Annotated in this window: 65 protein-coding genes and 1 other RNA gene (1 of these 66 cut by a window edge); 14 read left to right on the top strand and 52 right to left on the bottom strand. The window is 42.0% G+C overall.

Features of this window, described 5'->3' with window-relative positions; all coding sequences use genetic code 11:
- Positions 1–535, top strand: partial view of a M90 family metallopeptidase gene (locus tag H5125_RS07955; protein ID WP_182743953.1) — the 3' portion only. The gene continues 290 nt to the left of window position 1, outside the view; only the last 535 of its 825 coding nucleotides appear in the window; the start codon falls outside the window, past its left edge; the stop codon is at positions 533–535.
- 49 nt (positions 536–584) lie between these two features.
- Positions 585–1,190: a nuclear transport factor 2 family protein gene (locus H5125_RS07960; RefSeq protein ID WP_162022599.1), complete on the top strand. Its 606-nt coding sequence runs from the start codon at positions 585–587 to the stop codon at positions 1,188–1,190.
- 67 nt (positions 1,191–1,257) lie between these two features.
- Here the strand turns inward: H5125_RS07960 and H5125_RS07965 are convergent, their stop codons facing one another.
- The 6 genes from H5125_RS07965 to H5125_RS07990 form a co-directional block, all read right to left on the bottom strand.
- The gene (locus tag H5125_RS07965) at positions 1,258–2,703 is read right to left on the bottom strand and encodes an HDOD domain-containing protein (protein ID WP_409085812.1); all 1,446 of its coding nucleotides are present in this window, start codon (positions 2,701–2,703) and stop codon (positions 1,258–1,260) included.
- Between the two features lie 436 nt (positions 2,704–3,139).
- A complete protein-coding gene (aceA, locus tag H5125_RS07970; protein WP_182743955.1) occupies positions 3,140–4,456 on the bottom strand; it encodes an isocitrate lyase in 1,317 nt (438 codons plus the stop codon).
- Positions 4,457–4,546: 90 nt separating this feature from the next.
- On the bottom strand, positions 4,547–6,199 hold the full coding sequence (gene aceB, locus H5125_RS07975) for a malate synthase A (protein WP_182743956.1): 1,653 nt from the start codon (positions 6,197–6,199) through the stop codon (positions 4,547–4,549).
- A gap of 1,333 nt (positions 6,200–7,532) precedes the next feature.
- Complete coding sequence (locus H5125_RS07980; protein ID WP_182743957.1) at positions 7,533–9,278, bottom strand: GGDEF domain-containing protein; 1,746 nt, start codon at positions 9,276–9,278, stop codon at positions 7,533–7,535.
- A gap of 7 nt (positions 9,279–9,285) precedes the next feature.
- A complete protein-coding gene (locus tag H5125_RS07985) occupies positions 9,286–9,498 on the bottom strand; it encodes a hypothetical protein (protein ID WP_101085543.1) in 213 nt (70 codons plus the stop codon).
- 313 nt (positions 9,499–9,811) lie between these two features.
- On the bottom strand, positions 9,812–10,648 hold the full coding sequence (locus tag H5125_RS07990) for an SAM-dependent methyltransferase (RefSeq protein WP_162022596.1): 837 nt from the start codon (positions 10,646–10,648) through the stop codon (positions 9,812–9,814).
- 318 nt (positions 10,649–10,966) lie between these two features.
- Between H5125_RS07990 and H5125_RS07995 the strand changes: the two genes are divergently transcribed.
- Positions 10,967–11,476, top strand: coding sequence for an outer membrane protein assembly factor BamE (locus tag H5125_RS07995; protein WP_101085547.1), 510 nt, complete (start codon positions 10,967–10,969; stop codon positions 11,474–11,476).
- A gap of 115 nt (positions 11,477–11,591) precedes the next feature.
- On the opposite strand, the gene H5125_RS08000 is transcribed toward H5125_RS07995, so the two are convergent.
- Together H5125_RS08000 and H5125_RS08005 are read right to left on the bottom strand one after the other, a co-directional pair.
- Positions 11,592–11,927 carry an RnfH family protein gene (locus H5125_RS08000; RefSeq protein WP_101085549.1) on the bottom strand — a complete coding sequence of 112 codons (336 nt, stop codon included), beginning with the start codon at positions 11,925–11,927 and terminating at the stop codon, positions 11,592–11,594.
- Positions 11,920–12,354, bottom strand: a complete 435-nt coding sequence (locus H5125_RS08005; protein ID WP_162022595.1) for an SRPBCC family protein — start codon at positions 12,352–12,354, stop codon at positions 11,920–11,922. The genes H5125_RS08000 and H5125_RS08005 overlap by 8 nt, the downstream gene beginning before the upstream one ends.
- Before the next feature lie 252 nt (positions 12,355–12,606).
- Here H5125_RS08005 and smpB point away from each other — a divergent pair, with 252 nt between their 5' ends.
- Positions 12,607–13,095 carry an SsrA-binding protein SmpB gene (gene smpB / locus H5125_RS08010; protein ID WP_011636568.1) on the top strand — a complete coding sequence of 163 codons (489 nt, stop codon included), beginning with the start codon at positions 12,607–12,609 and terminating at the stop codon, positions 13,093–13,095.
- A gap of 145 nt (positions 13,096–13,240) precedes the next feature.
- Positions 13,241–13,596: a transfer-messenger RNA gene (ssrA, locus tag H5125_RS08015) on the top strand.
- A 639-nt stretch (positions 13,597–14,235) separates the two neighbouring features.
- Here the strand turns inward: ssrA and H5125_RS08020 are convergent.
- From H5125_RS08020 to H5125_RS08135, 24 genes are all read right to left on the bottom strand, one after another.
- Entirely contained in the window at positions 14,236–14,673 is a 438-nt protein-coding gene (locus tag H5125_RS08020) for a DUF2513 domain-containing protein (RefSeq protein WP_182743958.1), read from the bottom strand.
- 49 nt (positions 14,674–14,722) lie between these two features.
- Positions 14,723–15,484, bottom strand: coding sequence for a hypothetical protein (locus H5125_RS08025; protein ID WP_182743959.1), 762 nt, complete (start codon positions 15,482–15,484; stop codon positions 14,723–14,725).
- 3 nt (positions 15,485–15,487) lie between these two features.
- Positions 15,488–16,177 (bottom strand): hypothetical protein, encoded by a 690-nt coding sequence (locus tag H5125_RS08030; RefSeq protein ID WP_182743960.1) that lies wholly within the window; start codon positions 16,175–16,177, stop codon positions 15,488–15,490.
- Positions 16,177–16,677: an adenine glycosylase gene (locus tag H5125_RS08035; protein WP_182743961.1), complete on the bottom strand. Its 501-nt coding sequence runs from the start codon at positions 16,675–16,677 to the stop codon at positions 16,177–16,179. Before H5125_RS08035 ends, H5125_RS08030 begins: the two co-directional genes overlap by 1 nt.
- A complete protein-coding gene (locus H5125_RS22180; RefSeq protein WP_259395414.1) occupies positions 16,677–19,040 on the bottom strand; it encodes a phage tail protein in 2,364 nt (787 codons plus the stop codon). Before H5125_RS22180 ends, H5125_RS08035 begins: the two co-directional genes overlap by 1 nt.
- 23 nt (positions 19,041–19,063) lie before the next feature.
- Positions 19,064–19,690, bottom strand: coding sequence for a hypothetical protein (locus H5125_RS08045; RefSeq protein ID WP_182743962.1), 627 nt, complete (start codon positions 19,688–19,690; stop codon positions 19,064–19,066).
- The gene (locus tag H5125_RS08050) at positions 19,690–20,889 is read right to left on the bottom strand and encodes a baseplate J/gp47 family protein (protein WP_182743963.1); all 1,200 of its coding nucleotides are present in this window, start codon (positions 20,887–20,889) and stop codon (positions 19,690–19,692) included. Before H5125_RS08050 ends, H5125_RS08045 begins: the two co-directional genes overlap by 1 nt.
- The gene (locus tag H5125_RS08055; RefSeq protein ID WP_182743964.1) at positions 20,889–21,230 is read right to left on the bottom strand and encodes a DUF2590 family protein; all 342 of its coding nucleotides are present in this window, start codon (positions 21,228–21,230) and stop codon (positions 20,889–20,891) included. The genes H5125_RS08050 and H5125_RS08055 overlap by 1 nt, the downstream gene beginning before the upstream one ends.
- Positions 21,227–23,269, bottom strand: a complete 2,043-nt coding sequence (locus H5125_RS08060) for a phage tail tape measure protein (protein WP_259395415.1) — start codon at positions 23,267–23,269, stop codon at positions 21,227–21,229. Before H5125_RS08060 ends, H5125_RS08055 begins: the two co-directional genes overlap by 4 nt.
- Before the next feature lie 20 nt (positions 23,270–23,289).
- Positions 23,290–23,433, bottom strand: coding sequence for a DUF6890 family protein (locus tag H5125_RS08065; protein ID WP_165870109.1), 144 nt, complete (start codon positions 23,431–23,433; stop codon positions 23,290–23,292).
- 44 nt (positions 23,434–23,477) lie between these two features.
- Positions 23,478–23,744 carry a putative phage tail assembly chaperone gene (locus H5125_RS08070; RefSeq protein ID WP_182743965.1) on the bottom strand — a complete coding sequence of 89 codons (267 nt, stop codon included), beginning with the start codon at positions 23,742–23,744 and terminating at the stop codon, positions 23,478–23,480.
- On the bottom strand, positions 23,741–24,001 hold the full coding sequence (locus tag H5125_RS08075) for a hypothetical protein (protein WP_124016820.1): 261 nt from the start codon (positions 23,999–24,001) through the stop codon (positions 23,741–23,743). The genes H5125_RS08070 and H5125_RS08075 overlap by 4 nt, the downstream gene beginning before the upstream one ends.
- Positions 24,001–24,567 (bottom strand): hypothetical protein, encoded by a 567-nt coding sequence (locus tag H5125_RS08080; protein ID WP_182743966.1) that lies wholly within the window; start codon positions 24,565–24,567, stop codon positions 24,001–24,003. The genes H5125_RS08075 and H5125_RS08080 overlap by 1 nt, the downstream gene beginning before the upstream one ends.
- A 1-nt stretch (position 24,568) precedes the next feature.
- The gene (locus H5125_RS08085) at positions 24,569–25,120 is read right to left on the bottom strand and encodes a pesticin C-terminus-like muramidase (protein WP_182743967.1); all 552 of its coding nucleotides are present in this window, start codon (positions 25,118–25,120) and stop codon (positions 24,569–24,571) included.
- 13 nt (positions 25,121–25,133) lie between these two features.
- A complete protein-coding gene (locus H5125_RS08090; RefSeq protein WP_182743968.1) occupies positions 25,134–25,319 on the bottom strand; it encodes a TraR/DksA C4-type zinc finger protein in 186 nt (61 codons plus the stop codon).
- Positions 25,320–25,349: 30 nt separating this feature from the next.
- Positions 25,350–25,799, bottom strand: a complete 450-nt coding sequence (locus H5125_RS08095; protein ID WP_182743969.1) for a phage protein — start codon at positions 25,797–25,799, stop codon at positions 25,350–25,352.
- A gap of 12 nt (positions 25,800–25,811) precedes the next feature.
- Positions 25,812–26,930 carry a DUF2586 domain-containing protein gene (locus H5125_RS08100; RefSeq protein WP_182743970.1) on the bottom strand — a complete coding sequence of 373 codons (1,119 nt, stop codon included), beginning with the start codon at positions 26,928–26,930 and terminating at the stop codon, positions 25,812–25,814.
- A 2-nt stretch (positions 26,931–26,932) separates the two neighbouring features.
- Positions 26,933–27,592, bottom strand: a complete 660-nt coding sequence (locus tag H5125_RS08105; protein WP_182743971.1) for a hypothetical protein — start codon at positions 27,590–27,592, stop codon at positions 26,933–26,935.
- The gene (locus H5125_RS08110; RefSeq protein WP_182743972.1) at positions 27,589–28,074 is read right to left on the bottom strand and encodes a phage tail protein; all 486 of its coding nucleotides are present in this window, start codon (positions 28,072–28,074) and stop codon (positions 27,589–27,591) included. The genes H5125_RS08105 and H5125_RS08110 overlap by 4 nt, the downstream gene beginning before the upstream one ends.
- Positions 28,071–28,526, bottom strand: a complete 456-nt coding sequence (locus tag H5125_RS08115; protein ID WP_182743973.1) for a head completion/stabilization protein — start codon at positions 28,524–28,526, stop codon at positions 28,071–28,073. Before H5125_RS08115 ends, H5125_RS08110 begins: the two co-directional genes overlap by 4 nt.
- Before the next feature lie 111 nt (positions 28,527–28,637).
- Positions 28,638–29,405, bottom strand: a complete 768-nt coding sequence (gene gpM, locus H5125_RS08120) for a phage terminase small subunit (protein WP_310734190.1) — start codon at positions 29,403–29,405, stop codon at positions 28,638–28,640.
- Positions 29,339–29,986: a hypothetical protein gene (locus tag H5125_RS08125; RefSeq protein WP_182743974.1), complete on the bottom strand. Its 648-nt coding sequence runs from the start codon at positions 29,984–29,986 to the stop codon at positions 29,339–29,341. Before H5125_RS08125 ends, gpM begins: the two co-directional genes overlap by 67 nt.
- Before the next feature lie 67 nt (positions 29,987–30,053).
- Positions 30,054–31,082 (bottom strand): phage major capsid protein, P2 family, encoded by a 1,029-nt coding sequence (locus tag H5125_RS08130; RefSeq protein WP_124016809.1) that lies wholly within the window; start codon positions 31,080–31,082, stop codon positions 30,054–30,056.
- Positions 31,083–31,128: 46 nt separating this feature from the next.
- Entirely contained in the window at positions 31,129–32,025 is an 897-nt protein-coding gene (locus tag H5125_RS08135; RefSeq protein WP_182743975.1) for a GPO family capsid scaffolding protein, read from the bottom strand.
- Positions 32,026–32,223: 198 nt separating this feature from the next.
- Between H5125_RS08135 and H5125_RS08140 the strand changes: the two genes are divergently transcribed.
- Positions 32,224–34,017 carry a terminase large subunit domain-containing protein gene (locus tag H5125_RS08140; RefSeq protein WP_182743976.1) on the top strand — a complete coding sequence of 598 codons (1,794 nt, stop codon included), beginning with the start codon at positions 32,224–32,226 and terminating at the stop codon, positions 34,015–34,017.
- Positions 33,999–35,024, top strand: a complete 1,026-nt coding sequence (locus H5125_RS08145) for a phage portal protein (RefSeq protein ID WP_182743977.1) — start codon at positions 33,999–34,001, stop codon at positions 35,022–35,024. Before H5125_RS08140 ends, H5125_RS08145 begins: the two co-directional genes overlap by 19 nt.
- Positions 35,025–35,074: 50 nt before the next feature.
- Here H5125_RS08145 and H5125_RS08150 read toward each other — a convergent pair whose 3' ends face one another.
- Positions 35,075–35,401 (bottom strand): hypothetical protein, encoded by a 327-nt coding sequence (locus tag H5125_RS08150; RefSeq protein WP_182743978.1) that lies wholly within the window; start codon positions 35,399–35,401, stop codon positions 35,075–35,077.
- A gap of 43 nt (positions 35,402–35,444) precedes the next feature.
- Positions 35,445–35,735 (bottom strand): ADP-ribosyl-(dinitrogen reductase) hydrolase, encoded by a 291-nt coding sequence (locus H5125_RS08155; RefSeq protein ID WP_220487274.1) that lies wholly within the window; start codon positions 35,733–35,735, stop codon positions 35,445–35,447.
- A 214-nt stretch (positions 35,736–35,949) separates the two neighbouring features.
- Between H5125_RS08155 and H5125_RS08160 the strand changes: the two genes are divergently transcribed.
- The gene (locus H5125_RS08160) at positions 35,950–36,201 is read left to right on the top strand and encodes an ogr/Delta-like zinc finger family protein (RefSeq protein ID WP_182743979.1); all 252 of its coding nucleotides are present in this window, start codon (positions 35,950–35,952) and stop codon (positions 36,199–36,201) included.
- Between the two features lie 707 nt (positions 36,202–36,908).
- Here the strand turns inward: H5125_RS08160 and H5125_RS08165 are convergent.
- Genes H5125_RS08165 through H5125_RS08195 form a run of 7 tightly spaced genes read right to left on the bottom strand, consistent with a single transcriptional unit; the run spans position 36,909 to position 40,982 of the window.
- Positions 36,909–37,154, bottom strand: coding sequence for a PapB/FocB family fimbrial expression transcriptional regulator (locus tag H5125_RS08165; protein ID WP_182743980.1), 246 nt, complete (start codon positions 37,152–37,154; stop codon positions 36,909–36,911).
- On the bottom strand, positions 37,154–37,363 hold the full coding sequence (locus H5125_RS08170; protein ID WP_182743981.1) for a hypothetical protein: 210 nt from the start codon (positions 37,361–37,363) through the stop codon (positions 37,154–37,156). The genes H5125_RS08165 and H5125_RS08170 overlap by 1 nt, the downstream gene beginning before the upstream one ends.
- Complete coding sequence (locus H5125_RS08175; RefSeq protein WP_182743982.1) at positions 37,356–37,592, bottom strand: hypothetical protein; 237 nt, start codon at positions 37,590–37,592, stop codon at positions 37,356–37,358. The genes H5125_RS08170 and H5125_RS08175 overlap by 8 nt, the downstream gene beginning before the upstream one ends.
- Positions 37,579–37,755: a hypothetical protein gene (locus H5125_RS08180; RefSeq protein ID WP_182743983.1), complete on the bottom strand. Its 177-nt coding sequence runs from the start codon at positions 37,753–37,755 to the stop codon at positions 37,579–37,581. Before H5125_RS08180 ends, H5125_RS08175 begins: the two co-directional genes overlap by 14 nt.
- A gap of 7 nt (positions 37,756–37,762) precedes the next feature.
- A complete protein-coding gene (locus H5125_RS08185; RefSeq protein ID WP_182743984.1) occupies positions 37,763–40,219 on the bottom strand; it encodes a replication endonuclease in 2,457 nt (818 codons plus the stop codon).
- The gene (locus tag H5125_RS08190) at positions 40,219–40,782 is read right to left on the bottom strand and encodes a DNA methyltransferase (protein WP_182743985.1); all 564 of its coding nucleotides are present in this window, start codon (positions 40,780–40,782) and stop codon (positions 40,219–40,221) included. Before H5125_RS08190 ends, H5125_RS08185 begins: the two co-directional genes overlap by 1 nt.
- A complete protein-coding gene (locus tag H5125_RS08195) occupies positions 40,779–40,982 on the bottom strand; it encodes a hypothetical protein (RefSeq protein WP_182743986.1) in 204 nt (67 codons plus the stop codon). Before H5125_RS08195 ends, H5125_RS08190 begins: the two co-directional genes overlap by 4 nt.
- Here H5125_RS08195 and H5125_RS08200 point away from each other — a divergent pair.
- Positions 40,981–41,256 (top strand): hypothetical protein, encoded by a 276-nt coding sequence (locus H5125_RS08200; protein WP_182743987.1) that lies wholly within the window; start codon positions 40,981–40,983, stop codon positions 41,254–41,256. The two genes, H5125_RS08195 and H5125_RS08200, sit on opposite strands and share 2 nt — an antisense overlap.
- A 1-nt stretch (position 41,257) precedes the next feature.
- Here the strand turns inward: H5125_RS08200 and H5125_RS08205 are convergent, their stop codons facing one another.
- From H5125_RS08205 to H5125_RS08235, 7 genes are all read right to left on the bottom strand, one after another.
- Positions 41,258–41,440 carry a hypothetical protein gene (locus tag H5125_RS08205; protein ID WP_182743988.1) on the bottom strand — a complete coding sequence of 61 codons (183 nt, stop codon included), beginning with the start codon at positions 41,438–41,440 and terminating at the stop codon, positions 41,258–41,260.
- Positions 41,441–41,442: 2 nt separating this feature from the next.
- Entirely contained in the window at positions 41,443–41,739 is a 297-nt protein-coding gene (locus tag H5125_RS08210; protein ID WP_259395416.1) for a hypothetical protein, read from the bottom strand.
- Positions 41,736–42,002: a hypothetical protein gene (locus H5125_RS08215; protein WP_182743989.1), complete on the bottom strand. Its 267-nt coding sequence runs from the start codon at positions 42,000–42,002 to the stop codon at positions 41,736–41,738. Before H5125_RS08215 ends, H5125_RS08210 begins: the two co-directional genes overlap by 4 nt.
- Positions 42,003–42,004: 2 nt before the next feature.
- Entirely contained in the window at positions 42,005–42,241 is a 237-nt protein-coding gene (locus H5125_RS08220; protein WP_182743990.1) for a hypothetical protein, read from the bottom strand.
- A gap of 70 nt (positions 42,242–42,311) precedes the next feature.
- Entirely contained in the window at positions 42,312–42,794 is a 483-nt protein-coding gene (locus H5125_RS08225; protein ID WP_182743991.1) for a hypothetical protein, read from the bottom strand.
- Positions 42,795–42,805: 11 nt separating this feature from the next.
- Entirely contained in the window at positions 42,806–43,345 is a 540-nt protein-coding gene (locus tag H5125_RS08230) for a phage regulatory CII family protein (protein ID WP_182743992.1), read from the bottom strand.
- A gap of 66 nt (positions 43,346–43,411) precedes the next feature.
- On the bottom strand, positions 43,412–43,615 hold the full coding sequence (locus H5125_RS08235) for a DNA-binding protein (protein WP_182743993.1): 204 nt from the start codon (positions 43,613–43,615) through the stop codon (positions 43,412–43,414).
- A gap of 83 nt (positions 43,616–43,698) precedes the next feature.
- On the opposite strand from H5125_RS08235, the gene H5125_RS08240 reads away from it, so the two are divergent.
- Both H5125_RS08240 and H5125_RS08245 read left to right on the top strand, forming a co-directional pair.
- Positions 43,699–44,778 carry a helix-turn-helix domain-containing protein gene (locus H5125_RS08240; protein WP_182743994.1) on the top strand — a complete coding sequence of 360 codons (1,080 nt, stop codon included), beginning with the start codon at positions 43,699–43,701 and terminating at the stop codon, positions 44,776–44,778.
- 23 nt (positions 44,779–44,801) lie between these two features.
- Positions 44,802–45,689, top strand: coding sequence for a BRCT domain-containing protein (locus tag H5125_RS08245; protein WP_182743995.1), 888 nt, complete (start codon positions 44,802–44,804; stop codon positions 45,687–45,689).
- A gap of 12 nt (positions 45,690–45,701) precedes the next feature.
- On the opposite strand, the gene H5125_RS08250 is transcribed toward H5125_RS08245, so the two are convergent.
- Both H5125_RS08250 and H5125_RS08255 read right to left on the bottom strand, forming a co-directional pair.
- A complete protein-coding gene (locus tag H5125_RS08250) occupies positions 45,702–46,235 on the bottom strand; it encodes an acetyltransferase (RefSeq protein WP_220487276.1) in 534 nt (177 codons plus the stop codon).
- Positions 46,229–46,408 carry a hypothetical protein gene (locus H5125_RS08255; protein WP_182743996.1) on the bottom strand — a complete coding sequence of 60 codons (180 nt, stop codon included), beginning with the start codon at positions 46,406–46,408 and terminating at the stop codon, positions 46,229–46,231. Before H5125_RS08255 ends, H5125_RS08250 begins: the two co-directional genes overlap by 7 nt.
- A 161-nt stretch (positions 46,409–46,569) precedes the next feature.
- Here H5125_RS08255 and H5125_RS08260 point away from each other — a divergent pair, with 161 nt between their 5' ends.
- Positions 46,570–47,592, top strand: a complete 1,023-nt coding sequence (locus tag H5125_RS08260) for a tyrosine-type recombinase/integrase (protein ID WP_182743997.1) — start codon at positions 46,570–46,572, stop codon at positions 47,590–47,592.
- Between the two features lie 925 nt (positions 47,593–48,517).
- On the opposite strand, the gene H5125_RS08265 is transcribed toward H5125_RS08260, so the two are convergent.
- Together H5125_RS08265 and H5125_RS08270 are read right to left on the bottom strand one after the other, a co-directional pair.
- Positions 48,518–49,057: an NADPH-dependent FMN reductase gene (locus tag H5125_RS08265; RefSeq protein WP_101085553.1), complete on the bottom strand. Its 540-nt coding sequence runs from the start codon at positions 49,055–49,057 to the stop codon at positions 48,518–48,520.
- 155 nt (positions 49,058–49,212) lie between these two features.
- Positions 49,213–49,890: a pirin family protein gene (locus H5125_RS08270; protein WP_101085555.1), complete on the bottom strand. Its 678-nt coding sequence runs from the start codon at positions 49,888–49,890 to the stop codon at positions 49,213–49,215.
- A 174-nt stretch (positions 49,891–50,064) separates the two neighbouring features.
- Between H5125_RS08270 and H5125_RS08275 the strand changes: the two genes are divergently transcribed.
- Both H5125_RS08275 and H5125_RS22185 read left to right on the top strand, forming a co-directional pair.
- Positions 50,065–50,949 (top strand): LysR family transcriptional regulator, encoded by an 885-nt coding sequence (locus tag H5125_RS08275; protein WP_101085557.1) that lies wholly within the window; start codon positions 50,065–50,067, stop codon positions 50,947–50,949.
- A gap of 561 nt (positions 50,950–51,510) precedes the next feature.
- Positions 51,511–51,723 (top strand): hypothetical protein, encoded by a 213-nt coding sequence (locus H5125_RS22185; protein WP_259395417.1) that lies wholly within the window; start codon positions 51,511–51,513, stop codon positions 51,721–51,723.
- Positions 51,724–51,840: the final 117 nt, after the last annotated feature.

The following is a 51,840-nucleotide window of genomic DNA, read 5'->3' on the forward strand; positions in this document are numbered from 1 at the left end:
TTTATTATTACTCAACCGTAAAACTGACTATTACCCAAAACTTAAACAAATCTTAGTCTATCCAAGCGCGTTTATCGTTGAGAAAAACCGCACGGATCTCGCAGGGGTACAATCAAGCCAACGCAATGTGTTGCTGGGAGAGTCTTGGGAATATGGCAAAGTCGTATTGTCATGGAACAGCACTATAGAAGGCGCTGCCGATCCGTTTGATGGTAGCAATGTTGTTATACACGAATTCGCTCACCAGCTTGATCAAGAAGATGGAACAGCTAATGGTGCACCACCACTGCGCGATATCACTTCATATCGTTCATGGTCTAGCACATTGGGGCAAGAATTTAAGCAACTTCAGTATTGCGCTCAACACCATATCCCGTCATTATTTAACTATTACGGCGCGACCAATCCGGCGGAGTTTTTTGCAGTGATAAGTGAAACGTTTTTTGAACGACCCGTGGCGTTTTACCAACAGCATCAACAATTGTATAAAGAATTGAGCCAGTTTTATCAGCTAGATCCAATAAATTGGCATTAAAAAAGTATTAAAACACATAATAATAATTTACTAGGTTAACAGGAATACTATGCAATCAATCATTCACCGACTCGGTTTTATTGCCGTGTTAATGACGACAGTGGCAGCCTTCGATTTACATGCAACTGAAGCCGAAGAATCAACACTTGAACAGAGTCAAACAGAGCCTAAAAACAAACAAGTTAGTCAGCAAGTGAGCTCCGAAAGTGAAGCTGTTATAAAAGATATTAGCCAAAAAAATGAGTTAATTGATAGCCAAGGCTTATCAGAAAAAGACAACCAAGAAGTCAGCGCCTTGTTAAATTTATTACATGAAAGTGCAGCTGCTGCTGACTGGACCACTTATTTTAGCCTTTATCATCCACAAGCGGTGTTTATTGGTACCGATGATTCAGAGCGTTGGAATATGGTTGAATTTGAGCATTATGCCAAACCCACTAAAGGCTGGCGTTACGATTTAAAGTCACGTCACTTGTTACAAATTGACGATACCATTGTATTTGACGAGCAGCTCTATAGCCCGGCGTATGGCATCAGTCGGGGTACTGGTGCGTTGGTACAAACTTCTGAAGGATGGAAAATAGCGCAATATCATTTGAGTTTTCCAATTCCAAACGATAAAGCCAAACGTATTACCAGCTTAATTATGCAATAATCACAAAATGATAGAAAAAAGGAGATGCCCAATAGGCATCTCCTTATTATTTGTTCAGTCCACTATATTAACTCATCGACACGGCAAAACACACGTTCGCTAACTGGCAGAAATGAGTAAAACTGTCATTATCTTGCGATTCAAAATGACGAGCAGTGCAATGCCTATCAGCATAAAATAATCCAAGTACTTTATTACCAATGGCTAATGGCGCAATCAAAAAACCAAATATCGAAAATTTTTCCACGAGTGCATAATCGATTTGTACTTTGCAATCTTGCGAAGAAGGCGCATTAACCCAAATACTGCGCTTTTGTTCAATACATTGACTAAAGACAGATTTTCTATCATCAAGGTCAATAACAAAAGCCTGCCGAAGCATATCAACACCGTCGCCCATCATTATTCGAGGTTGTAACAACTTTCGGCTTGGCGATAAAAGTAAAACACCACAACGGTCGACTCCTACTCCGGTTAAAATACCTTCTAATGTAGTCCGCATAATTTGATTGAAATCAGTTTTCTCTACTGCATATTGAGTAAGTTGACGTAGTTTATTCAATTGATAACTTTGGTCCACACGACGTATTTCTAATACTACATCTAACTCAGGCTCGTCTGCAGTTGCATCTTGTGGGCTCAAGTCTAATACGGCACTTTTATGAATCAATATCTTACTGGAGTTAGCAATATAGGGGATTAAAACCTTAGCGCCATAGGCCGCCGCTAATTTATGAGTCGCTTCACTGCAAGACACAATTCTTTGGGTCATTTCCTTTGGGCTAATATCTAGCATCTCCGCAATTTGTTTAATTCGCTTTTGCAGTTCAACTTGATTTACATTTGATTTTGAGAGAATTTCAGATAATTTATCTGCCAAAAAAATACAACGAATTTCAGGCATACGGTCATCAGGTTGGGCTAAAGATTTTTGTAATACTTCTCCTAAACCCCAACTACTCGCAATACCCTGTGTAAGTTGAACAAAAGAGGTTCCTAGTTCTGCTCTTATTACAAAACTCCGTTCCACTTTGTCATCAATCGCCGCTAACTTACGATCTAATGTTTCAGTAGTCTCTCCGCCCATGCTCCAGAAAGCACTTTCCCCAATCCGGTAAAGCAAAGAAGCAATAAAGACTTCTTCACGTAATGATTCCCCTCTATCATTCATCATCATTCGCGCCAACATAGCCGATTGAAACGACTGGGCCATTAGCTTTAATAAGCGAATATAAACACCTTCGGACAAGTGCTTGTTTTCTAATAAGCTGGTTAATAATTTGGCGGTGAGACAAATATTTCGAATAGTATCAAACCCGAGTACCACTGCAGCTCGGCTAACAGTAGAAACCTGATTAATGCCTTTATTATAAATAGCACTGTTCGCAACACGTAAAATTCGTGAGGTTAACGCATTATCATGCATCACACTGCGACCTAGCAACGCCAATGAAGACACATCATCTTTGGCCAGTTTCTCTAAGTCACGAACCGTTGAACACAACGCAGGCATTTCTTGCTCACTAATTCGTTTAGTCCAGTAATCAGCGCCTTTTTGTTGATTTGAAGCTTTCAAAAAATTAACCCATATTTAATAGATATTAAAATGAGTATACTCATTTTAGAACAAGTGTAATCCTTTGATTGCCTTTTATTGTACGCATGTCTAAATAATCAACGGACTGCTATATTTAGTGTATAAACTATGTACGGCTAATGTGTAAGTTTGAGGCCAAATAAAAAAAACGGCTCACAAGAGCCGCAATCACAATAGTGTGGTTGGAAAAAACTTACGGGTAGGAAGTATCCAAACAATCAGGTTTAACAACTAAGCATTCGCTTATAAACCATCATATGAGGATAAAAATCCCGTACGACCTGTAGGTGAGCCGCACGGGGTTACAACAGTCACAAAGTGACCAAACTTGTAAAACGGTTGGGACTAACGATTAAAACTGTTCTTCTTCAGTAGAGCCCGTTAGCGCTGTTACTGACGATTTACCGCCTTGAATACACGTTGTCACTTGATCAAAGTAACCTGTACCCACTTCTTGCTGGTGCGATACGAAGGTATAACCTTTCTTAGCAGCAGCAAATTCAAGCTCTTGTACTTTTTCAACATAATGCTTCATGCCTTCACCACGTGCATAGTCATAGGCTAAATCGAACATGTTGTACCACATGTTATGAATGCCTGCTAACGTGATGAACTGGTACTTGTAGCCCATGTTAGACAACTCTTGCTGGAACTTAGCAATAGTGACGTCATCTAAATTCTTCTTCCAGTTGAACGAAGGTGAACAGTTATAAGCAAGTAGTTGATCTGGGTACTGTGCATGAATGGCATCAGCAAATTTCTTCGCTTCTTCAAGACAAGGTTTAGCTGTTTCACACCAAATTAAATCAGCATAAGGCGCATAAGCAAGACCACGTGAAATAGCTTGGTCTAAACCAGCTCTAACGCGGTAAAAACCTTCGTTAGTACGTTCACCAGTAACAAACTCACGGTCATATTCATCACAATCAGAAGTCATTAAATCAGCAGCATTAGCATCAGTACGTGCAATAACTAAGGTATTAACGCCACTAACATCTGCCGCTAAACGTGCAGCAACTAACTTTTGTACCGCTTCTTGAGTTGGTACGAGCACTTTACCGCCCATGTGACCACACTTCTTAACAGACGCTAATTGGTCTTCAAAGTGAACACCTGCAGCACCAGCATCAATCATCGACTTCATTAGTTCAAATGCATTCAATACACCACCAAAACCGGCTTCTGCATCAGCAACAATAGGTAGGAAATAGTCAGTGTAATTGTCATCACCAGGATTTACTTCTTTGCCCCATTGAATTTGGTCAGCACGGCGAAATGAGTTATTAATACGGCTTACAACAGCAGGTACTGAGTTTGCTGGGTAAAGTGATTGATCTGGATACATAGTGCCCGCTAAGTTAGCGTCAGCAGCAACTTGCCAGCCTGATAAGTAAATCGCTTCTATTCCCGCTTTTGCTTGCTGTACCGCTTGACCACCAGTAAGTGCGCCCAGTGAGTTTACGTAGCCTTTTTTAGCGCCGCCGTTAACCAGTTCCCACAATTTTGCAGCACCCATTTTAGCAATGGTATTTTCTGGCACAACAGAGCCACGTAATGCGACAACTTCTTCAGCAGTAAAAGGACGCTTAACCGATTTCCAACGTGGATTTTCAGCCCAATCTTTCTTAATTACATCAACCTGTTGCTGACGAGTAAGTTGTGTAGTCATAGTGTCGCTCCTTACTGTATGAGGGTGGCAAAGTGAATCATTCAACTTTGCCTAATTCAGTAGTGTTGTAATTAATATCGTTATCCGACATTACGCCGTTAACAGTTCATATCCTGGTAATGTTAAGAAATCGACTAGCTCATCAGAGGTAGTAATTTGTTCAAATAATGCTGCCGCTTTGGCGAACTCACCTGCTTTAAAGCGCTCTGCACCAAGTTCCTCTTTCACGTTAGCCATTTCTTCTTTCAACATGTCTTTAAACAATGCTTTAGTGACCAGTTTGCCGTTGGATAAACTTTTACCATGCTGGATCCATTGCCAAATAGAAGTGCGCGATATTTCAGCCGTGGCAGCATCTTCCATCAAACCGTAAATCGGGACGCAACCATTACCCTGGATCCACGCTTCGATGTACTGCAACGCAATACGAATATTCAAACGCATGCCTGCTTCAGTTCGCTCGCCTTGACAAGGCTCAAGTAACTCGCTGGCTAAAATGGGTGCATCGACATCACGAGTAATGTGTAATTGATTGGTTCTATCGCCACCGATGTAATCATTGAAAATTTTCATTGCGGTGTCGGCTAAACCAGGATGTGCGACCCAAGTACCGTCATGGCCATTGCGAGCCTCTAACTCTTTATCGCCACGCACTTTTTGCAGTACCAGTTCGTTAGTCGCTTCATCTTTAGCAGGAATAAATGCTGCCATACCGCCCATGGCCAGTGCGCCACGTTTATGGCAAGTTTTTATCAATAGACGTGAATAAGCACTTAAAAATTTAGTATCCATCGTTACCGCTTGACGGTCGGGTAGTACACGGTCCGGATAGTTCTTTAAGGTTTTGATGTAGCTGAAGATATAATCCCAACGACCACAATTAAGCGCGACAATGTTTGAACGAAGTTCATAAAGAATCTCTTCCATTTCAAATACCGCAGGTAATGTCTCAATTAAACAAGTACATTTAATCGTGCCAGGCTGTAAGCAAAAACGCTCTTCTACAAAGGCAAACATTTTTGCCCACCAACGCGCTTCCACATGGCTTTCTAACTTAGGAATATAAAAGTAAGGTCCAGATTTTTTAGCTAACAGCTGACGATAATTATGGTAAAAGTACATAGCAAAATCGACTAACCCACCAGGAATAGGTTTGCCTTTGTATTCAATGTGCTTTTCAATAAGATGCAAACCACGTACACGAGCAATTAACACTGCAGGGTCAGGGTTTAACGAATAATGCTTACCGGTTTCAGGAACGGTTAGTTCAATATCGCCACGAACGGCATCACGAAGGTTAATTTGTCCTTCGACAATTTTTTGCCAACTCGGTGCTAATGAATCCTCAAAGTCGGCCATAAACACTTTTACATTGGCGTTTAAAGCATTGATGATCATTTTACGGTCAACGGGGCCAGTAATTTCAACACGTCTGTCGGTGAGATCATCAGGCATGCCACGGATAGTCCAATCACCACCACGTATTGCACGAGTTTCAGGTAAAAAATCAGGCAACTCACCATTATCAATACGAGCTTGTTTTTGTTTACGCTTAGCTAATAGCTCAGGTACTTCATCAACAAATTTTGCACATAACGAATCAAGGAAAGCCACAGCGCCAGAGTTAAAAACGTCTTCTTGACCGTTGACAGTGGGACCAATAAACGTGAGATCGGTTTTAATCGAATCATCAGCATTTGCTGTGGACTTACTGTATTGAGCTACTAATTGTTCTGCCGTCATAATAATGGCTCCCTAAATGCTGTCTGTTTTGATATCGGTTGTCATGCTTCACTGTGTAGTTACGTTATCTACTGTCTACTTATCACGCTTATCTATACCAACTCATCGGCGTATATATTCGCGTTCAAATAAACCATTTCTAATAACATTTAACTGAAGCTGACTGTTTACCAAAAACTTTCAAATGTCTGTTTCGTACTAAAAACTAACCAAAAACGTTTGTAATTGCAACAGTCTTCACTTTACCAAAACGACTTAAAAACCAGTGTTACAGATCACATAAAATGGTCTTACCAACCGAGAAATACATACTTAAATAAATGATATTAAACACAATAATAAAATAGAGCTTATACTTTAAATTGGCCGTCTGAAATTCATCTTACCAATTGACCAGCAAATGATAATGGTAAAAAAGGTTGTAATATTATTACTTGGTGTATAATTATATTTACAAAACTTTAGTCTATGCTATTGAATTAAACAATTTTGTAACGTTTCTAGCTTACCTATACGTAATAAGGTTTTAATCTTTAAAAACAGATAGTTAAAATTAGGTAATTAACCATTAAATTTAAACAACTGTTTTAAATTTACGTTTACGTAAACGGAATAAAATAAGCCGCCGCGACGGCTTAAAATGTGAGTTACGTCACCCGATCAACAAGCTCAAGTAGATTGGTTTTTTTTAAATAAAATTCAATTTTTTTAAAAATAATTGAAAAAACTTCATAAATGGGGCAATAGAGAACCAAAATGGTGCAGCAACAAGTAACCAACGGTGATTTGCTCTGGGCGGAATATGCCAATAATAACCAAGCTTCGCTCACAGTATGTTAATTGTCGTTTATTGATAAATAGTTAATGATTCAGCTCTAGCTCAAATAGAGTGGCCAACAAGGTAACGCAAACGGTGATGAGTGTATGGAGTTAACACATGTTGTAAGTGACAAATGAGACGAACATAGCGTTAGCATTTGTAGCGGAGGATTTTACCTTGAAGCTATTTGGTGCAGACCATAAATGCATAATATTAACTCAGAATAAACGATGGGGTTGCGCGATAAAAAGAGATTGTTTCAAATCTGCACTATCCAACTTACTCGTTGCTCGACTAACAAGGCGCACTTATAGCGTGTCTGTGATAAATTAATAGCGCAAATTACACTGATAAAAAAGCTTTGATTAACTTTCCTTATCCAGTGCACTGTAACGTTCACAACTGCCGTAGTGTCAGCGTTTAGCTGCTATCACAAACTGGTTTAGCATATGTTGATTTACTTTACTCAAGGTAATACACGGGAGGGATATACAGTCAGCTAGAGGGTTATCGTTAGTTGATGGCGTCGTTATAACAGATGACGCAATTTCGACCGTTATGTTTAGCCTTATAAAGCGCTAAATCGGCACGGCGAATTAACGGGTCGAGGCTTAGGTCATCCTTATCGACGCTACTCACACCACAACTCACTGTGACAGTAAAATCGTGCCCTGAGAAACGGGTGTTAATATTGGCAACGGCATGGCGAACCTGTTCGGCAAATTCAACCGCGATATCTTCAGTTTGCTTTGGCATAAAAATAGCAAACTCTTCCCCACCCATTCGGGTAAATATATGGGTCGGCTTTAACATTTCACCAATCACATGTGTGACCTTTTTTAATACCCAATCGCCCGTAGCATGACCATATTGATCATTAATATTTTTAAATAAGTCTAAATCCATCAACAGCACAGAAAATGACTCGCCAAGCATTTGAGCTTGAATAAATTCATTTTCTGCCATTTCTTGCCCTGTACGGCGATTAAAGATACCTGTTAATCCATCTCGCTGCGCTTGCTTCATAAATTGATTACGCTGCATCCAAGCAGATATTAATAACAATAATAAACCAACAGAAAGCCCAACTAATAATGTTGAAAACATAATCGATGAACTTTTCTCTTTCATGAATAAATCTTTTTGTTTCATCAAAAGTTCATGGTCTTGGATCAAGCTGGTATTCTCACGATTTTTTTCAACGCTATCAAAGCGAGCCATTTGGTAGGCATTTTCTTTTACTTTCTGTTCATCAAGTAATTGCTGACCAAGTGCAGAAGCAACAACTTGATATTGGTATGCTTTATCGAACTGACCACGTTTACCCGCAATTAAAGACAGTATTTCGCTAACACGTTTTTTTACCTGCATATTACTGGGCTTATTGGGTAAAGCATTAACTAACTGCGCAAACATATCGGCTTGCTGATAATCACCCAGATGGAAATATATCGAGCTCAAATAAGACTGTATTTCATTAATCTCAATTTGAAATTTAAACTTCTGGTAGCGCTCTAAAGCCACTAGATAAAATGGTTCTGCTTCAGCATATAAGCCCTTATCAAACAAAACATTACCTTGCCCCTTAATTGACATAATCTCAATCAATGGAAAACCATGATTTTTACAATAAAGTTGAGTGTCTTTAAAGAACGTCTCGGCTTGATCAAAGTGGGCTAGCTTTAAATGAGCAACTGAGTGATATAACATCGAAAAACATTCACTTTTTGGGTCTTTACCTTGGTTTAAACTCAGTGCTAATTGCGCGATACGTAGCATTTCCTCATAAGCATTAAGCTGTAAATACACATTCATCAAGCGAATATAGGACATTATTTTGATACTTTGATCTTGATAACTGTCGATACGAGAAAGGTTATCCTCTAAAAGAGCAAAAGCTTTTTGATAATTACTCAAGCCGATATTTGCAGTGATTTTCAATAAATAAATATTGGTGAGTTCTTCACCAAGTGGTCCGTATGTCAGTGCTTCATCGAAAGCTTTATCTGCTTCGACAAAATGACCTAAATAAAGATCTTTTGTACCTAGCAACATATACAGACGGCTATGCTGTGGTGAGGTGAGTAACGATTCAGAGGATAACGCGGTATCAATCTTTTCAATGGCATAACCAATATCAGTCTTCAAAGATTGTTCAATAGTGTCGAGTTCTTTATCATAATCGATGTTGTCAGCTATCGCCGCGCGGCTAAAAAGCAACACGATGATAATAAAAAAATACATCAATATTTGAGGCAAAAAATAATTACTCTGTCGGATTACTTATAATCATATACATGGCCATTTCTTTATCACCAGACAACTGGCTAACACGTGCTTTATCTCCTGACATCACAGCTTCAATCTCTTCTTGTGTTAATCCATTTGATTTCATTACACCACGTGGATCAAGCTTATATGCTTCCAATAAAGCGGCGTCCGTTCCAAGCTTAGTAAAAAATGTATTCATGTTAGACATATCGTAACCTTATATTCTAGATTATATTTGTAATTAGCGACTTAAATTTACATCTATGTGATTATCATTGGTAACAACTTTAACTTTACTGGGTCGTTCCGTCGACAAAAAACGTCGTAACCAATTGTTTTATCGAAAATCTCTACACAAAATTGCCCATTAACATCTTTTTATCAATAAAAACTGTATCAATTTCGCTAAGATTGAATCATTTACATCCAATAATCACCATTAATAGCTTGTCGATAAAAGTACGGCGGTTTAAAGCATACTATTACTTTATTACCTCATTTGTGAACAGCCATAAAAATACTTAGCCAATATCTGCTTCGGCGATACCTAATTTGGCTAACATCTCATGGTTAAGCGTCATTGGACGCGCTGGAGGAATTAACAATGTGCTAATCGTCGTTAGTTTAGCCTCTGGCAATACATATAACGGCATGCGCTCTATAACAGGTGATTGAAATGGCAAATTTGCTGCTTCATATATAATCACTTCATGATTCAGCGGATACCACTGATTTAAGTGTTCAACCAAAATCTGTAATTTATCTTTAGTGCTACTAAATTGAGTTAAGGTATGTTCACCCGCAAGAGCAATCTGCCAAAGTAAAAGATGCGTTGTAGGATCCGGAACATGGTGATAAAGCATGAACTGAGTCGCTTCAAAGCTTTGATGACCACTATTGCCTGGGTCAATGCCTAAATCAGCCCACAAACAAGCTTCAGCTGAAATACCCGGTAACATGCTAGCGTCCAAACCTTCACTGCGGGCCTGTTTAATCGACCAATGCGCTACGCAAGCAAATACCCCAGGATGGCCATATAAGGCACATACAACTAACTTGCCTAAGCGAACTTCGTCTAAGATAGCGTCAACCATTTCGGCATAAGTATCACGACGATTTTTTACCTCATCGTGTTGAGCATAATAAGGTTGAAGCGAGCGAACATCTGAATTAAGCGACATTAACCAACGTTCAGAAAAACCATCGGGCACTAACGAAAAGACCACATCAGCATGCTCTATATAACTCAAACTTAATGCACCTATTTGCCCTGCAAGCTGTAATCCCGTGCCAACACAAACAAGGTTACCTTTCTTTGCACTGGTTAATGTTGCTATCGGTGATTGTTGTCTCGTCATCGTGGTTTCTTATTTTGAAATAATTACAACGCAAAATAAAAGCATAAAATAAAATTATCAATAACTTATGCATTAATAGCACTTGACATTATTAAACGTTAACTAGGGCATCTAAATCATAAATTGAGCAACATCCTACCAACATTTTTTGTACAATGTTAAATAAAAATGAAAATTTACTCTAAATTTATTTATCGAAGAAAATGGAACTTCAACCGCTAAATTGACTCAAAACCACAACATCTTCTAATAGACCCTTGTCAGCATAGGGACTGCTTGGGTATGATGACCGACAGAATTTAGGAAGTAGCGCAGACAATGATAAACAAAAAACAAAGTCTTACCCTTGTAAGCGCAGTAGCGCTTTCATTATCTCTTAGCGGATGCAGTGTGTTTGATTGGTTGATTTACAAGCCAGATGTGCCACAAGGCAACTACATGGAAACACAACAAGTTGAAAAACTTCGTGTCGACATGACTAAAGAGCAAGCAGAATATATTTTAGGTCGTCCAGTATTGCGCGACAGCTTCTCCGATGACACTTGGTATTATGTGTACCATTTTAAAAGTGGTCGAGATGCTAGCATTACTCATAAAGAGTTGATCATTCACTTTAATGGCGACAAGATTTCAAGTGTTGCTGGTGATTATGACCTAAGTGCAGAATTTAATACTCCACTTGATGAAAGCTCGTTGCCGTCAGTTAACGAACAGGATCTTAAGCCTTTATTACCAGAAGTTCGTCCAGATGCGAAACCTTTAGTTGAAGAGCTACGTCCTGCGTTAAAAAACCAGGCCGAAAATGATAATGATAATGCACCAACATAAGCCACACGATAACATGTGATTTATGCCAATAAAAAAGCAGGACCTCTAACGAGAGTCCTGCTTTTTTATTATATAACCACCTAAAAACTTAATCCATCACCTTACTGGTGGTAAGTTAATTGACTTTAGCACCGGTGATTTTATTAATACGACCTTCATCTTTGGCTTTTTCGGCACGCTTACGACGAACATCTTTAGGATCTGCAATTAACGGGCGATATATTTCAACACGTTGCCCAGGAACGAGTACCTCATCATGTTTGGCCTGGCGACTAAACACCCCAAGCTTAACCTCTTCAAGGTTAATCTCCGGAAAAAATTTAACAATATCACTTTGCTTAACGGCTTCAATGAATGTAGTGCCTGGCGACACCATCACCGAAATAATTTTCTGCTGTTTTGGCAATGCATAAATAACATCTACCGAGAACTTTTCTGTTTCATTAATCACGATAAATCACCTTTGCCCTGTCAGTAAATGCCATTACCATTGACGACATCAAATCTTTAAACACTTTGCCAAACGCCATATCAACCAGCATGTTTGAAAATTCGAAGTCTAAATCAAATTCAACTTTACAGGCATCTTCGGTAAGCTCAGTAAATTTCCACAAGCCATGCATATACTTAAACGGGCCATTTTCCAATTCAAGTGAAATCGATTTAGCTTGGATCACTTGATTGCGGGTGGTAAATGTTTTACTGATCCCCGCCTTACTAACATCAACCGACGCCACCATGGTTTGACCATCAAACTCAAGCACCTTACCACCGACACATCCCGGTAGAAAAGCATGATACGATTCAACATCATTGACTAAATCATACATCTGTAAGGCACTAAATCTAACCAGCATACTTTTGGAAATCTTGGGCATCTGACATCACTATCGTTAATACAATAGTGCGATTTTATCACGTTAAATAAAAAAGGCATCTCTGAGAGCGTTAAATCACGTTGGAAATAACACAATCACCAAGAAACTGGGTATAATCGTTGAAATATCAAAAATCTCCCCCATATCTATTAGTTAATAGTATTAGCATAATAGAGTTTATCAAATGGGCTCACTGCGGGTTGTCCAGCACCATCCTTCAGGTCAATAACGGCAATCAGAACGGTAATAATAATGGTAAAAAAGAAATCAGCAAACGCCTCAGCGAGCATCGCACGCAATAAACGCGCGACCTTTGAATACCGCATAGAAGACAAAATCGAAGCGGGATTACAACTTATGGGCTGGGAAGTTAAGTCCATTCGCATGGGTAAAGTAAATTTATCTGATTGTTATGTCTATATTAAAGAGGGTGAAGCCTTTATGCATGGTTGTACTATTCAACCACTTAATACCGCTTCAACCCATGTAATATGCGATCCAATCAGAACCAAAAAACTGCTATTAAAGCGCAGTGAAATTGACAAACTTGCCGGCCTAATTGAGCGTCAAGGCTATACCTTGGTACCATTATCAATGTACTGGCGCAAAGGTGCTTGGGTAAAAGTCGAAATTGGCTTAGGTAAAGGTAAAAAAGATCACGATAAACGTGAAGATACCAAAGAACGTGAGTGGAAAATTGAAAAAGCTCGCGTAATGAAAAAAGACAAAGAAAACGCTTAATCTCGTTAGTAGGCCACTGAAACGATTAAAATTGATAAGTTGTTATTGAACATAGGCCTATAACGAACAGATAGTGAACAAACGATTATATTTTGTTAATGGATACTAGGTATTCATCTAACAAAGCGTTATAGTTAACTCAATTGGGGGCGATTCTGGATTCGACAGGATTCACGAAACCCAAGGAGCATGTCGAGGGGCGGTTGGCCTCGTAAAAAGCCGCACCGTTATAGTTGCAAACGACTCTAACTACTCTCTAGCAGCTTAGGCTAGCTAGCCATCAACCACACGTTTCGCACGTGGACAGTGGATCCTGATGGTCATATTACAGTGTGCTAGCGAGGGAACTCCGTCCGGGGGTGAACCGCGAAACAGTACCGGACTCACCAAGTAGCATCCTGTCTTTCGGAGACTGCTTGGTTAAATAAAAGAGAGACTAAACATGTAGTGCCGAGGATGTAGGCTTTCTGGACGCGGGTTCAAGTCCCGCCGCCTCCACCAATTAAAACAAGGACTTAGCCGAAAGGCTAAGTCCTTTTTCTTTAGAGTGTCCACAAAGTGTCCACGCAGCTCTAAAAGTTTGTCCACAATTGCCCTTTTTTCCTTTCTTTTTTTTCTACGATATAAATATTTTTCAATTAAATATTAATTTCAGTTTTATTTCGATCTAATCCATTGTTTTAAATTGAGTTTACCCTTGTTAATTATTTTTACGTCTTTTATAAAATCCTCACAAAATCCATAACAACACCAATTAAAATAAACACTTACGATTTTACCAACTGCCAATGCAGTTTTTAAGAACTGTAAAACAGTGAAATAAATCGCGATCTTTTCAGATCTTCGATCATTCAAAAGGCCCAGTGTCGGCGCTGGTTAGCCCTATGAACTGCAATACTATAAAACTGAAAAAAAATTAACATAAAGAGCCCGCAGGAGGGTGAGGAAGAGTGCGGATTTCGTGGCGTGGTTTCTTTGCGGGGTTGGTTTCCGTGTTGAGGACTTGGTTTATGTTTCTTGATGGGTGGTATATGGACGCGGGTTCAAGTCCCTGCGTGGGAACCGACCCCATAGAGGTGGTTAGCTTTACTGCAGGTATAAAAAAGCCCAGTTCTTAACTGGGCAGTAGAAATTTAACTATTACTCTTCTAATAAATTATCTAGTTTCTTTTTAAAGTAATGCTGTATTAGCTTTTGACCACCTTCAAATATGACATTAAAAGGAGCATCTTTTAATTCTGATTTCAACTTTTCTAATACTGCTTTATTTTGAAGTGTATTAGCGAAATCATGCCCACGTTGTGTTAAACGAAGTTCTCTTATTGAACATGATAATTCTGTATCTGTTCCTGATATCCCAATGTCTTTAAGGTTATGAGCCGTATTAGCTGTAGATGTACCAATGAAATAATTATCTAAAAAAATCTGTAAGTGAAATAGAAGCTTTTGATTTGCTTTACCGTGTTCGTCAGATAACAACATGTTTTCAGCGGCTAAATCATGAAGCGTCACATGAGCATTCTCTGAACTCACAAATACAGCAAATATATCTTTCATATAATCTAAGTCGACTTTCATAACATTCCTTGTTTATTCATCACAACAATATGACTTAGAAAATATATACCTACTTTGTGATTGGATCTAGTCTTCCCTTTTGTGCATCTGCTTCTGATGCTTTGCCGTTGAAGTCGCCTGCTTGATTTGGTGGTTGGGTTGAACCTGGTCCCGATGCAATGCCCGGGTGTGTGTGACTTGCGCATGTTGTTGCTAATGCGCTAACGGTTGCCATGAGTTCTGATAATAGTTTCAGTACATTCTCGCCATCGCTGCCAATCCATGTTTTTGGACTGCGGTGGTCTTGTTCAATGCTGGCGGTGACCTTGCGTGTTTCACATTGTAGTTCAGCTAGTTTGCCTATGATGTCTGTTAATGATTCATCGGTTTTATTTTCAAAGTTTCCAATGTCATCTATGTGCTGATAAACACCATCACGTACTTGGGTGCGGGTTTCACCTTCTTTGATTGCGGGTAAGTCCCAACCAAAGGGTAATACTGTTCTGATGAATGGTTTGTCTGGTCTGCCATAGGCAAATGCAATTTCGACAATTGAACCAATAGCCGGCGGTTCTAACCTGCCCGCTTTATTACCTGCACCTGGCAATGGTAATGGTACTGCTTGAAGTACCTTTGACTTTGTTGCTGTGCCGTTTTCGTCAAGCAGCTGCACGTCAACTGCATACCGTGGATAAAACGGATCACTGCCGCGTTCGCCGTCTTCGGTTGGTAATTCAGGCAAGGCAATCACTTCTCCCCATCGCGGCAAATGCAATTTTGCAGTTAGTTCTGGGAATAAGCGGCGAATCACTCTATTGATTATGGTTTCCATGTATCACCACGTTATGGTCATTTGAGTTTCTTTAAACTCAACGGTTTTAATGCGGCTACCATTGGCCAGTACGTTTGGTCTAATCATTGGGGCTGCTGGTATGGTTGCTGTTCGTCCGGCTTGGTGGTTAGTCATTAAGTTGTTTTGGATGATTATTGGCTTGTCAGCCCAAAAGCTGTCTTGGTAACTGCCGACGTATATTTTGCCGTTACCTTGCTGTTGCCAAATAAAATCGTCAACACGGAACGAACGGCCAATGTTGTCTAGCATGGCGTAACCAGAACTGTCGCAGTAAAAACACGGTATTGCGGTTTCAGCGTATGCGTTATTAGGAACTAAAAACTCGAGCCCTGTTAATTGACTGAGTTCGTCTAATACTTGCTTTAAGGTTGGATGACGTAGCATGACGCTGTAATTGAGTGCTAACGATGCCGATAGCTCACGACAAAATAATGTATACCAGCCATTAACGTCTGGCATGACACGTTCAACATAGCCGATAAAGACTTTATCAATCATGTCACCCCACCCCAAATCAACCGATACAAGGGCAAATTGCTTTACCTCAGTGCTCACGGTGATTTGGCAATTACCTGGCGTAGCTGATTGCAACACGACCCAATGATCAGTCATATCGACTTTTTGATTGTCGATATAAGCTCTGGCAATAAATCGTGCATTAGGTGTACTCATTAAGACCTCAAACTACCAAAGTTATCAGTGAGGTTTTGTTGCAGTGATGCATATTGAAAACCCGACTCGCCAGTGGTGCTAGCACCTTGCTGATTAGCCGCCGCATCTGGTTGGCGTTCTTCTACCTTTTGCGGCACGCTGCGATATTCTTGTAAAGTAAAACTAACTGACCATTGACGGGTGGTTTGTTGCTCAACGGCTTCAATTTTACTAGCAAAACGAACCTGTTTAACGCCCAATGCTTCAGCTGTTTTATTGCTGATGCGATAAATCACACGGGCACCATTTTCAGTTGCTTCGGCCAGTTCAAATAACTGCGTTAGGTTTTTGGCTTGGTTAAATAGCACGTTGCCACTGACCATTAACATTTTAGCCTTGGTACCCGTTTCAGCTACATCGGTGCTTGAGCTTTGGCCACTGGCATCATCACTGGCAAGCTCTTGGCTTGCCGTGATGCGCAGTGATTTAATGGCTATTGATGTAGAATTGAGGTTAAGCATTAAATTGTTCTCAGATCATTGGGGTATCTAATACCTGAAACCGCAGAGTACCTAGTTTCACAAGTAAAGACTGTACCTTTGATTGCCTGTTGCGCCTTTAAAAATGTCCAATATACTTTAGCAACACCATCTGTTCTTTGCGTGATACGTATTGGTTTATCATTTTCAAACTCTGTATTAATGGATGATGATGACTTTAATGAACTAACAGTAATAGCCAAACCATGTGATCGCCCTGCTTCTCTTTCTCCTGAAAAGCAAGCAGAGTTACAACCATTTAAGTCATAACTATCATCACTTCCGTCATTTATTATAGGTGATATTTCCATACCATTATTCAACCTCAATCTGTCTACATTTCCGTAATCAGCTGGTAACATTGCAAAATAACCCAAAGAAACATCTATATCTTGCTTAATCTCTATTCTGTTTTGTATAACCATTTCTAGAGATGCTAAATCCAACGTGTGAGCAATATAATGCTCCCACATAACCCCATCACTTCCGTTAGGGTTTTCTGCTTCAAACTTCTGCAGTAATTGTATTGACTCAATTTCAAAAAAACCTATTCTATTAAAATCATAATTACCATCACTCAATTTTTCTATTCCATCAGTGATAATTTTTATAGCCACATTTTTAGATACACCAGTAACATTACTATGCTGCGGTACCCATTCTGTTGAGTAACTAGCAATGGCTGGTTTTGCTGCAATTGCAAAATCAGGGATGGAATTTGGAGAACCAATAGCCTTGCGTGTACTCCCTAAAATTGGCCCCGTTAGCGCAAACTTTAATGGCTGAGCCGCTGCATTTCCACTTTCATAATAAAGCCACCCGCGTGGGCTTTCGCCACCTGCTGGAGGGTTAAGAGAATTAGCGCCAATAAATTCAAATTCCACTTTATAAGTATCTAAATCCAAATTATCAAAAATTAACTTTTCTGTAATTTTTGTCGTCTCTGAAAATGTAGATATATCTTTAGTCTGCCCATCGCTGAGTCTTACTCGCCAGATGCCCCCTCTATTTTCTGAACGATATTTAAATATTAATTTCTTACCTGTAAATGTTGCTGTAAATTTAGCGCCAATTTCAGTTGTATATGAATATTCTGGTATGTTTGGAGTTGTTACAAAGTTTCCATCTAATGTGGCTGTTGCTGAAATTGCAGCCTCATTTTCTATTCCAGAATATATCCCCCTACTTAACGTTAAACCGTCGCTATTTTTCCAAAATCTATATTCAACTACCCATTTACCATATACTGAATCTTTTCCCATCCCAAAACCAACATAAAACTCATTTTCACTTGTAGAATTTACATACATACCTCTTCTTCCTACAAGTCGTGATAGTTTATTTACTAAATCTTCATTCCCCCCTGCAAATAAATTCTTAAGTACTGTTTCTTGATTTTGGCTTAATCCTGCATTTAGAGTTTGAATATCACTACTGTTAATAGCCTGCTCTTCTTTTACGTTCGATAGTTCTTCAGTGGTGCTATTTATCTTTTCATCTAATGCTGAGCCTACCCGCAAATCTTCCACCACATCTGCAGCAGTGATTCGCGCTAACTTAAACACATAATGCTGTTTGCCATTCACGTCGATGTAATCATCCATCTCGCCGTTCGTCACGGTAAATGCAGTCTTTGGGGCCCACTTGCTTGACGCATCACCATCAAACCATGCATCGACGTAAACAAACTGAGGGTAAGATTGCAGGGTTAAAATATGATCTTGCTTCAATTCAACACGCAGGCCTGACACATAGCCCGCACCCGGTGTGACCTTAAAAGTGTTGGTAGTTGAGCGAGGTACGACTTTAAAACCGTCACCAATAAACCAATCTTTGCCGTTCATGTCGGCAGCTAATTGACGGGTTAACTCGTCCATGCCACTTAAACGCGCGGTAAAATCTAACTGCCATGTTTCAGGCTGTACCGTAATACCCGCTAAGTCAGCAATGCCTGAATATTCAATACCAAAGTTACGATTTAACGTATTACCTGCAGTACCTGGCACGGTAATCGTTTTGCTCACATTTGGAATATGGCTTACCGCAATGAGAGTTTGGTTTGCAGATGAATATAGCCCTACCCAGTTAAAGTCAAATGGACCGGTTACGCTATCAAGCACCGTTGAATAAACAACAACGTTATCGTTTATGCGGCCAACTTGCTGCACAATTTGCTGGTGCACTCTTTGGGCCACCGGTGGTAAACCTTCGTTGCGGTCAATAGTGTCATTTGGATCTTGCCCTGGCACATTGGCAAAAATGAACGTATCGATATCGAGTTGTTCATTGTTCTGTGCTTTAAGTGCAAATAAACGTTCGCCTGCAATGGTAATCACTTGTGCCATGGTATTAAGTCCTCTGTTCTCTATTAGAGCTGTTTTATTTTTGCAACTAGGAAGCTAGATTCGCTGTCCATCGTCATCAGTCTTTTTGCAGGCAACAAATTGGTATTCACCGTGGCCATGCTTATATCGTTATGGTTATCAAAGTTTTTAGGTGGCGACATCACAGCCATTTTGGCAATAGTGGTGTACTGGTATCGTCGAGTTGTGCGGCCATACTGGCGGCAGATGTAATTAATCAGGTTTTGACGGTCACCAAAATCGACATCCAATAACTGCAAGTCGACTACATCCCAATCCGTTTCACTGACTCGCTCATCAATATTGACCCAAGGCATGCCCAGCTTTTTAAACATATCCAGCCAGCCTGTTTTGCTGCCTGCGCCCTTAGCAAATGGCAAGGCATACTTAACGCGAGTGCGGTACATCAGCTCGGTTTCACTTGGTATCTGTTCAATGTCGCGCTCCCATGCCAAGAGGTGCACAAATGCTAATTCGGCTGTCATTGGGTCGAGTTGTTTTGATGGAAATGCCAACATGTCGGTCAATCGTTGCCAAAACCTAACGGCACCTTTACGCAACTTATCCAACTCACTGCCCGGCCTTGCAAGCCAGTAAGGCATTTTGGTAATGGCTTGCCAGTCAATGTTCATTACGCGTTACCGTTTTCAATGGTAAGTGCGGTTAAACGCGGCACATTATTGGCACTGGTAATGTCGGTTTGGTGCCAGTTAAGCGACTCAATACCTGCAAATTGTTTGTGCAACTCTTGGCTTAGGCGGCTAAATGAAAAGCGCACAAAGGGCTCTGTTCTGGTCGCGTTGTAATTGGTGTTTTCTCTAAATGCGCAACGAATAAAGTCTTCAACATCTGCAATTAATGTCGTGACTTCATCATCAAGCAAATAAACATGTGGGTAGATAGTCACACCTACGACAACATCGGCACCTGGCATTGCCAACACCTGCAAGTCATCGCCGTGGCCGTGGTAGCCTTTATCCATCACGTACTGATTCAAATCGGTAATGAGTTCATTTGAAGGTTCACCGGTATCAAGCAAAATATACGCGTTGGCGGTACCCGGACCGCGTGGGGCATCGTGTTCAAAATAGACGTTGTCGGTATCGAGTCCGGCACGTTCGGTGATAATGGCGCGGTACACGGCATCGATGTGCCAAGGGGCTGCTGCGGTAAATGCGTTGCGGGTTCGCAGTTTTAAATCATCATTACTTTCAGCATCAGCACCTAATACGTCTATCCAGTCAGCATCATTGCTCACGCTACCAATTCCGGTTACTGACTCAGGTAAAACATGGTAATAACCTGCACCTAGGTTGTATGCTGCGCCTGCTTTTTCTGCAATAACGGGCACTAATACGCTTAAGCTGTTTTGCAGCAAAATCACATCATCAGTGGTTATCACACGGTAAACAATGCCTTTAATGGCATCGGTTTGAATAACGGTTTCTGCAGGTATTAACAAACTAGGACCACTTGCTGCAGCACGGTTAAAGCGCACTTTACCCTTGGCAAATTCGTCTTCTTTGCGGGTTAAGTCGTGTTCCCATGCTTTGGCTTCTATAAATGAATTGTCATTAGCTGTTAGCAAAAATAGGTTTGGCAGTATTGCGCCAATTAATACTTTGTTAACTATCCATGTTGCAGGCTTGGCGACAATGGCTGTGATCACGCGCCAGAATGGTGAGTAAGGTGAGTCATTAGCAATAATGCTGCCCTCTGCTTCCACGTCTTGTTTAAACAATGCTTTCCAGCCATCTTCTGTGGTTGGTATGCCTGCAGCCTCTACAATTTTTGCAAAGTCGATTGTTGGCACATCTATTTTTTCAGCCATTAACTTGCTCCTGTAGTGGTTTGGATTATTGACGACGAAATAGGCCCAAAGTTAATGGTGTCGGCATATACCCACCATTGGCCTAATGACACTTGTTCAACGCGCACTGTGCCAGGCATGATGCGAACGTCATCCTCTACTAATAATTTGATTTTTATTTGGGTGTCTGCCGTAACACCTGTGCCGCGATCACTTACCAAAGCATGTGCTAAGCCGGTGTCTAAAATGGCGTGCACTATGTCTTGCGCTATGACTTCGCGATCAGTTAAATAACTCGGTGTTAATCCGGCATCTAACACCACGTCACCACTTTGAATGTGCAAGTCTATAAACTGGCTCATGCGTGCATCTCCAAGTAAGCTGGAATATTCACGTTATCGCCTTTGGCTGGGTACACGTTTACTGTGCCAACGTTGGTTGATTTTTGTTGGTTGGCCGTTGATAGGTTTTGGGTAATACCACCGCGATCAACACGGGTTTGAATTGGGGCTATTGCGGCAACGCTTGGAATATTAGCACTTGATATGTTGGCATCAATATCAACACCTGGGATCATGTTTAGCTTGTCGATAATCCATTCAACACCCTCAGTGAACGTGGCTTTAATACTGCCCCAAATACCATCCAGAATAGATGCCACACCGTTAAACATGCTACCAATGCCACTTACTACCCATTCGAATGCCGAAAAAATGCCACTCACTAGGCTCGCTATCAAACCAATGGCACCTGCAATAATGGCTACTGCACTACCTATGACAACTCCTATTGTTTTAAGGAAGAACATTTGAATACTTAGCAATACCGATACTATCGGGTTTATCGCCTCCCAAACCATTCTCCCTGCTGCCACAATTGCGCTAAATGTACTACTCAACAACCCGCCTAAGCTCGTGAATACTTCTGCTATTTCAGCACCAGCAAAAATAATTGCATCCCCCCATGCAGTCCCTGTAAGCATCTTCTTTAAATCATCAAAATAGTAAACCGCAGCAATTACCGCAAAAGTTAAAGCGGCTACACCAGCGACAATTAAGCCTATTGGGTTGGCATACATGGCAATATTTACTGCTAGCATTACCCCGCGTAATGCACTTAATCCGGCGGTTAATCCTGCGTTTATGCCTGCCCATACCATGGCGGCGGCGCCCCATGTGGTCATTATCATTTGGCCTGCGCCCATGGTTAAGGTAAATAGACCACCTGCAGCAACTAAACCTAGTAGGCCTATTGCGGCATAGCCCATGTACTTAGTCAGTTCTGGGTATAGCTGAGTAAACGCCATCACATCGCGGCCCATGTCGGCAATCCAACCGACAAAGCTATTAAATGCTGGCAAGACTGCGGTACCAAAGGCTGCGCGGATTACGTACCAGCTTTGTGCTAGGCGTTCGCTTTGGTCGGTCATGTCGGCGGCCATTATCTCGGCTTGTTCCATGCCTTTAACTTTGCCTAAACTTTCAATTGAACCATTAAGACCGTTTATGTCATTCAGTAATAACTTGACCATTTCCACCGCTTCTTGCGAACCAAACGCGGTTTTTAATGAGTCACCTTCAGCCACGTCGATCACATCGCCATACTTGCCTTTTATCTTATTAAGAATATCGACAATGGGTAACATGGTGCCGTTCGCGTCGGTAAATTGCAGGTTAAGCGCTTTTTGTGCTTTACCTACACCCGCTAAAAATGATTTGTATTTTGTTGCCGATTCACTGCCCTGCATCGTGGCTTGCAGTGTGCCCATAATCGCCATTTGCTCTTGCAGTGGTGCAAGCCCTGCCGAGGCACCTAATGCGCCAAAGGCATCAGCCATTTTTTTACCGTCGGTTTTAAAGGCTTGTACTGCAGTGGCCGTCATACCTGTTAAACGCTCAACCCATGCGCCTTCGCCCATTTTCATAGCATCGTTTTTAAAGATGCCATACATGGTGCCCATGTAACTGGTAACGGTTGCCGCGTCTGCTTTCGTCGCTGCGGCCAATACGTTACTGGATAAGGTAAACGCGGATAGATCAGTATCATTAAGCCCAGCAATAGCCGACTGAATGTCATAGCTAGACTTAACAAACTCAGTGGCCGACTTACCGTATTTAAGCGCGTATTCATAAGACGTATCTGTGAGCATTTTTAATGCTGACTCACGCACACCCAGAGATTTAACCTCGCCAAGTGCGCGGTCCATTTCAATGGCTGGCATTAAGGCGTTTTGCAGTGCATACCCACTGGCCGCAATGCCGCCAATACCGGAGGCCATTTTCATGGTCCCGGCTTGGTAGTTAGACGCTAGGCCATTAAATTGCTGGCTGATTTTGGCAATCGGCTTAGTAATTTGGTCTATTAATCCAACGGTAAACATTAACGGTGCGGGTAAGCTCATGCTATTCCTTTCTACCTGTTTTACTTACCACCAAACGCCTTACATACGGCGTTGGTGACAATGGCTTCTAAATCTTCGCGCTGTCGTTTAAACAGCCATGCTGCTCTTGCTAAACTTCGCGGTTCATCATCTTCTGTTGGCAATAAATGCCGACGTAAAATCATGAATTGCTCAAGCTGATTTGAATCAATAGAATCAATCAGCCCATCTATTTTTTTACGGCAATGTCCAACACTGGTGAAAACTCAGCTTTTAGTGCTCCAGCAATTTGCAGTTCTGCACCTGGCGCTTCATCAAGCACTTTTCTAAATGCTTCTTTTTGGTCGCTTTCAATCGCACGCATAACAAGGTTGTGTGATGCAGCAGTCATTGAGCTACCACGAGCAACACTGTCAATAAAATCACTGTGGTCTTGTACTGCTACGTTAAAGCTAAAGTCAGTACCTGCGATGGTTAAAATAATTGTCTTTTTCATGCTGCTTTGTCCTTGTTAGTGAGTAATTGTTTTAGGTTGTCGAATCCTGCTTGCATCTGGCGTTCCATGCGGTCGCCAAGATCTTTAACGTCATTTTTAGTGGCGTAGTTTTCGGCGACATGGGTTTTATGGTTGCTCAGTTCTGTGCTGGTCTTGTGGGCCACACTGTTTAAATAGGCAATTAACGGCACGGCAATAGTGAGTAACACGCCAACAATGCCAATGATCACAACAAGCCAACTGGTTAAACTCTCCATTAGCTCGACTCCTTGTTGTTAACTATTTGCATGGGGTTTTGCTTTAGTAGTCCCATTAGCTTGTCTTTGTCGCTGGACTCTTTGGTTGAGCTCACCCAGTACGTCACCGCACCTGCTACTAAGGTGAATAAGTTACCCACCAAATACACAATCAAATCTCGGTTGCCTTCAATCTCTGGGCCGTAAAATAATGCCCATAACACGGCTGAAAATTGCCCAAGCAACACAAGTGTTAAGGTTGCTGGCATCCAGTGGTCTTTGTGTTCACTTCTGGCATTTTGGCGATCAGCTAAATCGGCTTTGTATTCATCTAATGCAATGCGTTGTAGCTCAATGTTGGCTTGGCGAATTTGCTCACGTTCTTGTGCTGCCCACTCTTGCAGTTTTAAGGCTGCATTTGGGTCATTACGCAAAGCTGCTTGCACGGCTTCTGGGGTATTTTCGGTACCCAATGCACCCGCAATTTGGCTGCCAATACTCACAGCCAAACCAATAGGGCCACCCAGTAACGGGGCGACTGCTCCGGCGATGGTGCCAACGGTTCCGCTAATTGATTTCCAGTCCATGTTACATTCCCGCCATGTCTAAATAGTTCGCTTCACGATTTCGCCTGCTGTGGTATCTGTCGCCAAAATCACGTAATTCGATAGCCATTTGCAGCCAGTTCTGTTGCGTAGCTGCTCGCCAAAAGTTAGGGCAGCGGCGCGCTAAATTGCCGTACTGAAACGCCACTGACGCTATTACGGTTTGCTGTTGCTCTTTTAGTTGGTCAAAAGGCAATGCAGAATCTCGGTTGTATCTATGCTGCAGCTGTTCAAGCAATTGACTTTTTACACACAGGTCAATCATGTGTGCTTCATCTGCTGTGATTGATAGCGGCACAGCATGTAAGGCTTGCACCGCAGATTGTTGAGTTAATCCACAATATTTAGCTAACTTCTGCACTAATGGTTGTGGTAAAAACGTTTGCAAATCATCAGTTGAGCGCTGGCCAAGATCAAAGCCAGTGGCAATAGTGACGCCCGATTTTGAATGCACAGGATCCGGCACGTATCCTGTGCATGTTGGGCCACCTTCTAATCCAGAAATAAAGCCAAAATTTACTTTTGTTTTATTCATCACTTCTACTCACTTAATGTTTGCACTCAACACACAACTGCACACCCGGTAAGATCTGGCGGCGCTTTTCAGGTATTGCGATGTTGCATTTAATACACTGTGTTGCGCTTGGCCGACTCGGCGGTAGCATGGTTCGCTTGGCTAAAAAGGCTTTTTCAATGCGTTCTTGCTCAATGCCTGCTCTGTCGGCGTCATCCATTCGTTATCGACTCTCTATTAACTGCTTGGCCTACTGCGTAATGTTTTCGATTTCGTCAGGGCGTAAGTAAGGCACCCCATCGATATGCACAAAGTCAGGATCTGTTACATCAAACGGAATTTTAAATAACGAGGCTTGACCGCCTTTTTTGTCGATGTCCAAAATGTCGCTTAACTTAATGCGGCATCCAAAGGCTTCAACTTTCATTTCGTCTTTGGCCGTTTTGGCGTAAAACATGATGTCGAACGTTTTCATGCCGCGCCACGAACCGGCTGATTTGGCTGAGTTTGAAATCAGCTTAAAATTGCTGGCGTTAATGCTCAGTTCACCACTAGCCGCCACATCGCCATCGACATAACCATCTGGTACACCGCTGGTTTGGCTTACGCCACTGTTGTCGGTAATGGTTAATGTTGCCGTGTCCACTTGCAGCATGATGTCGCCCAAGTTGACGTTAAAATTCATTCCAGATAAACGCATGTTGGCGATTCCTTATGTATTGCTTAGATCAAGCATGATGTTGACCGTGATGGCTTTCGGGCTGTTGTATGGGCGAACCACCATGTAAATCACCACGCTTTTGTTGGTTGGCCATACAATTTGAATATCACCGTCAATGGGTGGAGTAATTTCACCTGGGAACGGAGTTCCTAAAATAGTGATGCTTTTGCTCATGTTGCGCAGTGGCTTCATAAAGTAGCCTTTGTTTAACTCAATACTGTTAGGTGTTGAATTAAGGGCGCGATTACCAATGCGACGAATGGCGAGAATACGCACTTCACGGCTGGCTTTATGCACTACACGAATGTTTTCAATGTACTGATAATCACCGCCTGCAGCGTCTAATGTGGAACCGTCACCCCAATAGATCCCTTCAAAGTCTGGGTACCACTGCGGCACACTAAAACGGGCTGTGGCTAAGGTGTTTAAGGTGGCTAACGCTAATGGCTTTTCGGCACTGTCTACTGGTGCATTCTCTAAACCAGAACCTAATCCCATTACGCTACCTGTTGCCACGCGCATTGGGCTGTCGGCAATACTCACAGCGTAGTTACATAAGCGACCAGCCAACACGCCCACGTTATTAGCGTGCAATTGCGGCACTGGGATCACTAAGTGATTTGCAAGCCCTGCAACCAATGCGACTTGCGCAGCTTCATACGCGGACCATGTTTGGGTAGCAGCATCGATACCTGGCACTGCAACCAAACCAGACACAAAACGGCCATGTGTTGCTTGCAAGCTAGCTAAGTAATCGTGCTTGGCGCTAATTTCAACCGCTGTATTGCTGATGTCACAGAACACTACCGTTTCAAAGCTTTGCACTTCGTTGGCGCGATCAATCGCTTCAAATACGTCTTCACCGTCTGCCAGTGGATAAACTGCAGCAGTCCAGTTTTGCCCCGCATTTAATTGCGCTGCAATCACTTGAGCGCGCAGGCCACTGTCGGCTAATGCGTCTTCAAGGTCCGTTTGGGCGTTTACGCTAAACAGTTGGCTTTCTTCACCTACTGCCCCCGCTAGACCGATAAACAGAAAATGGCGTTCGATGGCAGCAATGTCACCTTGGCCGAGATTCAAATTGTTAACTTGTACTTTACCTAGTGCCATGGTTAGCCTCTTTTGCTGTTGATATGGTCAATGATTTTTACTAATTCACGTTGTACGTTTGGGGTCGTGTCACCCAAGAACGGACGCGCTTTAACGGGTATTGGCCAACGATTTTTATTTGGCTTATCGCGTAGTACCGACAAAATCACACCCGCTTTGCCTTGGCTTAGGTTTTCCGTGATTTCGCTTATAGTTGCGCGCCGGTATCCTTTGCCTTTGGCTTTTTTGGTTTTATAACCCAATGCAATTAATGCTTTCGCCTGGCTGCGTGTTGCGGCAGCTTTATAGTCTGGTTTGCCATGAATGCGTGCCATGCGGCTAGCGCTCATTGACTCTGTGCCACCGTCTTGATGCAACGCAGCTATTCGGCCTGTTAGTCCCGCTTTATGCTTAAGCTCTAAACGGTTGGCGTTTTTCACGTAAGGTTCTAATGTTCTGCCCATGCGTTTTAGCATCTTGGCTTTTTTACCATCGGCGCGGCTGGCCATGTGAGTGCCGTCAACCGTGGTTTGAGTACGTATCCGTTTGCGTGCTAATGCGCGTTCGTATCGCCCCAGTGTTTTTAAAATACGAGTGCGCTTGTTTGCGGGCAGTGATTGCAGTATCAACTGATGCTTTATGCTCAATGCTTGCTGTTTGTTTGGGGTGATAACTAAGCTCATTCGGCCCCCTTCTGCTGCACTTCAACGGTTTCAGCTATGTTTAATGGCACTAATGACACACGGTAGCGTTCGCCGTTAAATAGCACTGGGCCGTTGTCATCTGGTAGCAGTTCAATGTCATCCATTAACTGCACTTCAATTAATACTGTGGCGTGGTCTTTACTCACCACGTCGATATCCAGTTGTGGATCCTCTAGGCCGTATTCATCACGGGCCCAATTGCTGTCAATTAAAAAGGCAGCAACCATGGCTAGTAGGTTGTATGGGTTAATGCGGCGGTGCGGAAAGCGTTCTAGTGCAATCACGGCGTTGTGTTTCCACTTCGCGACTTGATAGCCTTCACTGCCTTTGTCTTCACCGTTGAGTATCAAGGTGCCGTTTTCTTGCCATGCATCGAGATCGTTGGCTTTAACAATTGGCGATAAGCTTGTGAGTAAAAATTCGGCCAATAGCTGCAACTGAGTCTTGGTTTGAGTGCTCATAATGAATGCACTCCGGCGCGGCCAAGGCCCATCAATAAACGCACTGATCGGTTTGATTGCGCTAATATGGCGTCTTGCTGTGCTTCGTCGCTGGCTTTGTTGTTGCCTGCTTCTTTTTGGTCAACAGCAGAAAAATAGCCCAGCAAATCGGCATGAGAACGGGCATAAACAGCCCCGCGGTAAATGCTAATTTGCTGCGCACTGAAATCAGGCGCTAGACTGGCGTCTAAGGCAAAAGGGGCTTCCGTTCCCGGTGCTGTCATGATGAAACTAAGCAATTGCTGCTGTATTTCTGCCACGCTACGATTGAGCGAATCAGCTAATACTGATTCTTCAAAATATTCAGGGATGCGACGATGTTGGCGAAATTCACCCGTTGACAATGCAGGCCAGCCGCTATCGTTATCGATAGCAATGCTTTGTTGTTGTCCGGCTTCAAATCCAAATGTCATACATCACCTGTGTTAATTGGGTTCAGTTCGGTTAGCGTCACAGTGGTTATTAACAGTCACCTGTTAAACACTCAGCTAGCGAACTGGAGGGTTGGGAGTTGGTCCCTTACGTTATTGGCCTTGTTCTTGTGAGCCACTTTCTTGTGACCCATAGGCCTCTAACGCACGTATTCGCATATCAATTTTGTTTCTTACGGTTTTCACCTGGGCGTGTTTATGCAAACTGGCCGCTTTTTCGAGTAACGCATCTGCTTGTTGCAAGCGGCTAATGTCGCCAACCTGTGTTGGTTTAATGTCGCCGTTAGTTGTGCGTAGTAATGCCAGCCCCGCGAATTTGTAAAACTTAGCGGTAACCGGTTCTGGCAGTTTCCAATCGTTAACCACGCGCTTAAACACCATGCTGAAATACGGTTCAATACTGTTGCCGTTTTCTGCTTGCACTTCTGCCCAATCAAATACCGTGTCGGCAATAAAACCTGCCCACTGGCGGCGAATACTGCCCGCCATAGGTTGATCAAGTTCGATAGCGCGAAACGCCAGTTCAATAGCTCGGCCAAGCTCACCAACATCAAACAGCCACACAATGCAGTAAGCAAAAATAGGATGGTCATCTACTTTGTCCTTTTGGTTGTTAGCGTCTAGCTTTGCTAAATAGTCAGTGGTAATGGGTAGCCACTTGGGCAATAACACATCACGTTTATGGCTTACCTTGTCGCTGCGTCTTGCAAAGGCTTTTAGTCGTTTTAAATCCGTTTCAAGTTCGATCAGTTGTAAGTGCAGGCTTGGGGCGTATTGGCCGCTACCTGTTAAGCTTACTTTTTCGAGTTGTTTTTTGGCTTGACGGCTTTCTCGCCATGCGAGGATGCTGGCGCCGCCGATGGCTTTTTTAACTCTGCGGTCGCTTCTTTAATGTCGTTCGCTGAATTGGCTATGCTGTCAGCGCTATAGGCTAAATCGCTGGCGCTGTCGTCAATGGCGCTGGCGCTTTGTTCTACTTTGTCAGCGGCATAGGTTACTGAACCGGCGGCATCGGTTACGCTGTCAGTTGACTCAGCTTGTTCTTGTTGAAGGCTTTTTAGGGTTTCAACTAGATTCACACCTACTTCAGCATTGATTTTTTGCTGCTCGGTTGCTTCTGTAATCGAGGTGATATTGCCATCATCGTCTGTGGTGACTTGTGCAATTACCCCTTTATCTGGGCCTGAAGCTAAATCAATGTAAATTTGTGTTTCTAATTCATTTAGCTGTGCTTCTGTTAAACCCGCAATGTAGCCACCTTTCTCAACGATAATTTTTGCGTTAGTAATAGCGACTGACTTATCGCAATATAACAACGCGGCTAATAGCTGCAGAGCCTCATTTTCTGGCGCTGGCGTTGATGCTGCATCTTGATTTGATGGATTTTGTTGTTTAGCTTTTTCTGCTGCACGGCGTTTTTTAAAATTAGCGATGGCACTCATGGCGATGTCCTATTTAGCTATTTGATAAAGGATTAACTAGGCACTCAGTGAGTGCCTAGTGATAGGGTTAAGCCGCTGGGGCTGCGCCAATATTCATTGCAGCTTCATCGATTGCACCGTATGCCTGCATTTCATCAACTGCATACCCTTCAAAGCGCCAATACTTGTCTTCCCAGCGCTTACGGTCTTCTACGTTTTCAGACTTGCGCGAGCGGGTGCCTTTTTGGGTGTAGCAATGCAAGTTAGAAAGCAATGTCACCACTAGGCGTTTACCTGGGAAGAACGGTGGTGTGTATGCCTTTAAACCACCAATGGATTTATCCATCATTTGCGCGGCAACACGTTCGGTTGGCTTGTCTGCTTGGTTCATCAACTTAGTCTGAGCGGTTGCGGTTAAGTCACTGCCAACCAATACAACCAAGCGTGGGTCGTTGCGGAATTGTTCAGGGATCAAGGTGTTCTTAACTTCGGTAACAATGGCGTCTAATGTTTTGTATTCACCGTCTTTCAAAACACCTGTTGCATCAGGGTTAAAGTAAATCGGGTCAGTCATTACCTGATCAGGCGCTTTCTCTTTTACTAACTGATGCCAGCCTTTGTTAACGTCTTGACCAAGCGGGTTGGCAACAGGATCTGTGTCTATTGCGGCAGAAGTACCATTAAAGCCAATGCGTAAAATGTCGAGGGCAAAACGCATAGTGGCGTTTTCACTCATTAGTTTCATGAATTGACGTTCACTGCCTGCGTTGGCCCATACTGCTAATGTGCCCCAATCAACAAAGGCACAAGAGTCAGTTTCGACCAGTTCATAGGTATTACCGTTAACATCTTGTCCTGAAGTAAATCGACCACCAGACTTACGCCCTGTGGCAATGCCTGTATTACCTACGCTAACCACTTGACCTTTAATTTGGTCAACGTCCATCATGGTGATCAGTTTTAAAAACTCGACTGAATCAAGAATGGCGGCGCGAAGTTTGGTTTCCATTGGGCCAGTAACGCTAAATTGCTTACTCACGTCTGGTGTTTGATATCCGGTGGCCATGTTGGTGCTGTATGCAAGCAAACAGGCTAGTGCAATTGGTGTTAAATTCATGATGCTATCTCGCTGCTAATAAATGACTAAAGTGGTTTAGTGGGTCTTAAACCACTGAGTAAGATTCGCCTAGACCTGCTGGATCAGGCTCTTGGCCTGCAGTTTCTTTGCTTAGCGCATTGAACTTGGTTTCCATTGCACCGAGCTTTTCTGTTAGTCCGGTTAATAGGGTTTCAACTTTGCTGAACTGTTCAGCACTAACACCTGGCGCGTCTGTTTTATCAGTCGCTGTGGTGGTATCAATTTCAGTTTTTTCGGTACCAGTTGCTTCTGGCTTTTTGCCAAAGGTGTCAACTTTGGTTTCAAGCTCTGTTAGCTTGGTGTCAAAGGTTTCAAATTTGCCCATTAAGGCTTCAAATTGCTCTGTTTTCATTGGGTCTTCCTCGGTTGGGTCGGTTGCCGCGTTTGGCTTATTAAAGTAATTGCGTAGCATGGCAAACAAGCCCTGTTCCGTAGGCGTTGCTTGTTCCGTAATGAAGTCACTTTGCTGTAACTCTTCTAATTGGCTGTATTCGTGGTCGTGGTGATTGTCACCGGCTGAAAACTTAAGGCGGGTTGTACCCGTTGATGCAGGCGAGTCGGTAACGGCAATACCCGATAAATAGGCTTTGCCCGTTCCTTTGTAATCAATGTTTGGCTCGATTGACATAAACAGCTTTTGACCTTCTTGGTTAGCTGCTAATAAGTAATCGTTGGCGGTTAACTTGACATATAAACGCAGTTTTCCGTCTTTAGTTGAGGCTTTGACTTCATCCACTATTCCCCAGTTTTTACCCTCAAACGGGCCCCATGATGAACGGAAATGTTCAGGCCAAATCATGGCGGTGTATTCATCCACTGAATATTGTGCGGCCATGTCTTCAATCCACTGTTTGGTGATAGTGCGACCGTCGACTGTTGCGCCTTCGGTTGCTGCGATAACCCATCCAGTTTGCTTGCCCATGTGTTTGCCTGCCTAAAGTCGATAAATGCGTAAATGCTGTTTAGGCCTACAGCTTACGGCTTTGACAAGGTGCAATCACTTGGCAAACTTCGGCGTAATTCCGATTTTTGCATTATCGGAACTGAGCCGATATTTAGTCCGTTATGAGTGCTGCGATAGTCAATACACTGGCAACATTAATCATTAACCCTGAGTGATATGGCCTACTCTCCTGAAATCCGTGAAGCCGCAAAACGGCTTTATTTACGCAGACACACCCCTGATGAAATTCGGGACGAACTCGGCCTGCCAAATAATCGGGTGGTGTACTACTGGGCCGACAAATACGGCTGGCGTGATTTACTGCGAGAGGAAGAAGTAGACGAGGCTATTGCGCGCCGCATTGTGATGCTGTCAGATATTCAGGACAAATCAGGTAATCAAATAAAAGAACTCGACATGCTGATTGAAAAGCATGTGAAGTTGAAAAAGCAGCGCCTAATCAGCGAGGGCCATTCGTTTGGTTCTGGTTCTGGTTCCAAGTCTGGTAATAAAGGTAATAACGCTAAAGGTGGCGAACGCTCTGGTAATGACGATAAACCCCGTAAAGGCCGCAAGCGCAAAAATGATGTAAGTCATTTAGACGCTGAAGACTTTGGCACCTGGTACGCATCGCTTTTTGAATACCAAAAAACCATGCATGAAAACTTGCATCAGCGTATTCGGAACATTTTAAAAAGTCGTCAAATTGGTGCAACGTATTACTTTGCTGGTGAAGCATTTGAGCAAGCAGTATTAACGGGGGATCCGCAAATATTCTTGTCGGCGTCACGTTCTCAAGCAGAAGTATTCCGCAGTTACATTATTGCTATTGCACAAGAATTTTTTGAGATTGAATTAACCGGCAACCCAATTGTGTTGCACACCAAACACGGTGATGCCGAACTGCGTTTTTTAAGTACCAATAGTAAAACCGCGCAAAGTTATCACGGCCATGTGTACGTTGATGAATACTTTTGGATTGGTAAGTTTGATGTATTAAACAAATTAGCCTCTGCCATGGCTACTCACAAAAACTGGCGTAAAACCTACTTTTCAACCCCATCCACTAAAGCACACCCCGCTTATTCGTTTTGGACTGGTGACCATTGGCGACAAGGCAAGCCTGACCGTGAAGAGGTTGAGTTTCCCACCTTTAATGCCATGCGCGACCGTGGCCGATTATGCCCAGATAAACAGTGGCGCTTTGTGGTCACGATTGAAGATGCATTGGCTGGCGGCTGCGGCTTATTTGATATTGATGAACTGCGCGATGAATACAACGGCGATGATTTTGCCAACTTGTTTATGTGCGTGTTTGTTGATGATGCGGACAGTGTATTTAAGTTCAGCGACCTTGAAAAATGCATGGTTGATGCTGCGAGGTGGCAGGACCATAAACCCAATGATTTGCGGCCATTTGGCAACCGTGAAGTGTGGCTAGGTTATGACCCATCACGCACCCGCGATAATGCGACTTTGGTTGTGGTTGCACCAGGTGAAAAGAAAGGTGAAAAGTTCCGCGTACTCGAAAAACATTATTGGCGCGGGCTTAACTTTGCCCATCATGTGAGCGAAATTCAAAAGGTGTATGCACGTTACCGGGTGACTTACATTGGCGTTGATACCACTGGCATTGGTGCTGGGGTGTTCGACTCGATTAGCACCTTGTTCCCGCGTGAGGCTACGGCGATTCATTACAGTGTTGGTAGTAAAACCCGCTTGGTGCTGAAAATGATTGATGTGATTGAAGGTGGCCGCATTGAATGGGATGCCTCACACAAAGACATTGCCATGAGTTGTTTAGCGATACGACGAACTACCACCGATACTGGCGGGGCCATTACCTTTAAAGCCAGCCGCGACAATGCCACAGGCCATGCCGACGTATTTTTTGCGATTGCCCACGCGGTGATCAACGAACCCCTTAATTATGAACACAAGAGATCATCATCATGGACAATGCAACACTAACTGCCGCGAACGACGATATAGCAAACGAGACTGAGCAACCGAGCAGCAATGCACCTGTGGTGTTTAGTTTGCCCGAACAAGTGATGCCTAATATGTGGCTTACCGATTACGACTCGTTGTATTACAACTCAAGCGATGAATATTGGGAACCGCCCATTGATAGGCATTTACTGGCTAACTTAACCCGCCGTAATGCGCAACACGGCGGCATAGTGCAAAGCCGCGCCAATATGGCTGCATCGCGTTTTGTGTCTGGCGGTATGAGTGCCCAAGAAGTTGTCGCCACTTTTTTAAATTTTGTGCAGTTTGGTGATGTAGCGTTAGTGAAGATCCGCAACGGTTTTGGGCAAACTGTGCGGTTGTTTCCGTTACCCAGTTATCGAACCCGCGTGGGTGAAGATGGTGGCGCGGTGGTGTTAGAGCGTGATCAGCAATTTAAGCGATATAAGGCCAAAGACATTATTTGGGTGCGCCAGTATGACCCAGTACAGCAGGTGTATGGTTGCCCCGATTATTTAGGCGGCTTACAAGCAGCATTGTTAAATGAAGATGCCACGTTATTTAGACGCAAATATTACATTAATGGCGCTCACATGGGTTTCATTATGTATGCAACCGACCCGAACCTAGACCCCAATGTTGAGAAAGACATTAAAGAGAAAATTCAAGACTCAAAGGGCGTGGGTAACTTCCGTTCGCTGTTTGTGAATATTCCCAACGGCAAAGAGAAAGGCTTGCAGATTATCCCCGTGGGTAATTTTGAAAGCAAAGACGAGTTTATGAACGTTAAAAACGTGTCTGCTCAAGACGTACTCAACGCGCACCGTTTCCCCCCTGGCTTAGCCGGTATTATTCCGGCCAATACTGCAGGCCTTGGCGACCCAGCTAAATATGATGCGGTTTATTTTAAAAATGAGACTAAGACGTTGATCAACAATTTGGTTGATGCGATAGCACGTGATCCAGAAGTGGGTGGCAAGTTAAAGCTGTTTTTTGATTTGGAGTAATGTTGCAGACATAAAAAAACCGCCTAAATGGCGGTTTTATATTTTTTAACTTAGCAGCCGCTGACTAGTCTCTCATCATGCTCAACTTCAACTTCTACTTGTTGGCTCATTGATTCTCTAGCTATCATTTTCATTTCAGCTTCTACAAATCGCTCTAAAACTCTACGGATCAGTGGCTGATAACCACCTAATCCATTGCGAGTTGCTAAATCTTTTAGGTCTTGTATTAAAGACTTCTGCAAACGGATTGAGATCATTTGTAAGGCTAACATATCATCTACTTCTCTAGATGTTATATCCGTAGCTATCTCTACAAATGCTTCATCATTACCAAGTGTACCGTTTTCCCAGTTCTCTATTGTACTTTCAATTTTCATATTCATACCCTTAGCCAATGAATAGTTACAGCTTTATACCAATTCACATTTCTTTAGCGAATCGATTATAAATATCTGACTCTACGTCATTCGGCGGAAACACAGATTTGATGAATAAATCACCGGCATCTTGTATGTAACAAACTTTTAACTTTATTCCTTTATCAGTCTCTGAGATGAACCATTTCGTTGGCGGGTTGGTTCGATGGTCTTCTCTATTATCGACTAAGTCCGTATGAGTGCGGTTTAAAAAACACTCATAAACCTCGCTAACATTCACACCGTGTTTTTGTAAGAGTTTATCTCTTACAGGTTTCGACATCTTGATAGCCAAATTAGACTCCTTCCTTATCTTTGACCGTAATATACAGACGCCATTTATATTTGTATATACAAAATGTATATATATTCATCCTAAATGGCAAATTTTTATCATAAATAATTATTTTGGTTACGGCTACTAAGTACCTTTTACTGTTTAAAAAAACAGTGCTATGGCGTAAACTAGAACCGTTAAACATTAGCGTTCAAACGATTGGGAGATCGACATGCGGGTGTTATGCACTAGCTGCAACAATAAAGCGATTATCGGTAAAACCGATAGAATAAGTTCGGCACATGCTAATTTGTATTGCTCATGTTCTGACCCAGAGTGTGGCCACACGTTTGTTGTTAACGTATCGTTTAGCCACACTCTAAGCCCTAGCGCAAAATCATCGAGTCAATTAGTTAAGCAACTGGTTAACGCGATGTCATTAGAGCATCGTTTGCAACTTCAACGTGAACTAAACTTTCTGTAAGCTCTTGCCGCGCATTTTTAGCCATTATGAGCATCATTAAGACACAATTATCTTTTTCGGACTCGCTGGTTTGTTGTACATGTAATTCACATAGCAATTCAACTTGCTCAATAAACGCTAAACCCATTGATATTACCTCTTATAAAGACGCGCCATTAGCGACGCCATACCTATTATCCACATAATTAAAAACGCGCAACTCAGTGTGCACTCTCAAATCTTACTGATAAAACTTGCTGATAAATGTTTTTCAAATTCGAACTTCAATAAGGCGATTGGGGTGCAGCTTAAGTGAGTTTTTTATGCTTTGGAATAGGCAGGCTTGGCTGGGGAATATACCCATTAGAATAGCTAATATCACGGGTCAACATATTTGTTGTTATTGTTGTTAAACACATAAAAACCAATTTATATCAAAATAAAAGACTTTAAAATCAATTTGCTATCATAAAAAACTAAACTCCTTACTTTTATTTCATATCTATTCGTTTACATTCGAATCCGTTCGCAGGGCTTTTTTTAATAAAGCAATATTTTTGATGGTGTCGTTAAAACGATTAAGCACAAGCAATTATATTAATTAGTGCGAATAGTTTTCACTGAAAACTATTTTGACTCACTTTTTAGTGGTTGCCAGTTTTTAAAACTGTGATATGGACAAAATCAACACTAGTTAACTGGTGTTGATTTTGCGTTATGCCTGCCTTTTATGCCTGCCGTTTATGATTGTCACTGTACTGCATGGCCAAGTCTGCTGCTTTATTTAACCTGGTTAATGCGTTGCTAAAATGCTGTTGGGTGACACCAAAACGGGCATAAGCTCTTTTAGCTGGCAAGCCATCAACCAAATAGGCGCGCAACGCATTTTGTTTGGCTTCGCTATTGATGCGCGTCATCTTAAGTAAAATGCCGAATTGCTCGGCACTTTCACAACCTTGAACAAGGGTTTTCATTAGTGCTTTCCGATGTTACTTAGTGCAGACAACATCACCATCGTTTTAATTTTTACTTCCTGCCTATTATCTTCAGCTGATAATAAATCTTTAAGTACAATAATTCGCTCTGGGTCTGTTAGCGTTGATGCATTAAGTACCATTTTTAGCGATTTTGTAACGCTTTCCATTGCTTGTTCGTTTGGATTAAATTGATTTTTGTTAGTCATGTTTTTTTCCTTTTTGCTGGCGCGATGCCACTATGTTATTTAACGTTACACGGCACTTTTCTCGTTGTTCTGTTGGCAGGCGTTCTAACCACTGGCGAACGGCTTGCTTGTTTAATGTGTCTAATTGCTTTTTACAAAGGTGATAGCGCTCATGGCATTCAACCGTTAATTGCTGCGCATCGGCTATGGCCTGCATATCGGCTGGGTTATTTCGGTCAAAAATCGGCATTGTCGTCTTCTATTGGTATGGGTTTAAAATAGAGATGTTCGTTAATGGCCTCACAGCTTTCGCAAACTTCAAACTTGTCTAATGCCTCTTGGGTACTTTGCTGCCCACAAGCCGGACAAATTATTTTTTTAGGTTCTTCCCAATCATCAAATATACCGTCCATAACACCCCTATTTTTCACCGTAAATAAATGCTGATATGTCGTGACAACTTATGCACATACCGTCAATTTTTGGCTGTGTGGTTATGTCACATTTACAAGCTGAACACGTGCTGTTAGCCGTTGAGTGCTGATGTGATGCCGCTTTGTTTAGCCAGTTTGAAAGGTCTGGTTTATGGTCGCGGGTAAACGTGGTTTTTTCTTTTGGTGGCTCGACAAACTTGTCGGCGTACTTTTCACGCTTATTCAGATCAACCACATGTTGCAGTTGCTCGAGTGCAAGTTTTGCCATGTCTGGCGACATATCTTGCAGCCATTGATCAACATCTAATTGACCGTCAACCACCCGCCATGCTTGAGCGTTCAATACTTGTTTGTTGGCATTGATGCTGGCGAGGGTAAATGCTTCAAATTGTGAATTAAGGGCAGGATCATCCCAATCACTATGGGCCTGATGGCTATTGGGTGGCCTGCGGCTAACAAACAACATGCCCTGACGTAGTGAAATATATTGGTCATGACCATTTACAACAGAGTTAATAATGGACCCCGCACGTAGGCGTTTAAGATCCTCGTTGTCTAACCCTAACTTTCTGCCCTCTTGTATTAACAACTGATCACCTTTGGCGATCTTTTTGTTAGTTTTGATGGAGTCCGTACAGTTATTGTCAGAACTCCAAGGTGCGCGGCTGTCGCCGCTTTTAGAAGCAAGATCAACAGACAAATCAAAAGCCACATCAAAAGCGCGTTCGTCTGGTGTCGGCACGTACATGTCGGCCTGCGGCTTGCGGATTTCCCAACCATCTAACCTGGTGTTAATAGTGGTGTGGTTTTCCTGTGACAGTACGCCCATGATTTTTGATACTTCTTCACCGTAAACGTTGCCGTGGTCTTGAATGGCTTTAGCCAGTTGCACTGGTCTGTCTGCGCGTTTACAAAAGGTGCCGCCCATCACTTCAACGTAGCGTGACCAATTACTGCTATCAGCTGCATTGCGGGCGCGTTCAACTACGTCGTCAAAATCAATGGCCTCACGTAATCGACGCAGCTCACGCCACACGGTTACCGACGGGCCACCAATTTGCTGAAACTGGCGAATGTTCCAAGTGCTTGACCACGCCGCAACATTTTGCGCGCCGTTTTTACCGCTGGTTTCAGCTTCATGATCATCATCTACCATGTGGCCATCGATGTTTTTAGCGATGTATTTGGCGATATAACCGGTTGCCGACCCTTTGGCAGGATCAATGGTTTTAAAATCGAAACGGGGTTTATAACCTTGGTGGCGTAAACTTTTTTTACCTTTGGCGGGTGCAAGGTCGTGCTTGTCATGCTGCAAGGCATAACGACGCATAATTGAACGGGCATGGCGTAGCTGTTCTTGTTTAAAAAATAGTAATAAATGCCAGTGTGGTGTGCCGTCATGGTGGGGTTCGACTACGCGAAAACCAAATACTTCAATATCTTCACGGGCAAATTTTGCGCGGCATTTAGCCCACTGGTTACAAAGGTAGGCTTGGGTTTGCTTTGGGGTAGCACCATCGTATTTTTTATTAGAATAAGACGGGCCTTTTATGCTTTTTTTGTAACTGTGATATTTGCTTGGTGCGGTCCATGTGTAGAACTCACCTGCAAAACCTTGCTCAATGGCGAGATCTTCAAAGCCGCGCATACGCACCATTAATTCAGCACGGCGAACTTCTGGGTTAGCTACTGATGCGGCAACCGCATCGGCTAATGTCAGTTCCAATCCGTGTTCGTCATTAACCACTTGCATTTCGTTTAGCCATAAACGAGCGGCATGTTTACGTTGCTGCCATGCTTTAAAGGCGTGGTTAGACACGTAAGGCGATACGCCGCTACGAACTTTACCCACGACGATGGCGGTATGTTCTTCATAATGTGAATAGGCTTTATTGAGTTTACGCAGCCACCAGTTTTCATCGGTTAACCTGGCGATGGCGCCTGCAATAAGGTTGTACATAGCGGCATGTTCATCAAACACGCCGCTGGCTTTCTTGTCGTTGTAATCAGTGAAATCGGGTAATGCTGGGCAAAATCCCCACTGATCTGCTGGTTCTTTTATGGCTAATAACAGTTCTAGTGCATCAACCTGTTTGTTGCCGTAATCAGTTACATTATTCAATACACCCGTGCAACGGTCTGCCCACTCGGCGGCAATGGCTTGGCGGCGGTCTTCGGTGTTGAGGTGAAATATAGGAATGGGGAATTGATTAACCATGGCGGTTAAGGTTTCAACACGTTTACGCAACCAAATGTTTGGGCTTCGGCCATTGTTTAAGGCGCGGCGTTTATAGCAATATTGGCCGAATAACGTCACGGCCACATGCTCTGGCAAGTCGGCAACCAGTTTGGCCGACCATGCAAGATCTGCTTTGGCGTGAAAGGTGGTAAAAAAAGCGGCCGTATCAAGGCCGACTTTACGGGTTAGGTCTTCCAGATTCATCAGGCGACCTTGTTAACTTTTTTAGTTTTAACAGTGTCGGCGCTAATGATGTGACTAAAACCTTGTTGGATATTGGGGAATCGATTGCCGTTGTCCCAAATAAACCAACTGTATTCACATGAGTCACTACCACCACCCACAAAACGTGGGCGAGGAATGATAATGGGCATTTTTTGAGGAAAACCAATTTCAGCCCAAAACGGTATACGTATTTTGCTGCCTAAAAAGTTAACCCGTTGCAAATAGGCCAATGTGCCGTTTGGGGCTAACTCGTTAAGTGACTTTGCTAAAAACTCACATGTGAGTGAGAAAGGCGGGTTTGTGATGATCACGTCTTGCTGTTCAAACTTAGTAGTTAAGTAGTTAACCCCGCGATCAAGTTCTGCCCAACTTTTTTGAGCGTCTGGTAATGCGACTTTATTATAAATGGCATCAGTTCCACGGCATGGTTCTAAAAAGCGGTCTGTGGGGTTAAGTAGCAATTGAGCCAATAAAGCATCGACTACATTATCAGGCGTTGGATAAAGTTCATTTGCGCGGACATTGCCGCTAGTGCTGCTCATAGCTCCTCACCCTTTTCAATGCGTTCCCACTCATTCACGGCAATATTTTTAAACATCTCAGGGTTTCGGCCTGTGCGCATAATCCCTTTCACTAACATCTGCTGTAGTAGATCACTGGCTTGTTCAAAATTTTCATCAAAACATTGCGCTAAGATACGATCCGCTTTTTGCTGTTCTGTTTTTTCTTGTGGTAGCATCATGTTTCCTTACTTATTTGAAATGGAAGTGAAAGTGGATAATAAAATCAATGCAGCTCTTGAAGCGCTTTTTATTGATGAAGACAAATACGGCCGATATGTTCTAGGGTTTCGCAATAGCGACGGCGTGCTATATCGAAAAATAAACGTTGATGGTTTTAATGCTTTTGTTGGCGCCAATGAAGGTATGCCTAAACATGGCTTTACTAATGAAGTAAAAGACATGAGCAAAACAGTGCAAGGCTGTGACGCCATATTTTCGTATGTTGGTAAATAGTTCATATCGCCCCCAAATCAGCCAATGAAACGCCCATTTCTTTGGCTAATTTCATGTCTTCTATTTTTCGTAAACGGTCGTAACGCGCCTTGGCTTCTGCACTGCGTTCGCGCTTGGTAGCTGCGGTTGGTCGGTTATGAGTGCGGTTAAAAATGCGCAAGCTTTCTGGAATATGACGGCTCATGACTATATTCCCCCCATTTCATATTGATTTAGCTTGGTGCCGTCGTAAGGCACAAAGCTTTCAGATGGACGGTTAACACGTAATTTAGATTCGGCAACCTCGGCAAAAAACTCGGCATCGGCTTGGGTGAAGTCCTCAACCTCAATCGCATTTACTGTGCGAGTAATGCCCCAACCGTTATAGTCATGGGGTTTGTAAGTGATTTCGGTTTGTTTTAATTTGCAGCCCAATTTATAAAAACTGTCTGATAACGTAACCACACCAAATTTGGTGTCGAATTTGCGTTTTAAAATCATCATGCTGCCACCTCTTGCCTTACGATTGAGTCCATTCCCTGCAAAGAACACGTCAATTCAAAACAAAGCTGGGTTAGTGTGTGATCAGCCAATACATACAAAGCGACTTTTTCAAGCCCTTGCGCCATACCTAAGTATCTAAGCGCCATAAGTGGCAATCCTTGTGAATGCGCCTCACAATGCCGTGCATAAATATCAGCCATCAACTTGCGCATGGCGACATGTTGAGGATTGGTTAAATCGAATTGAACAGTTGAGTTAGCCATGATCACACCTCCACTTGATTAACTTGAATGTTGTTGCGAATGGCAATCAAACGAATGTTTAACGTTTTAGCCAACTGTGGTGAAGTGGGTTCCGCGATGGCTTTTAGTGATTCAAGTACAGACTCAACTGCTGTGCGATCAGCTGGCTTTGGTAACTGCAAGGTGCGAATAACGCGATTGGCTTCGGCGGCAATCACTTGCGCAAAAGGATTAGATGCTGGTATGCTTGATTTCATCATATTGTAATCTCCAAAAATTACCGATTTGATACGAGCCATTACCGTTCCAGCGGTTATGGCTTTTTTGTATCTAGTGTTTGTTGTCATTGTCTAACTCGCTCATTAATTCCCGCGCCTGTTTACTGATAAGTCTCAGTTCATCATCAATATGATTTGTTGGTTGCGGTGCGACTGCTTGAGTTACTGCTTGAGTTGCGATAGCGGTTTGACGTGGTGAAATAAACTGAGCGCGGCTTAATGGCATGTTGCTAAAGGCGCGGCCTAAATCTGTTAACGCAATTAACGACTGTCGAACGGCTTCACGTTCATTAGTTGATAAACTCAGCAATGGACGGTTTAAGTATTCACTTGGTTTTAGTCGTGCACCAAAAAGCACTAATGCGCGTTGCTGTGCTGGTAGTTTGTCAAACTGGCTTGCGGCACTGGTTTTACCTAACATTTTGCGCATTGCGGCAATGGCCTCACGTCCAACATCACCGTGCGGTTCGTTGGCTGCTGGTATTGCGCGATTGTTTATCGTATTAGATAACGGCTGTTTTATGGCTAAAGACATAATTAATCCCTCTACATAAAGCCCGGTGTGGGCATTGTTTGCACTGCATCAAACGCTACCGATAACACAGGTATTGCTTGAAATTTTTGTTCAACGTCATGCATGAAAATAGCTAACTCGGTCATCACATAACTGGCACGTTTTATCGTTTCGTTACGCATTCTGGCGGTTACTCTGCGCTGGGCTTTTGCATCTAATGCCAGTGCACCTAACTGGGCGGCGTTCGCATTAATATCAAGCGCTCTATCGGTTAACGTCATCCTGTCTGCTGTTGCAAAATCGTCGGTACAAACAGATGGCATACAATTCAAATCAAGTAACACCCCATCAATTAAGCAACGGTTTTTGCTTGCTCTAGTGATGGCAACTAACTCATGCACCGTTAACTGGTGTGGTTGTTCTGGTAGTAACTTGTTGCGTAACACCTGACTGCTTTTAATCCCTGCTTCACTTGCAACGTCTTTCAGTAATTCATCATTGGCAAATTGGCGCATTGCGCCGACAACATGCGGTTGTGATGCAAACTGTGTATTGCTCAATTGTGTATACATTGCTGCAAAACTCCTTTTTGCTAACATTCAATTGAAGAATAAAACACTGCAATTGAATACTTTGAATTATAAAGCGGCGAGTTCTGCCGCTTCTTTTGCTACGGCAAGCATGTTGATGAAAGGACGTTCTTGGGGTTTTAGCTTTGGGCGAATAGGTAAACGGCCATCGCTGATTAAAGAGCGAACAGTTCTAACGCTAATACCCACGCGACGTGCGTATTCTTCAGATGAAACGAAAGGTGCATCAATTTGAAATGTGAATTGACTCATTTGGTGGTATCCTTTTGATTGTTTGTGTGTGTCGGAGGGTGCCGAAACCCTACTTTTTATCGACTATATCTAAATGGTGACCCATGATTGATCACTTAAATATTAAAGTCAACACTGAAGATGTTGTACTTTTAAAAAAAATAGCTCTCCCTTTGGAAGCTGTTGGAGGAAAAGTGCTTATAAATAGGCTTGTTCACCTCTTTAATTTGCGCAGCAAGGTTGAATTATCTGAGTTTATTGGCGTATCAACAGGATCTATTGCGACTTGGCAAACACGGGATGTTTTGCCTTATGAGTTAATCGTTCGTATTCATTTAGCAACAGGCGTATCAATTGAATATTTATTGTTTGAGGAACTGAAAGGTGACTTGAATGTAATGCAATTTTTGCCTGACCCAACACTTCAACCAAACTATGCCAATATAAAATTTAATATTTCAAAGTTTCGCTACTCGCTAACAAGTCCTGCTAATTACGATGGTGGCGCAGTAGTAATAGAGCGATTGGTTTCATTGTTTAGATTAGAAAGTAAAAAAGAATTAGGTGAGTTGCTTGATGTCAGCGTAGGTACTTTAGGAACCTGGCACACTAGAAGAATAACCCCACACGAATTGCTTTGTCGGATACATTTAGCAACGGGTGTGTCAATGCACTTTTTGTGCTTTGGTAAAGAGTGGGAAGATGTTGTGGCGGCGCGTAAAAATGCAGATTTATCACCTTCTGTAGGCTCTGCTAACTTGCAACAGTCCAGTGAAGCAAAAGTAAAATCTAGGGTTGACCACATAATACCGAAAGATATTGCAGACCAACCAAGTTACGACAACATGATGGTTCAAGTACCGACTTTTGATATAACAAGCGGTAACATGAAAGCCATAGATCCTTATTTTTTCTCTTATAATGTTTTGGATTCATTTGGGATGTCAGGGCAAAGCACTCATATAGTGATAAATGATGGTAAAACTTCTTTTATCGATACAAATATAAGCACTGTCACAAAAGGCCTATATTTATTTTCGGTAAATAATTTATACCAAATAGGTGAACTGAGACAGCTACCCGATGGAAAGCAATATTTAATCGAAGGTGAAGAACGTTTCCCTATCGATACGAGCATCACAAAAATTGCCGGAAAAGTAGTTTCAGTATTGAAAAAAACTTAATCAATCAACACAAGGAAGTGAATATGACAACAACTACACTAGATAAAGACGGCCAACCATATAGCCGTATGAATTTTAAAGGTAATAAGCAAAAAGCACTTTGCTCATTAAAAGGACTGTTAACAGGCATCGTCTGTGATACCAAATTAAAGCCAACTGAATTACTCTTTTTGAATGCTTGGTTAAAAGATCATGAGTTTTTGCAGGATGACCCTGATTCGGTTGATTTAATCGATGCGTTAGAAGATGTACTTGAAGATGGCATAATGACTGATGAAGAGCATGAGGATATTTTTTGTTTAGTTGAGGATGTGATTGCCTATAAAGATTTAGATAATTCCTGCTGCAAAGATCACGTCAATGTTCTTTTAGGTATTTTGAAAGGAATTAGCGCTGATGAAGAGATTAATGAATCAGAAGTATTGTTTCTAAAAAAATGGTTATCAAGTAACCCTGATATTAGTGATGTTTGGCCTGTTCCACTGTTAACCACTAAGATTTCCGAAATACTTGAAGATGGCATAATCACAAGAAAAGAACGTGACGAACTTTACCAGTTAGTTAACTTAATCACCGGTAATGATTTTAATGAAACGGGTGATGCATCCGATAACCCGACTCAACTTTTTGACATTGTAGAATCAATCTCTCATTCCATTTCAGGTTTCTGTTTTACAGGTAAATTTAAAAGTGGAACACGCAACGAAATAGAATCAAAAGCCAATAGCCTTGGGGCTGTCGTCAAAAAAAATCCAACTATGGCAACTCATTATGTTGTTGTTGGATCCCTCTCCAGTCGCGATTGGGCCTATTCAAGCCATGGACGTAAAATAGAACTAGCGAAAACTATGCAGTCTAAAGGCCATAAGATTTATATTATTAGTGAAGACCAATGGATGGCGGCTATTTAGTTTTATGAAACGTTATTTACTAATGTGGATGTACATTGTAATAAGTTGATCTGTATCTTCGATGGTGTTCAACACTTTGAACCCATGCTGTAGATATAGGTCAATTAACCTAGCATTATCTTCACATTCTAAAATAATGGCTCTACCGCCCATTAATGTCCTGACTTGATCAATGACCGAGTACACTTCGTCGAGAATGTTTTCTAATGTTAGTGGGTTGTTTTTGACACTGTAATTTTTGGCTAATTGGCCGATAAGAAATACGCGGATACGCTCTACATCTTTACGCATACCGTCGAGTTTTTTTATCTGGACTTTAGGCACATCAAATCCGCCTAAAAACAATTCTTTAAATGAAATTGAAAAATAAGCCAATATTAGACCTGCTTCATCATCAAGAATTAAGTATGTTCTGGATTGGTCGCTTTCTTCAAACCGAATGGCTTTGTTAGGTGAGCGTATAAATTCTTCTACGTCGGGGTTTTTGGGGCAGGTAAAATCAGAAAAGAGTTTGGAAGTTTTTTCTTTCCCAAACTCTTTTAGCAAGTCTCCAAGGTGGACAACCGTTGTTTTAATAAGCTGATTCCTTTGACTTTATCTTTTTTATAATCACGTACTTTTACAGTAACCACATGGGGATTGTTAAAGTCGTTTTTTAATTGTTGTACACTTTTTTTATCAGTAACAACAAAATCTTTGTTAAATGACGCAGTTGCCATAGCTACCACCTCTTTTGATTAATATTGCTTCAAGGCCAATATTGACCTGTTCGTCAATTATACAATTTTGCCAATCAAATACAACCTTTTGTGCCAATAGGTGCTGTATAGTGCTTAATTGTCGCGTTTCCTATAATCTATATTAATAAGTTTCGTATAGTATGAGCATAACAAACACTAAAGACGGCAGTAACAAACCTTGGCGTATTGATATGCGTCTTGGTGGTCGTGATGGCAAACGTATCAGAAAAGTTTTTGCCACCAAAGGCGAAGCAATCGCTTATGAAACATTTGTATTAAAACAAGTTGATGATAAACCGTGGCTTGGTGAAAAAGAAGATAACCGCAAACTTTCTGAATTAATAAAACATTGGTATGACTTGCATGGCCAACAACTTGCGCAACCTCAATCACGATTACGCAAACTTGAGTTAACGTGTTTTGGCTTGGGCGACCCAATCGCTAGCAAACTCACGATTAACGATTTTGCTCATTATCGCCAATCAAGACTTGATGGTGAGATAGAAGATTTTCAAGGTAAAAAAACCAAGGTTAAACCAAACACCATTAATCACGAACACGCCTATTTAAATGCTGTTTTTACAGAATTAAAACGCCTTGGTGAATGGACTCTGCCAAATCCATTAGAGGGTTTACCTCAATTCAAAATTGAAGATACCGAATTAGCGTTTTTGTACCCTGAAGAAATTCCGGTTGTATTGGACGAGTGCCGCAATGCTGAATATGAACACCTGGTCACTATAGTGATGGTATGTTTGGCAACCGGCTGCCGATGGTCAGAAGCTGAAGGTTTACGGGGTAATCAAATTGCCCATAACCGAATAACGTTTGTTAAAACCAAAGGTAAGAAAAACAGAACGGTGCCAATTGCTCAAGGTTTAGCTGACTTATTGCCCCGCGTTCGTGGTCCACTATTCAGGCCATGTCGCAGATCATTCGAACGCGCAATAAAACGAAGCGGCTTAACTTTCCCGGAAGGGCAAATGACGCACATTTTGCGTCATACTTTCGCCAGTCACTTTATGATGAACGGTGGTAATATTTTGGTGTTAAGGCAAATCTTAGGTCATGCTGATATTAAAGACACAATGCGTTATGCCCACTTTGCACCTGATCACTTAGATGATGCGATAACCAAAAACCCAATCGCAGGCATATTATAAATGCCCACAAATTGCCCACACAGCCCGTCAATCATCGTCAGCAATCGGCACCAACCGACAGTTAAATCATTGTTTTACCTGTAAGTATATGTTTAACCTACCCCATATAATGAATGTAGGCTTTCTGGACGCGGGTTCAAGTCCCGCCGCCTCCACCAATTTATAGAAGGGCTTAGCAGCAATGCTAAGCCCTTTTTGTTTGCCCATTTTTGCATGGCAACATTTTATACTTCATTTTTAAACTAACATCAACGTCGTGGCGCTTTGCCCACACCCGACCAAGAAGGGAAAAACTGCTATTCCCTCTTGGCTCTTTGCTCAAGAATTGGCCATTACAAGCCGTCCCACAACATTTTCCAAATGGATTAAACAACAGCTGCGAAAAGGTCGTCATGGGGATAGATCCAGCTTTTAACTTCGTTTGAATCTTGCTTCGGCCCATCTTGCAGTAAAGAGTGAAAATGCTAACGTTTCCGATAGGCATCTAATAGGTAGGATGCCTTATAGCACATGGTCAATGATGTTCCCGACATCATAATGACATTTCCAATATCCATATAGATCAGATGTGCGAGAAAGGCCTGTCAGACTCACGAATTCTGTTGTAAAGAGTCTTCAACGGCCTCAATTGTTATTAAGCCTGAAACTATGGATCAGCTCACGCATTCTGTTGTAAAGAGTCTTCAACGTCATCAAGTTCAGAGTTGAATCACGCCAATTGCAAGCAAGGTATGCAAATCATTTTTTCCCCATTTCATTTTGCTTAGACTCGCCAATTTCGAGAAGTTGAAGATGGAATGCCCTACTTAACTCTAATCCAAATGTTTCTAGCGTTCCCAGGCCTTACCAGAGCTCCTTATTGTTGACGTTTGGACTACAAAAATGAATTGAGTATCACAAAATAATGCCTAGACCTGAAAGGATATTAAAGTGCGCTGACAAAAGCTGTTACAACGTTTGTAAGTTCCTGATCTTTTCCAGCATTTAATTTACCATCAACAAAGTAATCATAAAAACGACCTAAGCTATACGTACCTTTAATATCGGCTCCCCACCACGGCATTAATTGCGATAATGTTTGAAGGTTAGTAGCACCACCATTAGGGCCTGGAGAAGTGCTAAGTAACAATACTGGTTTCTTCGTTGCAAACATTGGATTTTGTAAATCGCCTAAACGAGAAACCCAGTCGATTAAATTTTTAAATTCTGCAGGTATTCCACCATTGTGCTCTGGAGAAGCAATGATGAAAGCATCATATTCAGCAAATAACGCACGTACTTGTTTAGCCGTTTCAGGATGGCCTTCGCTTTCTTCTCTATCTAAACTAAAGAAAGGCATTGGATAATCTCGAATATCTAGCATGGCAACGTCATGCCCTTCAATTTTGCTCGACGCTAACTCTAATAGCATTCTATTGATAGAGTTTTTACTGTTACTTGCTGATACGGTGAGTATTTTTGTCAAGATTAAATTTCCTATATTATGAAAGATTGATTGTTGAATTAACAATTAATCCTTTTGGTTTTTAAATTAATTTTTTAGTTATAGCTAATTTAGTACTAATAAAGCGAAATCTCCAGCCGTTCTCTCAGCGGTGATAACCTTAAGTAATAACATATTTAATTCACCTTATTTAAATAAATAAGTGTTAGATGAACTTGTTCGCTGAGCGCAGTAAAATCTAATTTTTCATCACGTACCAAATCACCATCTTTTACTTCAACACCATTAAGAACACCTTCACCACCAGTGACATAAGCAATAAACTCGCCCTCCTGGGTGACATTCTTATTTTTGCTGAGCAAACCAACTTCAATAACAGTTTCGCTATCAAGTGTGACACTTTGTGATTTATTGCCACCATAAACACGTATCATCTGGTCTTTTTTAAGATCATGAAATTTATAACTTGCAGGCTCACCGGCCGCTTCAGGTAAGACCCATAATTGCAGCATTCTGTTTTCTACATTATCAGGGTTAATTTCATTGTGTACAAAACCTTCACCACCAGCACGTTGTGCTTGCACTTGATTGGCTTGCATTGACTTGCCGTTTTCCATAGAGCCTTGGTGCTCTATACTTCCTTCAAGCATAACCGAAATGACATCCAATTCTTTATGTGGGTGCATGCCCGTTTGACCTTTAGGCGTAAAACGCGCATCAGCTAAATATATAAAGTTGCCAAGTCCATTCCATGTATCGTTTTGTCCGCCAATTTTGTTATCAACAACAAGACGGGTTTCTTTTAATCCTGCAAATCCACCTCTGTGTAATGAATCTTTACTTAATAACTGCATTTTAATTTCCTCTTTCATTACTAGCTGATAACAAAAACCAACTTACTGTTTGGTCTTTTCGAACTGTAAAGCTATTATATATATAAAATATTTTATTAAAACAAAGTAATACTGACAAATATGTTCGAATTGACTGAACATTAATATCAGTATCAAAGTATCAATAAGTGGCTAGTGAAATTATCTTTAGAAGCTTGTGAGGTGTTGGATGCGATAGACAGAAAAGGCAGCTTTGCCGCAGCCGCAGCCGCTCTATATCGCGTACCGTCCACAATGACTTATACGGTACAGAAATTAGAAGAAGATTTAGGGATTATGATTTATCGACGAGAAGGTCGAAGATCTATCTTAACGCCTGCGGGTAAAGTGCTACTTGATCAAGGTCGAGAATTACTAAAAGCAGCTCAAAGTATTGTAGAAACAGCAAAACAAGTAGACAGTGGCTGGGAATCTCATATCACTATAGCACTCGATACTATTTATGATATTGAAGAGTTATATAATGTCGTTGAAGAGTTTTATAAACTTCAAACCCGTGTTGAAGTTAATATCACTGAAGAAGTATTAGCAGGGAGTTGGGATGCAATTATTGAAAATAGAGCTGACTTAGTCATCGGTGCACCCCACCCAGAAATAAACACTCAAGGAATTAAGTTTGAAGAAATTAAAGTAGCAGATTGGCAATTTGTGGTAGGGAGAAATCACCCTTTACTCGAATACGATCTCCCTTTATCAGAAGATGATATCAAGCCATTTCATTCAATTATCATTAAAGATTCTTCAAAAAGGTCCCCCGCCATGACTCATAGGATATTTGAGAAGCAAACAGTGTTACGAGTTGCCTCGATGGAGCAAAAGATATCAGCTCAAATTAGAGGGCTAGGAGTTGGTTTTTTACCAACGCATCGTATTACTAATCACCTTGAAACTGGGGAGCTGGTTTCCCTTAAGATCGCTAAAGATGCACCATTAACTCCTCTGTTCATTGGCTGGAGAACAAATAACAAAGGCAGAGCAATAAGATGGTTCATCGATAAATTTCGTGAGTGTAATAAATAACACGCACATATTAAAGAAGTAAATTCATAACTTTTTTAGGCTAAATTAAGTGGTCAGTAGCCTATAAATCATGCATTTCACTAGACTGTTTTTAGTTAAGAATAAGATTCTATTTCATTTAAATTATCTAAAAGGTTAATGGCTGCAATATCGGATTTCCTGCCGTAAACCTTTGAATTATTACGGCGAGATTGAACCTTAATAACAAGGCCACTCCAAATTATTGGCGAATATTTAACCACCACTCTAGTCTTTAGTTATCTATATTTACTTGCAGGTAATGAATGATGGCTAGGCCAAGACAAACCATTGTTAGCCTAGATGACACGCCTACTCCCTGTTTATAGAAAGTTGCCACTGTTGTTCGCGTGTGGTGCGTAAGGCTTTTCTCTGGTATTGATAACTCGACAGGTGAAAACTTTGAGCATCACCGAGAGTGGGTTGATTCACGTATTCTTGAGCTAGCGACCATTTTTGCCATTGATATTTGTGCTTATGCATTCTTGTTAAAAAGCAGGGAGCAATCACTTACATGTCGTTGTTAAAGTCGATGCAGAGAAAGTGAAACATTGGTCAGTTAAAGACGTGTTGGTTCAGTGGCACAAAGGCTTTAAAGGGCCATTACTGACGCAGAAGTTTGTTAAAGGTGAAGACCTAAACGAATTAGAACCTAACACAGTGAATGATTGTATAGCCAAGTACAGACAACGCTTAGTCGATATCAGTTGGTTTATGCGCTCACTCAGTGAGCCGATAGCTAGAATGGCTAACTAATAAGGATAGGCCGCGCGAAGCCGCGTCCTTATCCCAAGTGTTGAACAAGCCCGAACACGTGAGATGTGACTCTTTATTATGTAATTAACAGTTCGAGAAAACGCGCTGTTTGATGTG

This window comes from Shewanella sp. SR44-4, assembly GCF_014163715.1.
Lineage (GTDB): Bacteria > Pseudomonadota > Gammaproteobacteria > Enterobacterales > Shewanellaceae > Shewanella.

What these genes read in the sequence shown, in the direction of transcription:
- H5125_RS08230 (WP_182743992.1), bottom strand. Translation starts at nt 43,345, where the DNA reads ATGTATACACAATTGAGCAATACACAGTTTGCATCACAACCGCATGTT.
- H5125_RS08075 (WP_124016820.1), bottom strand. Translation starts at nt 24,001, where the DNA reads ATGGAGAGTTTAACCAGTTGGCTTGTTGTGATCATTGGCATTGTTGGC.
- H5125_RS08005 (WP_162022595.1), bottom strand. Translation starts at nt 12,354, where the DNA reads ATGCCCAAGATTTCCAAAAGTATGCTGGTTAGATTTAGTGCCTTACAG.
- smpB (WP_011636568.1), top strand. Translation starts at nt 12,607, where the DNA reads ATGGTAAAAAAGAAATCAGCAAACGCCTCAGCGAGCATCGCACGCAAT.
- H5125_RS08185 (WP_182743984.1), bottom strand. Translation starts at nt 40,219, where the DNA reads ATGAATCTGGAAGACCTAACCCGTAAAGTCGGCCTTGATACGGCCGCT.
- H5125_RS08095 (WP_182743969.1), bottom strand. Translation starts at nt 25,799, where the DNA reads ATGCGTTTATCTGGAATGAATTTTAACGTCAACTTGGGCGACATCATG.
- H5125_RS08255 (WP_182743996.1), bottom strand. Translation starts at nt 46,408, where the DNA reads ATGGCAACTGCGTCATTTAACAAAGATTTTGTTGTTACTGATAAAAAA.
- H5125_RS08080 (WP_182743966.1), bottom strand. Translation starts at nt 24,567, where the DNA reads ATGGACTGGAAATCAATTAGCGGAACCGTTGGCACCATCGCCGGAGCA.
- H5125_RS08190 (WP_182743985.1), bottom strand. Translation starts at nt 40,782, where the DNA reads ATGAGCAGCACTAGCGGCAATGTCCGCGCAAATGAACTTTATCCAACG.
- H5125_RS08210 (WP_259395416.1), bottom strand. Translation starts at nt 41,739, where the DNA reads ATGATGATTTTAAAACGCAAATTCGACACCAAATTTGGTGTGGTTACG.
- H5125_RS08030 (WP_182743960.1), bottom strand. Translation starts at nt 16,177, where the DNA reads ATGAGTACACCTAATGCACGATTTATTGCCAGAGCTTATATCGACAAT.
- H5125_RS08160 (WP_182743979.1), top strand. Translation starts at nt 35,950, where the DNA reads ATGCGGGTGTTATGCACTAGCTGCAACAATAAAGCGATTATCGGTAAA.
- H5125_RS08110 (WP_182743972.1), bottom strand. Translation starts at nt 28,074, where the DNA reads ATGAGCACTCAAACCAAGACTCAGTTGCAGCTATTGGCCGAATTTTTA.
- H5125_RS08105 (WP_182743971.1), bottom strand. Translation starts at nt 27,592, where the DNA reads ATGAGCTTAGTTATCACCCCAAACAAACAGCAAGCATTGAGCATAAAG.
- H5125_RS08205 (WP_182743988.1), bottom strand. Translation starts at nt 41,440, where the DNA reads ATGAGCCGTCATATTCCAGAAAGCTTGCGCATTTTTAACCGCACTCAT.
- H5125_RS08045 (WP_182743962.1), bottom strand. Translation starts at nt 19,690, where the DNA reads ATGAACATTGACTGGCAAGCCATTACCAAAATGCCTTACTGGCTTGCA.
- H5125_RS08220 (WP_182743990.1), bottom strand. Translation starts at nt 42,241, where the DNA reads ATGATGAAATCAAGCATACCAGCATCTAATCCTTTTGCGCAAGTGATT.
- aceB (WP_182743956.1), bottom strand. Translation starts at nt 6,199, where the DNA reads ATGACGGCAGAACAATTAGTAGCTCAATACAGTAAGTCCACAGCAAAT.
- H5125_RS08135 (WP_182743975.1), bottom strand. Translation starts at nt 32,025, where the DNA reads ATGGGCAAGCAAACTGGATGGGTTATCGCAGCAACCGAAGGCGCAACA.
- H5125_RS08085 (WP_182743967.1), bottom strand. Translation starts at nt 25,120, where the DNA reads ATGAATAAAACAAAAGTAAATTTTGGCTTTATTTCTGGATTAGAAGGT.
- H5125_RS07960 (WP_162022599.1), top strand. Translation starts at nt 585, where the DNA reads ATGCAATCAATCATTCACCGACTCGGTTTTATTGCCGTGTTAATGACG.
- H5125_RS08130 (WP_124016809.1), bottom strand. Translation starts at nt 31,082, where the DNA reads ATGAATTTAACACCAATTGCACTAGCCTGTTTGCTTGCATACAGCACC.
- H5125_RS08240 (WP_182743994.1), top strand. Translation starts at nt 43,699, where the DNA reads ATGATTGATCACTTAAATATTAAAGTCAACACTGAAGATGTTGTACTT.
- aceA (WP_182743955.1), bottom strand. Translation starts at nt 4,456, where the DNA reads ATGACTACACAACTTACTCGTCAGCAACAGGTTGATGTAATTAAGAAA.
- H5125_RS08020 (WP_182743958.1), bottom strand. Translation starts at nt 14,673, where the DNA reads ATGAAAGTCGACTTAGATTATATGAAAGATATATTTGCTGTATTTGTG.
- H5125_RS08115 (WP_182743973.1), bottom strand. Translation starts at nt 28,526, where the DNA reads ATGACATTTGGATTTGAAGCCGGACAACAACAAAGCATTGCTATCGAT.
- H5125_RS07995 (WP_101085547.1), top strand. Translation starts at nt 10,967, where the DNA reads ATGATAAACAAAAAACAAAGTCTTACCCTTGTAAGCGCAGTAGCGCTT.
- H5125_RS08150 (WP_182743978.1), bottom strand. Translation starts at nt 35,401, where the DNA reads ATGAAAATTGAAAGTACAATAGAGAACTGGGAAAACGGTACACTTGGT.
- H5125_RS08165 (WP_182743980.1), bottom strand. Translation starts at nt 37,154, where the DNA reads ATGAAAACCCTTGTTCAAGGTTGTGAAAGTGCCGAGCAATTCGGCATT.
- H5125_RS08055 (WP_182743964.1), bottom strand. Translation starts at nt 21,230, where the DNA reads ATGAGCCAGTTTATAGACTTGCACATTCAAAGTGGTGACGTGGTGTTA.
- H5125_RS08145 (WP_182743977.1), top strand. Translation starts at nt 33,999, where the DNA reads ATGGACAATGCAACACTAACTGCCGCGAACGACGATATAGCAAACGAG.
- H5125_RS08065 (WP_165870109.1), bottom strand. Translation starts at nt 23,433, where the DNA reads ATGATTTTACGTCGGCATTTATTGCCAACAGAAGATGATGAACCGCGA.
- H5125_RS08070 (WP_182743965.1), bottom strand. Translation starts at nt 23,744, where the DNA reads ATGAAAAAGACAATTATTTTAACCATCGCAGGTACTGACTTTAGCTTT.
- H5125_RS08235 (WP_182743993.1), bottom strand. Translation starts at nt 43,615, where the DNA reads ATGAGTCAATTCACATTTCAAATTGATGCACCTTTCGTTTCATCTGAA.
- H5125_RS08125 (WP_182743974.1), bottom strand. Translation starts at nt 29,986, where the DNA reads ATGAGTGCCATCGCTAATTTTAAAAAACGCCGTGCAGCAGAAAAAGCT.
- H5125_RS08140 (WP_182743976.1), top strand. Translation starts at nt 32,224, where the DNA reads ATGGCCTACTCTCCTGAAATCCGTGAAGCCGCAAAACGGCTTTATTTA.
- H5125_RS22180 (WP_259395414.1), bottom strand. Translation starts at nt 19,040, where the DNA reads ATGGCACAAGTGATTACCATTGCAGGCGAACGTTTATTTGCACTTAAA.
- H5125_RS08100 (WP_182743970.1), bottom strand. Translation starts at nt 26,930, where the DNA reads ATGGCACTAGGTAAAGTACAAGTTAACAATTTGAATCTCGGCCAAGGT.
- H5125_RS08175 (WP_182743982.1), bottom strand. Translation starts at nt 37,592, where the DNA reads ATGCCGATTTTTGACCGAAATAACCCAGCCGATATGCAGGCCATAGCC.
- H5125_RS08035 (WP_182743961.1), bottom strand. Translation starts at nt 16,677, where the DNA reads ATGCTTAACCTCAATTCTACATCAATAGCCATTAAATCACTGCGCATC.
- H5125_RS08260 (WP_182743997.1), top strand. Translation starts at nt 46,570, where the DNA reads ATGAGCATAACAAACACTAAAGACGGCAGTAACAAACCTTGGCGTATT.
- H5125_RS07990 (WP_162022596.1), bottom strand. Translation starts at nt 10,648, where the DNA reads ATGACGAGACAACAATCACCGATAGCAACATTAACCAGTGCAAAGAAA.
- H5125_RS08245 (WP_182743995.1), top strand. Translation starts at nt 44,802, where the DNA reads ATGACAACAACTACACTAGATAAAGACGGCCAACCATATAGCCGTATG.
- H5125_RS07985 (WP_101085543.1), bottom strand. Translation starts at nt 9,498, where the DNA reads ATGTCTAACATGAATACATTTTTTACTAAGCTTGGAACGGACGCCGCT.
- H5125_RS08225 (WP_182743991.1), bottom strand. Translation starts at nt 42,794, where the DNA reads ATGTCTTTAGCCATAAAACAGCCGTTATCTAATACGATAAACAATCGC.
- H5125_RS08200 (WP_182743987.1), top strand. Translation starts at nt 40,981, where the DNA reads ATGTTTCCTTACTTATTTGAAATGGAAGTGAAAGTGGATAATAAAATC.
- H5125_RS08025 (WP_182743959.1), bottom strand. Translation starts at nt 15,484, where the DNA reads ATGGAAACCATAATCAATAGAGTGATTCGCCGCTTATTCCCAGAACTA.
- H5125_RS08270 (WP_101085555.1), bottom strand. Translation starts at nt 49,890, where the DNA reads ATGCAGTTATTAAGTAAAGATTCATTACACAGAGGTGGATTTGCAGGA.
- H5125_RS08195 (WP_182743986.1), bottom strand. Translation starts at nt 40,982, where the DNA reads ATGATGCTACCACAAGAAAAAACAGAACAGCAAAAAGCGGATCGTATC.
- H5125_RS08090 (WP_182743968.1), bottom strand. Translation starts at nt 25,319, where the DNA reads ATGGATGACGCCGACAGAGCAGGCATTGAGCAAGAACGCATTGAAAAA.
- H5125_RS08180 (WP_182743983.1), bottom strand. Translation starts at nt 37,755, where the DNA reads ATGGACGGTATATTTGATGATTGGGAAGAACCTAAAAAAATAATTTGT.
- H5125_RS08050 (WP_182743963.1), bottom strand. Translation starts at nt 20,889, where the DNA reads ATGGCTGAAAAAATAGATGTGCCAACAATCGACTTTGCAAAAATTGTA.
- H5125_RS08060 (WP_259395415.1), bottom strand. Translation starts at nt 23,269, where the DNA reads ATGAGCTTACCCGCACCGTTAATGTTTACCGTTGGATTAATAGACCAA.
- H5125_RS08215 (WP_182743989.1), bottom strand. Translation starts at nt 42,002, where the DNA reads ATGGCTAACTCAACTGTTCAATTCGATTTAACCAATCCTCAACATGTC.
- H5125_RS07965 (WP_409085812.1), bottom strand. Translation starts at nt 2,703, where the DNA reads ATGCCTGCGTTGTGTTCAACGGTTCGTGACTTAGAGAAACTGGCCAAA.
- H5125_RS08170 (WP_182743981.1), bottom strand. Translation starts at nt 37,363, where the DNA reads ATGACTAACAAAAATCAATTTAATCCAAACGAACAAGCAATGGAAAGC.